Raw genomic sequence first — 57,518 nt, 5'->3', positions numbered from 1 at the left:
CGCCGGCCTGGAGCGCGCCGAACAGCAGCGCGGCCAGCAGCACGCCCCACGGCTTGACCCGGCCCAGCAGGGCCACCAGGATGCCGTCGAAGCCGATCTGGGCGACCACCAGCGGGGTGAGCGCGTTCGCCGTCGAGCCGAGCACCATCTGGCTGCCGCCGAGCCCGGCGAGCAGGCCGGCGATCGCCATCATCAGCACGTACGTCTTCGGGACGCTGATGCCGGCGGTGCGGGCGGCGTCCGGGTTCGCGCCGACCGCGCGCAGCTCGAAGCCGAAGGTGGAGCGGTTGAGCAGCCAGGCGACGAACCAGGTGGCCAGCACGGCCAGCAGGATGCCGGCGTGTACCCGCAGGTCGTCGCCGAGCAGCCGGGGGAACTGGGCGGAGGAGTCGACGGGCTTGCTGATCGCGTCGGCCCGGTCGGGGTTCTGCACGCCGTTCTGAATGATGATCCAGGACAGGAAGTACACCGCGACGTAGTTGAGCATGATCGTGTTGATCACCTCATGGGCGCCGGCGCGGGCCTTCAGGATGCCGGGGATGAAGCCCCAGAGCGCGCCACCGACCGCGCCGGCGAGCAGCGCGACGATCAGGTGCAGCACCGGGGGCAGCGGCAGCAGGACGCCGGCCAGCGCGGCGAGGATGACGCCGATGGTGGCCTGGCCCTGCGCGCCGATGTTGAACAGGCCGCCCCGGAAGGCGAGCGCCACCGACAGGCCGGTGAAGACCAGCGGCGCGGTGTAGGTCAGCGTCTCGGAGATCGGGCCGAGCACCGCGGTGAACCCGGACGCCTCCGGGTCGAAGATCGCCCCCTTGAACAGGTTCGCGTACGCCTCGCTGACCACCGTCCAGCTCGCGTTCAGGGCGTCGAGCGGGCGGGCGGTGATGTAGCCGTAGGTGGCCAGCACGTCCGGGTCCGACACGATGATCAGCACGGCGCCGACGAGCATCGCCAGCAGCACCGCGAGCACCGTGACGGTGACCGTGTTGGCCGCCCAGAGGTTGTCCAGGAACAGCCGGCCCAGCGAGGGGCGGGCCTCCGGCTCCGGCCGCTTCGGGGCGGTGACCGAGGCGGCCCGGTTCGCGCCGCCGGCAGCGACCCGCGCCGCCTCGGTCGCCGGGTCCTTGTCGGGAGAGCCCGACACCGGGTCCTTGTCGGGAGAGCCCGACACCGGGTTGGGGTTGTTCATGCCTCGTCCTCGCTACCGGGGCCCTCGGGGGCCGGGGTCGCCGCGTCGGCGGCCGGGGCGCTGTGGTCGGCGGCCGGGGCGCTGTGGTCGGCGGCCGGGGCGCTGTGGTCGGCGGCCGGGGCGCTGTGGTCGGCGGCCGGGGCGCTGTGGTCGGCGGCCGGGGCGCTGTGGTCGGCGGCCGGGGCGGCAGCTTCGGTGGCCGCGTCGGGGGTGATGCCGGCCATCAGCAGGCCGATCTCCTCGCGGGGGGTGTCCGGGCCGACGATGCCGATGATCCGGCCGCGGTACATCACCGCGATCCGGTCGGCCAGGTTGATCACCTCGTCCAGCTCGCTGGAGACGACCATGACGGCGGTGCCCTCGTCCCGCTCCCGGATCACCCGGGAGTGGATGAACTCGATGGAGCCGACGTCGACGCCGCGGGTGGGCTGGGCGGCGATGAAGAGCTTCAGCGGCCGGGACAGTTCCCGGGCCACGATCACCTTCTGCTGGTTGCCGCCGGAGAGGGTGCCGACGGCCGCGTCGGCCGACGGGGTGCGGACGTCGAACTGCTCGATCCGCTCCCGCGCCGACTTCGCGATGGCGTCCGGCTTCAACGACAGCCCCTTGCCGAACGGCGGACGGTCGTAGATGTCCAGCACCAGGTTCTCGGCGACGGAGAACTCCTTCACCAGACCGTCGACGCTGCGGTCCTCGGGGACGTAGCCGACCCCGGCGCGCAGCACCTTCTTGGTCGACCAGCCGTGCACCGGCTGGCCGTCCAGGGTGACCGTGCCGGCGAGAAGCGGACGCAGGCCCATGATCGCCTCGATCAGCTCGGTCTGGCCGTTGCCCTGCACGCCCGCCACGCCGAGCACCTCGCCCGCGTGCACGGTCAGGTCGACCCCGTCGACGGCACGGATCTGCCGGTCGTCGTCGACGACCAGTCCGGCGACCTCCAGGATCGGCCGGCCCGGGGCGGCCGGCTGCTTTTCCACGGTCAGCCGGACGCTGCGGCCCACCATCTTGGCGGCCAGCTCGTCCCGGCTCGCGGTCGGCGAGGCGGTGCCAACGGTCTTCCCGCGCCGGATCACGGTGATCCGATCGGCGATGGACTTGACCTCGCCGAGCTTGTGGGTGATGAAGACGATCGACTTGCCGGCGGCCTTGAGCGACCGCATGACCGTGAGCAGCTCCTCGGTCTCCTGCGGGGTGAGCACGGCGGTCGGCTCGTCGAGGATCAGCAGGTCGACGTCGCGGGTGAGGGCCTTTACGATCTCCACCCGCTGTTGGATGCCGACCGGCAGGTCCTCGATCACCGCGTCCGGGTCGACCCGCAGGTTGTACCGCTCGGAGACCTCGGAGACCTCGCGCCGGGCCCGCCGCCGGTCCAGGAAGCCGGCGATGCCGCCCTTGACCTGCTCGGCGCCGAGCATGACGTTCTCGGCTACGGTGAAGACCGGCACCAGCATGAAGTGCTGGTGCACCATGCCGATCCCGGCCGTGATCGCGTCCGACGGGCCCTTCAGCTTCAGCGGCTTCCCGTCGACCAGAATCTCGCCCTCGTCGGGCTGGTAGAGCCCGTAGAGCACGTTCATCAGGGTCGACTTGCCGGCGCCGTTCTCGCCGAGCAGGGCGTGAATCTCTCCAGGCTCCACCGTCAGGTCGATGTGGTCGTTGGCGACCAGATCACCGAACCGTTTGGTGATGCCGCGCAGTTCGAGTTTCAGCGCAACCTCCTGGAGTGCGAGCGATGGTGCGGCGGGTCCGCCGCGGGCCGGGCGTCGGGTGGCGCGGACCGGCCGCCCCGGCTCCACGGGGTTGCTCCCCGCGTACGTCGAGGCGGCCGGTCATCAGGCGTGGGGCCCGCCGGCCCCCGCGGTCGATGATCGCACCGCGGTGGCCGACGGAGCGGTCACTTGGTCGGCTGGGCCTTCGAGGTGACCGTGATGGTGCCGGCGGCGATGTCCGCCTTGAGCTTCTCGACCTCGGCCTTGAGGTCCGCCGGGACCTTGCTGTCGAAGTCGTGGTACGGGGCGAGCGAGACGCCGTTGTTGGCCAGGTTGCCCACGAAGCCCGGGGTGGCCTGGAGCTTCTCGCCACCGGCGGCCTTGACCACGGCATCCTTGACGGAGTCCGCGATGTTCTTGACCACGGTGGTCAGCAGCACCGAGCAGCTCGGGGTGCTCTCGCAGCCGTCGGCGTCGACCCAGATGACCGAGTACTTGCCGCCGGAGGCCTGGGCCGCCGAGGTGGTGCCGAGGCCCGCGCCGCCGGCGACCGGCATGATGATGTCCGCGCCCTGGGCGACCAGCGTGTCGGAGACCTTCTTGCCCTCGTCCTGCTTGCCGAAGTCGTTGGTGAAGGAACCCTTCTGGGTCGCCTTGTCCCAGCCGAGCACCTGGACGTTCTTGCTCTTGGCCTTGTTGTAGTACGCCACGCCGTCGGCGAAGCCGTCCATGAAGATGGTCACCGGCGGGATCGGCAGGCCGCCGTAGGTGCCGACCTTGCCGGTCTTGCTCATCCCGGCGGCGAGGTAGCCGGCCTGGAACGCGGCCTGCGCGGTGTCGAACTGCATCGGGTAGACGTTGGCCACACCCGGGTTCGAGTCGACGATGCCGAACTGCTGGTTCGGGTTCGCCTGGGCGATCTTCTTGGTGGCGTCGGTCATGAGACCGCCGACGGCCAGAACGAAGTCGCACTTCTGGTTGACGTACCCGGTCAGGTTGACCTCGTAGTCCGCCTCGGCCTTCGACGCGACGTACTTGATGTCGATGTTGTCGTTGGCCTTCTTGGCCTCCTGCAGGCCCTTCCAGGCCGAGGTGTTGAACGACTTGTCGTCGATGCCGCCGACGTCGGTCACCATGCAGGCGCTGTATTTCTTGGCGCCGGTGCTCCCGGCGTCCTTGTCGTCCTCGGGGGCCTCACCACACGCGGCGGCGCCCAGCACGAGCCCACCCGCCACGAAGGCGGAGGCAATCCGCATCCCACGCACAGAGCGCAAGACGTCTCCTTCCCATTGCACACCGCTCTGCGCGGTGGCAGCCCTTGAGCCGGCCTGCGCTGCGCCGCCGGCGTCCCACGTTACGGACGGGAGCGTACGCCCGCGCCCACCCACCGACCGACAATCGTGCACGACTGTTGAGCGCCTGTTACCCCTACGTGATCCTTTGGGTGCGGCAGATCACTTCTCGCGCCGGCAGTGGACCGGTTCGTGTCGCGAACGTCCGTTTCCCGCAGCTGTCCCTTGGTCAGGACGCTACCGCCAGAAGACCGCAACCGCCGCGTTGACCAGGGTCAAACCGGCGATGGCGAGGAAGTGGCCACGGTTGACCGACTCCCGCTTACGGGAGAAGAAGACCATGACAAAGATCAGCAGCGCGAGCACCAACTTGGTAACAAGTTTGGCGGGGGCCGGTTCGTCGCCGTCGCGCAACGGGGCGGACAGGCCAATTCCGGTCAGCAGGCCGATGACCGACCCCCAGAGCATGGCCGCGTTGATCCGCAGTCGACCGCTGACGTACTGGGCGATCGTGCCGCCGAGCAGCAGGGCAAACCCGATCAGATGGACGTAGAGAAGTATCAGTCTCAGAGCTTCCATGCGCACCATCCTCCCCCATCAACGACAGATCGTAGTAGCGGGGCGGATCAACGCGTGTCGGTGGCCGGCCCCGCCACGTCGCCGCCGTAGGGCGCCGCGCCGACGGCCGGGCGGCGGGCGACCAGCACCAGCACGAGCCCGACCAGTGCGTACCCGGCCAGGACGGCGAGGGGCCGGCCGGCGCCGGCGCCGTCGAAGAAGGCCACCGAGCGGAGCAGGGTGCCGCCGGCACCCACGGGCAGAAACTGACCCACGGCACCCCACGGCTGCGGCAGCAGCTCAGGGGCCGCGCCGACCGCCGAGAGCGGGTTGCCGACCAGGAAGACCAGCAGCGCGCCCAGCCCGATTCCTGCCCGGCCGAGCAGCGCCCCGAGGCCGGCCACCGTGGCCGCGGCGGCCAGCGCGAAGAGCCCGACGGCCGCCCCCTCGACGAACGGGTTCCCGGCGATCACGCCGAGCCAGCCGTGCAGCACGGCGACACCGACTCCCCCGGCGAGGACGCCGAAGGCCACCAGGCCGAGCAGCCGGGCGACCCGGCTCGCGACCAGCAGGGTGAGCAGCGCGCCGGCCGCCATGCCCGCCATCGCGAACGGCAGGAAGCCGGCGGCGAATCCGGCACCCCGGGGATCGTCCGGGTCCGCCGGGACCACCTCGACCACCGGCACCGGGCGGCCGGTGCCGGCGGAGAGCTGGGCCGCCGCCTCGGTGAGGAGCGCGGCGACCGTCGGGCTGGCCGCCGCCGCGGTGTGCAGGGCGACCCCCTCCGGACCGACGACGAAGGCCCCGTACACCTGCCGGTCGCGCAGCGCCCGGTCGGCGGTCGCGGCGTCCGGCAGCGTGGTCACCTCGAATGCGCCCGGCCGCGCGGCGGCGAGCCGGCCGGCCAGCTCGTCGACGGCGGGCGCCGGGCCCGCGACGGCGACAGGCAGGTCGCGCGGCGCCAGGTTGGCCGCCGGACCCGCGAACAGGGGTACGAGCAGCGCCATCAGGACGGCCGCCAGGGCGGCGATCCCGAGGGCGGTCGGCAGGGGCGGCCGGGTGCGGTCCGACATGGGGTCAACTCCTAAAACGAACGCTCATTCTCTTTAAGTTCAGGCTCCTCCTCCGCTCGCGTCACGTCAAGAAACGAACGTTCGCTTTATGATGTATCCCGTGCCACGCGTCTCGCCGGAACACCTCGCCGCCCGCCGCCGCCAGATCGTCGACGCGGCCCGCAGGTGCTTCCTGCGCGAGGGCTTCCACCGCACGACGATGCAGGACGTGATCGCCGAGGCCGGCCTCTCGGTGGGCGCCGTCTACCGCTACTTCCCGAGCAAGGCGGATCTGATCAGCGCGATCGCCGAGGAGGCGGTCGGCGGAGCCGAGATCGTCTTCGACGAACTGCTCCACCGGGAGCCGCCGCTGCCCCTGATCGAGGCACTCGACCGCGCGCTGGCGTACGTGGAGACCCAGGTCGGCGACGACGGCGCCCTGCGGATCGCGGTCCAGGTCTGGGGCGAGGCGCAGCGGGACCCGGTGCTGGCCGAGCTCGTCGCCGCCAAGTACGACGGCTTCCGCCGTCACTTCGAGGCGCTCGTCCGGCGCGCCCAGGGCGCCGGCGAGGTGCCCGCCGACGCCGACCCGGAGGCCGTCGCCTCCGCGCTGTTCGGCCTGGTCCCCGGCTGGTTCCTCCAGCGCCTGCTCACCGGCCACCCGGACCGTGCCACCTACCTCGCAGGCGTCCGCGCCCTCCTACCCCCTAACCCACCCCTACCCCCCTGACCCACCCCACCACCCCACCCCGCCACCCCCGCCACCCCGCTCCGCGATCTTGCACTTTGTGCCCTCGATCTGGGTTGAATGCGCATCTTGTCGGGGCCGCGAGTGCAAGATCGCCGCAGCTGGGGCGGGACGGGGTAAGGCTGAGCGGGGTGGGTAGGGGTGGGGCAGGGTGGGTGGGGGTGGGGGTGGGGGTGGGTCAGGTTAGGCGCCAGGCCTGGAAGGTGGGGCCGTCGGCCGGGAGGGTGATCGTGCCGTCCGCGTCGGGGCGTAGGGCGGGGGCGCCGCCGTGGAGGTTCTCCGCCGGCCGCAGGCCGGTCAGGCGGACCGGGTAACCGGCGGCGCGGCGGGCCAGCACCAGCACCGCCCCGGTCGGGGCCTCGCGCAGGAAGACCAGCGTGTCCGCGTCGGCGTGCAGCCAGCGCAGGCCGCCGTGGCGCAGCGCGGGCTCCGCGCGGCGCAGCGCGATCAACGCGCGGTACGCGGCGAACGTCGAGGCGTCCCAGCTCTCGGGCCGGTGCCACGGCATCGGGGTACGCGAGCTCTCGCCGTTGGCGCCGGTCAGCCCCAGCTCGTCCCCGGCGAAGATCACCGGGGTGCCGGGCATGGTGGCGAGCAGGCCGGCGGCCACCTCCTGCCGGGCCGCGTCCCCGACCACGGTGCGGATCCGGGCCGAGTCGTGCGAGCCGAGCAGCTGCCACGAGTGGGTGTACGACCGCCAGGAGATCAGCGAGCGGTAGGTGTCCATCGTCGCGAGCACCGCGTCCGCGTCCCGCCGCCGGACCCCGCCCGGGGTGCCGAGGAAGTTCGGCACCGGGTCGTCGCCGTGCCGCAGCCAGGACCAGACCGGGTCGGTGAAGCCGACGTAGTTCATCGTGCCGTGCCAGCCGCCCCGGTCCAGGTCGCCGGTGTGGTCGTGGCCGTGCTCGGCCATCAGCAGCCCGTCGGCCCGGGTGTCGGCCACCACCTCGCGCAGCAGCGCCGCCACCTCATGGGTGTACGCGTCGGCGCCCCGCCGGCCGGTCATGTTCGCCACGTCCACCCGCCAGCCGTCCAGCCCGTACGGGGGCCGCAGCCAGCGGCGCAGCAGCGAGTCGTCGGCGGTGGCGAAGCGCCGGCGCAGCTCGGCGCTGCCCCAGTTCAGCTTCGGCAGCGACCTGACCCCGTTCCAGGACTCGTACGACGGCTCCAGGTCGCAGCCGGTCGCCTCGTCGAAGTAGTACAGCCCCCGCTCGGGCGCGGACACGTCGGAGGCTGCCCGGGTGAACCACTCGTGCGCGTCGCCGGTGTGGTTGCTGGTGATGTCGCCGAGCAGCCGCCAGCCCCGGGCGCGTACGGCGTCGGCGAGGCGGGCCAGCGCGGCGTCACCGCCGAGCAGTGGGTCGACGGTGTCGAAGCTGGCCGCGTCGTAGCGGTGGTTGGAGCGGGCCGGGAAGATCGGGGTCAGGTAGACGGTGTTCACCCCGAGGCGGTCCAGGTGGTCCAGCCGCTCGGTGACGCCGTCCAGGTCGCCGCCGTAGAACTGGCGGGGGGTCTCCGGCCCGCGGCCGATCACCGGGGTGTCCCAGTCGCACGGGATGGCCCAGTCCGGCAGGTGCCGGCCGTCGGCGGCGGCGGAGCGGGCGAACCGGTCCGGGAAGATCTGGTAGATCACCGCGTCCCGGGCCCAGGCGGGCGGCGGGGCGTGGGTGACCAGCTTGAAGTCGCCGTTGTCGGGCACGTCGTGGGGCACCACGCCGGCGGCGTTCAGCCAGCGGTAGCCGCGGCTGCCGGTGAGCATGAACCGGTAGTTGCTGACCGGGTTGCGGGCCTCGACGGGGACCCGCCACCAGACCTCGCCGCCGTCGGTGCGGTCGACGGCCGCCTCGGTGAACCGGGGCTCGCCGTCGCCGGTGGTGCGCACGTGCACCTGCCGGACGTCGGCGCCCGCCGGCACCCGGACGAAGACGTCGACGGTGTCGCCGAGCGCGGGTTCCTGCTCGGGGACGTACAGGGCGGATCCGTCGTGGTGCGGCAACAGGGACATCGCGGTGCCTTTCGCGTCGATCGGACGGGGAGAGAAATGGGTCTCCCGCCGCGGCCGGTTTCCCGGCCGCGGCGGTCGATCCGTGCCTGCTCCGGTGTACGTCGGACGCCGACGCCCTTGCCGCAGCGAACGGGAGATCGGGTGGGGATCAGGCGACCGGCGGAGCCGGCACGCTGACCTCGTCCTCCGCCGGAGGACGGCCACCCATCCGATTCATCCCTTGACAGCTCCGGCGGTGAGGCCGGAGACGATGTAGCGCTGGACCATCTGGAAGACCAGCACCGTGGGGATCGCGGTGAGCAGGGTGCCCGCCGCGAAGATCCCGAAGTTGTTGTTGCGTTCGCCGGCCACCAGGCCGAACATGCCGACCGCGAGGGTCTTCGACTCGCTGTTGGTCAGGAAGACGTTCGCCATCAGGAACTCGTTGATGGTGCCGATGAAGGCGAGCAGGCCGGTCACCGCCAGGATCGGCGCCACCAGCGGCAGCATGATCCGGAAGAAGACCTGGGCGTGCGTGGCGCCGTCCACCGTGGCCGACTCGTCCAGCTCCCGGGGGAGCGTGTCGAAGAAGCCCTTCATCAGCCAGGTGTTCACGCCCAGCGCGCCGCCCAGGTAGAGCAGCAGCAGGCCCCACGGGGTGTTGAAGCCGATCGCCGGCCACAGGTCGGTGATCGTCGTGAAGAGCAGGAAGATCGCCACGATCGCCAGGAACTGCGGGAACATCTGGATCAGCAGGAGCGACAACAGCCCGACCCGCCGACCGGAGAACCGCATCCGGGAGAAGGCGTACGCCGCCAGCGCCGACAGGAAGACCGACGCGAACGAGGCCACCCCGGCGATGAGCAGCGAGTTGAAGAACCACCACCCGAACGCCGTACGGTCGAACAGGTTCGTGAAGTTCTCCAGGGACGCCCCGGTCGGCAGCAACTCCGTCGAGGAGAGCGTGCCGAGCGGGTTGAGCGCGGCCGACAGCACGAACAGGATCGGAAAGAGGCTGAACGCGACCGCCAGCACGGCGACCAGGTGGCGCCAGCCGACCTGGACGAACCACCGGTTGCGACGCCGGCCCGTGTTGCGGTTGACGGGTGGGGCGGTGCCGGTCGCGCCGCCCGTGACCGGAGTGCCGCTGGGCGAGGTCACGAGTACACCTCCTCCTGCTTACGGGTGCGCCGGAAGCTCACCGCCGACACCACCGCGACGATGGTGAAGATGAAGATCGACACTGCGGCCGCCAGGCCGAACTGGGCGCCCTGCGCGCCGAAGGCCAGCCGGTACGTGTACGTGATCAGCAGGTCCGTCGCCCCCGCGGTCGGATTGTCCGCCGGGAACGGGCCGCCCTCTGTGGTCAGGTAGATCGCGTTGAAGTTGTTGAAGTTGTACGCGAACGACGAGATCAGCAGCGGGGAGAGCGCGACCAGCAGCAGCGGCAGGGTGACCGCCCGGAACGACTGCCACGGCGACGCGCCGTCGACCGAGGACGCCTCGGTCAGTTCCTTCGGGATGGCCTGGAGCGCGCCCGTGGCGACCAGGAACATGTACGGGTAACCGAGCCAGAGCTGCACCAGGATCACCGCGATCCGGGCCGACCACTCCTGGCCGAACCAGTCCACCCCGAGCCCGAACAGGTTGTTGATCAGACCGAAGTCGGTGTTGAACATGTCCCGCCAGACCAGCAGCATCGCGAAGGACGGCATGGCGTACGGCAGGATCAGCAGGATCCGGTAGATGTTGGTGCCCCGCATCCGGGGCGAGTGCAGCGCCAGGGCGATGAACATGCCCAGGATGAACGTGCCGCCGGTGGAGCCGACGGCGAAGGCGAGGTTCCACAGCAGCGTGCCGAAGAACGGCCCGGAGATGGCCGAGTCGGTGAGCACCCGGGAGAAGTTCTTCAGCCCGACGGTGACCTTCCAGCCCTGGGCCAGCCGCTCGCCGTCGGGGGCGACGAAGGCGCCGGCCTCCTCGTCCGCCGTCCAGGTCTTGCCGGTCTCGATGTCCTTGACGCAGTCGCAGCCGGCGTCGTACGCCCGGATCGCCTTGCCCTCGTAGGCGCGGGACAGGCCGGCGGAGCGCAGCGCGCCGCCGGAGGTCGGCACGACCAGGTCGGTGATCTCCTGGCTGCGGGCACTGGCCTGGCCGAAGTTGAGCATGGTGTAGCCGTCGGCGGCGGTGACCTTGCCGCCCGTGGCCACGGTGACGTCGGCCGGGTCGAGCCGGCGCAGCCCGCCGGCGTCGCCGGCCGAGACGGCGCCGGTGCCCGGGTCGCTGACCAGGAAGACGAGCGGGCCGGTCGCCGGGTCGCCCTGGGTGGCGACGGAGAGGGCGTACTCGGTGGAGCCGGGCACCTGCTTGACCGAGGCGGTCTGGATGGCGACGACAGCGTCTTCCTTGGTGCCGCGGTGGCCGTCGCCGAAGTTCGTGAAGGCGGTGCTCGCCGTGTAGAGCACCGGGACCACCTGGAACGCGATGAGGAACAGCGTGCCGGGGACCAGGTACTTCGCCGGGATGTGCCGGCTGGTCAGGTAGAGGTAGAAGAGTCCGGCGGTGGTGGCTGCCAGCAGGGCCAGCCCGAGCCACTTCTCCGCCTCGATGAGCGGGAAGGCCGCCCAGATCGCGATCCCGGCGGTCAGGCCGAGCAGGACCACCTTGACGAGCAGACCGGTCGTGGTGATCGGCGCGCGGTGTCGCGCGGTGCGGGACTTGCCCGGCAGCCCGGGGCCGGCGGGCTCCCGGCCCGAGGGCTGCGTGGCAGCCCCCGGGCCGGACAGCGACGTGCTCATTACTTGATCTGGCCGGAGATGGTCTTGCCGGCCGCGGTGATCGTCTTGGTCGGGTCGGCGCCGCCGATGATGGCGGCCTCGGCCTTGCCGAACGGGTCCCAGATGGTGGCCATGGCCGGGATCGCCGGGAGCACCTGGCCGTTCTTGCCGGCCTCCTGGAACTTGGCCAGGTCCGGGTCGGCGCCCTTGGCCTGGTCGAGGGCGGCGGTCAGCGCCGGCGGACGGGGCTCGGCGTTGTAGAGCGCCATGGCCAGCTCGGGGGTGGTGACGTGGTTGGCCACGAACTCCTGGGCGAGGGCCTTGTTCTTGCCCTTGGCGGCCACGTAGAACGCCTGGACGCCCACGAACGGCTGGGCCTCCTTGCCACCGGCGAAGCCGGGGACCGGGGAGATGTCGTAGGAGATGTTGGCCTTCTTGGCGTCCGCGACGGCCCACGGGCCGGAGACCAGGTAGGCGCACTTCTTGCCGGTGAACGTGGCGATCGAGTTCTCGGCGGTGATCGAGCGCTTCAGCGCACCGTCGCCCTTCTCACCGAGCTTGGCGATCTTCTTGAACGCCTCGATCGACTCCGGCTTGCCCACGCCCAGGTCCTTCGGGTCGTAGTCGCCGTTGGCGGCCGTGCCGAAGAGGTACCCGCCGCCGGAGGTGTAGAGCGGGTAGAGGTGGTAGGCGTCGCCGTTCTGGCCGGACTGGAGGCAGAGGATCTCGCTGGCCTTCTTCTCGGCCTTGAGCTTCTTGCCGGCGGCGACCAGGTCCTCGATGGTCTTCGGCGCCTCGGGGGCCAGCTCGGTGTTGCGGATCAGCGCCAGGTTCTCCATGGCGTAGGGCACGCCGTAGAGCTGGCCGTTGAACGTGACGGCCTTGACGGCGGTCTCGTTGAAGCCGCTCTTCTGCTCGGCGGCGAGCTGCACGGGGTCGATGGCGCCGTTCTGGACGAGGTTGCCGATCCAGTCGTGCGCGCCGACCACGACGTCCGGGCCGCTGCCCTGCTGCGAGGCGGTCACGAAGTTGGTCTGCAGGTCCTTGGAGACGGCCTGCACCTCGACCGTGACGCCGTTCTCCTGGCCGAACTTCTCGGCGAACGGCTTGAGGGCGGCGGTGCGCTTGTCGTCGGCCCAGATCACCAGCTTGCCGCCGGCGGGGGCCTTGGCGGACTCCTTCGCGGCCGGCGTGCTGCTGTCGTCGCCACCGCCACAGCCGGAGGCGGCCAGCGCCAGGCCGAGGACGGCGACCACACCCGCGGTACGGATGCGCATCGGTACTCCTGTCGTCATGGCGGATGCGCCGGGGGAAGGGCGGCCCGCCCGTGGAAAACCTTTGTAAGTTCTTGCTGCGCGGCGCCCGATTGCTGCGCCGCCGCTCTCGCATGTTGCCGGGACGTTAGCAAGAGGTTGCAAGCAATGGAAGAGTTTGCAGGCGTGTACGCAAGAACTTGCCCGTGGGCTAAAGTTCGCCCATGCGCGCTCGACTGTCCGACATCGCCCAACAGGCCGAAGTCAGCGAGGCCACGGTGTCGCGGGTGCTCAACGACCGCCCCGGCGTGGCCCCCGAGACCCGGCAGGCCGTCCTGACCGCCCTCGACGTCCTCGGCTACGAGCGCCCGGCCCGGCTGCGCAAGCGCAGCGCCGGCCTGGTCGGCCTGGTCGTGCCGGAGCTGGACAACCCGATCTTCCCCGCCTTCGCCCAGGTGATCGAGTCGACCCTGGCGCAGAGCGGGTTCACCCCGGTGCTGTGCACCCAGACCCCGGGCGGGGTCACCGAGGACGAGTACGTCGAGATGCTGCTCGACCGCCAGGTGTCCGGCATCGCCTTCGTCTCCGGGCTGCACGCCGACACCGCGGCCAACCACGACCGGTACCGGGCCCTGATCGCCCGGCCGCTGCCGGTGGTAATGGTCAACGGGTACGTGCCGGGCATCGCCGCGCCCTTCGTCTCCTGCGACGACCGGGAGGCCACCGAGCTGGCCGTGGCCCACCTGGTCGCCCTCGGGCACCGCCGGATCGGCCTGATCACCGGCCCGGACCGGTTCGTCCCGGTGCAGCGCCGGGTGGCGGGCTGGCGGGCCGCCATGGAGCGCCTGGCGGGCCTGTCCGACGCCGAGCTGGACGAGCTGGCCGAGCTGACCCTGTTCGGGGTGGAGGGCGGCGAGGCCGCGGCCGGGCGGCTGCTGGAGCGCGGGGTGACCGGCCTGGTCTGCGGCTCCGACCTGATGGCGCTCGGCGCGGTCCGGGCGGCCCGGCAGCGCGGCCTGTCCGTGCCGGGCGACCTGTCGGTGGTCGGGTACGACGACTCGCCCCTGATGGCCTTCACCGACCCGCCGCTGACCACGATGCGGCAGCCGGTGGCCGCGATGGCGGTGGCCGCCGTCCGGGCCCTGGTCGACGAGATCAACGGGCACGCCGCGCCGCACTCGGAGTACCTGTTCCGGCCCGAGCTGGTGGTGCGCGGCTCCACCGCCGTCGTCCGCCAGGTCGCCGCTGGTCCGGCGGCGGGCGGCCAGACCCGGCAGCGGCCGACGCCCCCGGCTCTCCCCGTCCCCGCCTGAGCCCTCCCCGATCATTCCCGCCACCACCGGCGTCAATTCTTGCGCAAGCCCTGCTTGACTCTTGCAGTGGCCGGGCGGCATTCTGCTCTGACACCCGGGTGACACACCGCCGTGTCACGCCACACCACGCCGTCCCGCGCGACAGAACGGGGATCGCCACCGATGACCGCCAGTAACCCCACGCCGCTGACCTCCGACGACGACTGGTGGCGCTCCGCGGTCGTCTACCAGGTCTACGTCCGCAGCTTCGCCGACTCGAACGGTGACGGCGTCGGCGACCTGCGGGGTGTCCGCGAGCGCCTGCCGTACCTGCGTGACCTCGGGGTCGACGCGCTCTGGCTCACCCCCTTCTACACCTCGCCGATGGTCGACGGCGGCTACGACGTGGCCGACTACCGCGACGTCGACCCGATGTTCGGCACCCTCACCGACTTCGACGCGATGATCACCGACGCGCACGCCCTGGGCCTGCGGATCATCGTCGATCTGGTGCCCAACCACACCTCCAGCGCGCACCCGTGGTTCACCGCCGCGCTCGCCGCCACCCCCGGCTCCCCCGAGCGGGCCCGCTACCTCTTCGCCGAGGGCAGGGGCGCCGACGGCGAACTGCCGCCGAACGACTGGGAGAGCATCTTCGGCGGCCCCGCCTGGACCCGGGTGCCCGACGGCCAGTGGTACCTGCACCTGTTCGACCCGGCCCAGCCGGACCTCGACTGGCGGCACCCCGAGGTCCGCGCCGAGTTCGAGGACGTCCTGCGGTTCTGGCTCGACCGGGGCGTGGACGGGTTCCGCATCGACGTGGCCCACGGCATGATCAAGGCCGAGGGGCTGCCGGACGTCGGCTTCAGCAGCATGACCACCGGCCGGCGCCAGTCGGAGCTGCTCGGCAAGGGCCGGCTGCCGTACTTCGACCAGGACGAGGTGCACGAGATCTACCGGGCCTGGCGGCCGATCCTGGACAGCTACCCCGGCGGCCGGATGGCGGTCGCCGAGGCGTGGGCCGAGACGCCGCAGCGGCTGGCCCGCTACATCGGCCCGGACGAGCTGCACCAGGCCTTCAGCTTCGACTTTCTCGACGCCACCTGGTCGGCCGACTCGTTCCGCAAGGTGATCGACACCGCCCTGGTCGAGGCGACGATCGTCGGCGCGCCGACGACGTGGGTGCTGTCCAACCACGACAAGCAGCGGCACGTCACCCGGTACGGCGACGGCGAGGTCGGGCTGCGCCGGGCCCGGGCGGCCAGCCTGCTGATGCTCGCCCTGCCCGGCTGCGCGTACGTCTACCAGGGCGAGGAGCTGGGCCTGCCGGAGGTGCTCGACCTGCCGGACGAGCTGCGCCAGGACCCGTCGTTCCTGCGCACCGGCGAGAGCCGGGACGGCTGCCGGGTGCCGATTCCGTGGAGCGGCGAGCTGGCCCCGTACGGCTTCGGCCCCGAGGGCAGCGAGCCGAGCTGGCTGCCGGCCCCGGCCACCTGGGCCGCCCTCTCCGTCGCCGCCCAGTCCGGGGTGCCAGGCTCGACGCTGGAGCTCTACCGCACCGCGCTGGGGATCCGGCACTCCCACCCCGCGCTCGGCCCGGACGCCGGCGAGGTGAACTGGCTGGAGACCACCGGCCCGGGGGTGCTGGCCTTCCGCCGGGCCGCCGGCGAGGCCGAGCTGACCTGCGTGGTCAACCTCAGCGACGCCGAGGTCCTGATCGACGGCTACGGCCGGCCGGTCGCCGCCAGCGCGGAGCTCACCGAGCAGGGCGTCGGGCACGTCCTGCCGGTGGACGCCGCCGCGTGGTTCGACCGGCGCTGACCTGGGTAGACTCTCAATTGAGCCCCTGGTCGTCCGTTGTGCCCCGCGCCGACGGGCGGCTGGGCAGTCGACCCCTTGTGGTGGGGGGTGAGGTGCCGCCGGCGCCCCGCGGAGTCCGCTCCGCGGGGCGCCGGCGTCCATCTGGACGGCGGGACCGACACACGGCACGCCGGATCGCGGGACGGGGGAAGTGTTCCCCGTCACCGGAGAATCGGGGCATGGCATACCGGCCCCGGTGACGGGAGCGCCGGCCGCCCGGTCAGCCGCCCTTCTCGGTGAGCAGTTTGGCGATCCGGGCGAAGCCGGCCCGCAGCTCGGCCTCGTCCGGTGCCGGGAGCGGCCCGGTCCGGTCGTCCGCCTCGGCCGCCGCCTCCAACTCGTCGTCGATGACGTCCTCGAAGTCGCCGTAGAGGTCGGCCGCCTCGACCCGGTTGTCCTCGTCCTGAGCGGCGATCTGGGCGGCGGCGATCTCGCTGCGGATCTCGTCCGGCGACAGCGCCGGCAGCAGGGGCTCGACCACCGCCATGAGCTGTTCCTCGGCCACCACCGACTCGGCGAGGGCCAGCGCGTGCGGTCGCTCGTACGGGCCGCAGACCACCGGTTCCCACTCGTCGGCGTCGCCGAGCGGCCCGAAGGTGATGATCCACGGCAGGCCGAGCATCGGCGAGCCTTCCGGCAGGTCCAACGTCACGAGAGCGCCCACGCGCTCATCATGGTGGATTCTCACGTTCACCCGGGTGGCTTTTGCCCGAATTGCCGGTTATCGGTTGTCGGTTGTCGGTCCGGTGCGGGTCCGCCGCCCCGCCCGGGGACCGCTCAGCTCCGCCGGGCCGCGTCCAGGGCGGCCCGGACCAGGTCCAGCGCGGCGTCCGGCGCGACCCCGAGCCGCGCGGCCTCGGCCGCGTAGCCGACCGCCGCCCGCTGCAACCGGTCCACCGCGTCGTCCCGGCCCGGCGCCACGAAGGTGCCGTGCCGCCCCCGCGTCTCCAGCAGCCCGGCGGCCTCCAGCTCCCGGTACGCCCGGGCCACCGTGTTCACCGCGAGCCCCAGCTCACCGGCGAGCCCGCGGACCGTCGGCAGCCGGGCACCGACCGGCAGCCGCCCGTCCCCGATCTGCTCGGCGAGTTGGCCGCGCACCTGCTCGTACGGCGGCACCGGCGACGCCGGGTCCACGACGATCCGCATGTCAGCTCGCTCCCCCGGGCGCACCCGGGTCGGTGTCGGCGTCGATGTCCGCCGGCACCGGCCCCTCGGCCAGGTCCACCACCCGGCCGTACGGGCTGGTCGCGGCGAGCGCCGCGCCGAACAGGACGAGCTGGTTGAGCAGGTAGAGGTAGAGCAGCACGCCGACCGCCCCGGCCACCACCGTGTACGCCGGGTTCCGCTCGGTGCGCACCACGTAGTACCGCCCCAACGTGTTCAGCAGCGTGATCCCGACCGCGACCACGAACACCACCGGGCGCAGCCGGCGCCGGCTCATCCGAAGCCGGGGCACCACCACCAGCAGCGCCGTCGCCAGCACCGCGTTGACCAGCACGCTGAGGGCCGCGCTCACCACCGTCAGCCCCACCGATCCGGTGCTGCGCAGCAGGAACCGCAGCAGCGACTCCAGCGTGTCCACGGCGGCCACCGAGACACCGAGCATCACGAACACCAGCACCAGCACGCCCAGGTCGACCAGCCGGCGCACCACCAGGTTGCCGGGCTGCTGGTTGAGCCCGTATATCAGCCGCTGCGACGAGCGGATCGCCTCCACCCAGCCAATCCCGGTGAAGGCCAGGATGACCAGGCCGATCACGCCGACGGTGCCGCTGCTCTGGGCGATCTGCGCCGGGTCCAGGAAGGGCAGGTTCTCCCGGAGGAACCCGGCGGCGGAGGCGCTGATCTCGTCGTTGTCCTCCAGGATCGCCCCGAAGATCGAGTACGCGACCAGGGCGAGCGCGAAGACCGCGAAGAAGCCGTAGTACGCGATGGCCGCCGCCAGCCGCGCGGCGAGCACCTCGCCGTAGAGCGCCCCGGCCCGCCACAGGTGGTCGAACGTCCGTGACCGGCGCCGCGCGCCGTCGACCCGCCGGCCGATGCCGGCCTCGATCCGCCCGATCACGTTCACGCCGTCATCCTCGCCGATCGGCCGCCGACACGTCGACGGCCCGCGGGTTCAGACGCCGAGCAGGAAGTCCCGGCGCGGCTGCCACCGAGCCTGCCCGCTGTGGGAGAAGAGGGTGAACGAGTCCACCTCGAACATCGCCGAGAAGTCGGCCAGGTCCTCGTACGCCTTGTCCAGCGCCTCCGGCGCGACGTCCTGCGCCACCGTGACGTGCGGGTGGTACGGGAAGCGGGCCTCCCGGTGCAGCTCGGGCGCGGCGCTGATCGCGGCGGCCAGCAGCTCGCACTCGCTGATCCCGGCGGCCACCGCCACGAAGACCACCTGGGTGACCGGGCGGAACGTGCCGGTGCCGCGCAGGTGCAGCGTGAACGGCAGGTGGGCGACGGCCACCGCGGCGAGGTGCCGCTCGACCGCAGGCAGCGCCGCCACCGGGATCTCGGTGGGCCCGAGCAGCGTCACGTGCGCCGGGACCACCAGGGGGTCGCCGGCCTCGACCCGGCGCCGGGTGAGCGCCCCACCCCACGGCTCCGGGATGTCCACCGCGATCCCGAGCTGGATGGTGTCGCCGACCACCGGCGCCCCGCCACTGCGATCCACGCTCCGCGCCACCCCTCCGGCCACCGACCCGTCCATCCGCACCGTCGCGTCCATCCGCACCGTCGCGTTGCGCCGGCTACTCGAAGCGCACCGGCGGGAACATGCCGGCAATTCTGTCAGCACCCCCCGGCGTACGTCATGACGGGCCGGCGGGTCGGCTCTCGGCCGCCGGCACCGTGGCGGCGACCTCGCGCCGCGGCTCGGGCAGGCGCACCGCGGAGACCGCGAGCCGGGCCACCCGGCGCCCCTCCAGCGTGAGCACCCGCAGCAGCCACCCCCCGGGCGGGACGTCTGGGGCGCCGCCGTCGCCCGGGGCCGGGGGCACCGGCACCTCGTCGCCGTCGATCGGCAGCCGGCCGAGCGCCGCCATCACGTACCCGCCGACCGTCTCGTACGGGCCGGCGGGCAGCCGCACCCCGGTGCGCTCGGCGAAGTGGGCGAGGTTGAGCCGGCCGTCCACCACGGCGGGCAGCCCGGCCAGCGCCGGCTCGGGGGTGCCGTCGTGCTCGTCGTGGATCTCCCCGACCAGTTCCTCGATCAGGTCCTCGCACGTGACGATGCCGGCGGTGCCGCCGTACTCGTCGACCACCACCGCCAGGTGGTGGCCCTCGCGGCGCATCTCGGTCAACGCGGCCAGCACCCGCTTGCTGCCGGGCAGCCGCTTCACCTCCCGGGTCAGCTCGCCGACGGTGGTGTTCGGGTCGAAATCGGGGCGCAGCAGCACGTCGCGCAGGTGGACGAAGCCGACCACGTCGTCGTGGGTGCCGTCGACCACCGGGTAGCGGGTGTGCGGCTCGGCCCGGACCAGCCGCTCCGCCTCGGCCAGGCTCAGCCCGGCGGAGAGGAAGACCACCTCGGTGCGGGGCATCATCACCTCACGGACCAGGCTCGCGCCGGCCACCAGCACCTCGTCGATGATCCGCCGCTCGTCCGGGTCGAGGACGGTGTTGGCGGCGACCAGGTCGCGCAGCTCCGCCTCGCTGATCCGTTCCCGGCCGGCCGCGGGGCTGGCCCCGAGCAGGTCGGTGACCATCCGGGTGGCACCGTCGGCGGCCCGGACCACCAGCCGGGCGACCGCCCGGGCCAGCGGCCCCGGAACGCGTCGGGCCCGCCCCGGCGATCGTCGTCGGAGCCCGGGACCGCCCGCTTCCCGCATGCCTGTAGATGGTAGAGCCCCGAAGGCCCGGCGACGGGGCGTGCGGCCACAGCGAGCCGCCGTAGGGTGATCACGAACGGCCCCGCGAGGCGCGGCCAGGCAGGAGGACTCGACGTGAAACTGCTCGTCACCGGCGGCGCCGGCTACATCGGTAGCGTGGTGACCCGGCTGCTGCTCGACGCCGGCCACGAGGTGGTCGTCCTCGACGACCTGCGCACCGGGCACCGGGAGGCGCTCGCCCCGGAGGCCACCTGGGTCGACGCGCCGATCCACGACGCGGCCCGGGTGCTCACCCCGGGGGCGGGCTTCGACGGGGTGCTGCACTTCGCCGCCCTGATCGCCGCCGGCGAGTCGATGGTCAGGCCGGAGCTGTACTGGGACACCAACACCGTCGGCTCGCTCGCCCTGATCGACGCGGTCCGGGCCGCCGGCGTGCCGAGGATGGTCTTCTCCTCCACCGCCGCCGTCTACGGCAACCCGGTCGAGCTGCCCATCCCGGAGACGGCCGTCAAGGCCCCCACCAACACGTACGGCGCCACCAAGCTCGCCGTCGACATGGCGCTCACCTCCGAGGCGATCGGGCACGACCTGGCCGCCGTGTCGCTGCGCTACTTCAACGTCGCCGGGGCGTACCTGCGCGGCGACCTCGCCATCGGCGAGCGGCACGACCCGGAGACCCACCTCATCCCGATCGCCCTGGACGTGGCCTCCGGCCGGCGGGAGAAGCTCCAGCTCTTCGGCGACGACTACCCCACCGTCGACGGCACCTGCGTGCGCGACTACATCCACGTCGAGGACCTGGCCCGCGCCCACCTGCTGGCGCTCACCACCGCCGTGCCCGGCCGGCACCGCATCTACAACCTGGGCAACGGCGCCGGGTTCACCAACCGACAGGTCGTCGACGTGGTCCGCGAGATCACCGGCCGTCCGCTGCCGGTCGAGGTGGCACCGCGCCGCGAGGGCGACCCGGCCGAACTGGTCGCCTCCTCCGCGCTGGCCCGCGAGGAGCTGGGCTGGGTGCCCGAGAAGCCCACCCTGCACGACATGGTCGGCGACGCCTGGGCCTTCTACCGCACGCACGTCCTGGAACGTCCTTGACCGACCCCGCGCGTCCCGGCCCCGCCGGCGAAGTCGCCGACCGCGCCGCCGCCGGCTTCCTGCACCGGTACGGCGAACCGCCCGCCGGCCGCTGGGCGGCTCCCGGCCGGGCCAACCTGATCGGCGAGCACACCGACTACAACGACGGCTTCGTGCTGCCGTTCACGCTGCCGCTGCGTACCGTCGTCGCCGCCGCGCCGCAGGACGGCGGGCGGTGGACGGTCTGGTCGGAGCTGTCCGACTCCCCGGTCGAGTTCGGCATCGCCGAGGTCACCGCGCCGGGCCGGGTCACCGGCTGGGGAGCATACGTGGCCGGGGTGGTCTGGGCGCTGCGCGACGCCGGCCACCACGTGCCCGGCGCGCGGCTCGCCATCGCCTCAGACGTGCCGATCGGCTCCGGGCTGTCCTCCTCGGCGGCGCTGGAGGCCGCCGTGCTGGCCGCCCTGGCCGACCTCGGCGGGGTGGACCTGCCGGCCGAGCGGCGACCGCGGCTCGCCCAACGGGCCGAGAACGCCTACGTCGGCGTGCCCACCGGGATCATGGACCAGTCCGCCGTGATCCGCTGCCGCCCCGGCCACGCGCTGTTCCTCGACTGCCGCACCGAGTCCGTCGAACACATCCCGTTCGACCTGGCCGCCGCCGGCCTGGCCGTACTGGTGATCGACAGCCGGGCCCCGCACCGGCACGCCGGCGGCGAGTACGCCTCCCGCCGCGCCTCCTGCGAGCAGGCGGCGGAGCTGCTCGGGCTGGCCGCGCTGCGCGACGTCCCCGCCGCCGGGCTGGACGAGGCCCTCGCCCGGCTCGACGACGACGAGACCCGCCGCCGGGTCCGGCACGTGGTCACCGAGGACCAGCGGGTGCTCGACACCGTCGAACTGTTGCGCGCCGGCCAGATCCGCGACATCGGCCCGCTGCTGACCGCCTCGCACGCCTCGATGCGGGACGACTTCGAGATCACCGTGCCGGAGATCGACACGGCGGTCGAGGCGGCCCTCGCAGCCGGGGCGTACGGCGCACGGATGACCGGCGGCGGCTTCGGCGGCTGCGTCCTCGCCCTGATCGACGCCGACCGCGCCGACGCGGTGACCGCCGCCATCACCACCGCCTACGCCGCCCGCAACTTCCCCACCCCCAACTTCCACCTATCCACTCCCAACACCCACCCCCGCCCCTGACACCCCGCCGCCTCACCCCCGCCCACCCACACACCCCACGCACCCCGCCCGCTATTTCACGGAAAGAGTGGCCACCCGGGCTTGGATGGCCACTCTTTCCGTGAAGATGCGGGGCGTTCGAGGGGTGGGGGTGGGGAGGGGTACGACGGGGTTAGGCGGTTTCGACGATCATGCCGGCGCCGACGGTGCGGTTGGTGGTCTCGTCGATGATGACGAAGCCGCCGGTGGTGCGGTTGCGGCGGTACTCGTCGGCCAGCAGCGGCACCGTCGTCCGCAGCCGGACCCGGCCGATCTCGTTGAGCCTCAGCTCGGCGGCGGTCTCGTCGCGGTGCAGGGAGTTGATGTCGAAGCGGTAGTGCAGGCCCCGTACGATCGCCCGCGCCGAGCGGGTGGTGTGCTTGATCACGTACTTGCCGCCGACCTGCAACGGGCGGGTCTCGTCCATCCAGCAGATCATCGCCTCGATGTCCTGCGCCACCGCCGGGGCGTTGTTCGGCCGACAGATCATGTCACCGCGGGAGATGTCGATCTCGTCTTCGAGGCGGACCGTGACCGACATCGGCGGGAACGCCTCCTCCACCGGCCCGTCCGCCGTCTCCACCGCCGCGATGCGGCTGGTGAACCCCGACGGCAGCACCATCACCTCGTCCCCCGGCTTCAACACCCCCGAGGCCACCTGACCGGCGTACCCCCGGTAGTCCGTCACCGTCGTGGACTGCGGCCGGATCACGTACTGCACCGGGAACCGCACGTCCTGCAGGTTCCGGTCCGAGGCGATGTGCACCCGCTCCAGATGATGCAGCAACGACGGACCGTCGTACCACGGCATGTTCTCCGACCGGGACACGATGTTGTCCCCCCGCAGGGCCGACACCGGCACCACCGTCAGGTCGGGCACGTCCAACTTCGCCGCGAACGCCGTGAACTCGTCCGCGATCCGCTCGAACACCTCCTGCGAGAAACCGACCAGGTCCATCTTGTTCACACACAACACCAGGTGCGGCACCCGCAACAACGAACACAGGAACGCGTGTCGCCGCGACTGCTCGACGAGGCCCTTCCGCGCGTCCACCAGGATCAGCGCCAGATCGGCGGTGGACGCCCCGGTGACCATGTTGCGGGTGTACTGGATGTGCCCCGGAGTGTCGGCGATGATGAACTTCCGCCGCGGCGTGGCGAAGTACCGGTACGCCACATCGATCGTGATGCCCTGCTCCCGCTCCGCCCGCAGGCCGTCGGTGAGCAACGCGAGGTTGGTGTACTCGTCCCCCCGCGCCGCGCTGACGGCTTCGACGGCGGCAAGCTGGTCGGTGAACAGCGACTTCGTGTCGTACAACAGCCGGCCGATCAACGTCGACTTACCGTCGTCGACGCTCCCCGCCGTCGCGAACCGCAACAGGTCCATCGGCCGCGCCCCGAGATCGACCTCGCCGGCCACAGTATCGGTGCTCATCAGAAGTAGCCCTCCCGCTTACGGTCCTCCATCGCGGCCTCACTGACCCGATCGTCACCCCGGGTCGCGCCCCGCTCGGTGATCCGCGTCGCGGCCACCTCCTCGATCACCAGCTCCACCGAATCCGCATCGGAGCGCACCGCCGCCGTGCAGGAGGCGTCGCCCACCGTCCGGTAGCGCACCTGGGCCTTGAACCGCTCCTCACCCGCCCGGGGGTGGAGGAACTCGTTCACCGCGTAGAGCATCCCGTCCCGCTCCACCACCTCACGCTCGTGCGCGTAGTAGATCGACGGCAACGGGATCTGCTCCCGCGCGATGTAGTGCCACACATCCAACTCGGTCCAGTTCGACAACGGGAACACCCGGATCGACTCCCCCGGGTGATGCCGACCGTTGTACAACGACCACAGCTCCGGACGCTGGTTCTTCGGATCCCACTGCCCGAACTCGTCCCGGAACGAGAACACCCGCTCCTTCGCCCGCGCCTTCTCCTCGTCCCGCCGCGCCCCACCGAACAACGCGTCGAACCGGTGCTTCTCCACCGCGTCCAACAGCACCGGCGTCTGGATCCGGTTCCGCGTCCCGTCCGCCGCCTCCCGCACGAACCCCCGCGCCAACGCCTCCGGCACGCTCGCCACGATCAACTGCAGGCCCAGCTCCGCCACCCGGCGATCCCGGTACTCCAGGACCTCCGGGAAGTTGTGCCCCGTGTCGACGTGCATCACCGGGAACGGGATGTTCGCCGGAGCGAACGCCTTCTGCGCCAACCGCAACATCACGATCGAGTCCTTGCCACCGGAGAACAGCAGCACCGGCCGCTCCATCTCCGCGACCACCTCGCGCATCACGAAGACGCTCTCCGCCTCCAACGCGTCGAGGTGCGAGACCTGGTACGCGGCGGGGGTGGTCATGACACGGCCTCGATTCGCTCGGATCCGCTCATGGGATTCCAGACCTTTCCGGTCGGACACGTAAAGAAGAACGCTCAGGCTACCCGGAATGCCTCTGCAACGCTGCAAGCAACCGGCTGGCGAGATCCTTGCGGCAGACCAGCAGATCGGGCAGACGCGGATCAGCCTCGTTGTATCTCAGCGCAGAACCGTCGATCCGGGAAGCATGCAGTCCGGTGGCCGTCGCCACAGCTACCGGGGCGGCCGAGTCCCACTCGTACTGGCCGCCGGCGTGGATGTACGCGTCGACCTCGCCGGTCACCACGGCGGCGATCTTCGCACCCGCCGAGCCCATCGGAACGAGATGAGCGCCGACATCCTCCGCCAGATCGGTCAGAAAAACCGGCGGACGACTACGACTGGCCGCCAACCGGATGACCCGCCCACCGCCCGCGGTCGCCGCCTCCAGCGTCATCGGCGGGTACGCCGGCGGGTGGTCCGTGCCCAGCACCCGGTGCTGCGCCGGCAGCCCGACCGCGCCAACCACCGGGCGAAAGCGCCGTCGATCATCGGAGGACTACCCACAAATCGCTCCCGTCGCCTCGCCGGCGACCCGGGCCGCCGGCTGCGGTTCGCCCGAAAGGCGCAGACTACCGGCCACGCCACGGTGGCCCGCGTATGCCCTGCCCGGGTCAGGCCCCGTGATACAGGTTCTGGGTCGGCTCCACGCCCCGGGTGACCACCGACTCGACCACGTCCGCCGCCCGGTCGACCAGGAACTCCAGTTCCTTGCGCTCGGCGGCGGGGAAGTCCGACAGCACGTAGTCCGCCGGGTCCTGCCGACCTGGCGGACGGCCGATGCCGAACCGCACCCGGACGTAGTCCTTCGTGCCCAGCGACTTCGACATCGAGCGCAGGCCGTTGTGCCCGCCCTCGCCGCCGCCGCACTTCACCCGCACCTGCCCGTAGTCGATGTCCAGTTCGTCATGGATCGCGATCACCCGGCCCGGCGACACCTTGTGGAACTGCGCCAGCCCGGCCACCGGCCCGCCGGAGAGGTTCATGTAGGTCAGCGGCTTCGCCAGCACCAGCTTCGGGCCGCCGAACCCGAGCCGCCCCTCGGCGACCTCCGCCACCGCCCGCTTGTGCCGGCCGAACCTGCCACCCACCCGGGCGGCCAGCAGGTCGGCCACCATGAAGCCGACATTGTGCCGGTTGCCCGCGTACTCCCGACCGGGGTTGCCCAGGCCGACCACCAGCCACGGCCCCGCCTCGTCCGTCACGCCACGCCCCTCCCGCTCTCAGCGCCGCCCATCACGGCCGTGCGACCCGACGACTGCCCCGATACGCCGACAGGCGCCCCCGACCACGGGAGCGCCTGTCGCACGGAACGGGGACCGATCAGGCCTCGGTCTTCGCCTCGACCGGGGCCTGCTCGCCCTCGGCAGCCGGGGTCTCGGCGCCCTCGGCGGTCTCCTCGCCGACCCCGGCCTCAGCCTCGGCGGTGGCCGTCTCGACCTCGGGGAGGGTGGCCTCGAGCTGCTCGGCGGTCGGCGCGGCGGTCACCGAGGCGACCGTGGCCTCCGGGTCGGCGGCCAGCTCGACGCCGGCCGGCAGCTCCACGTCGGCGGCGGTGACCTGGGTGCCGGCCTCCAGCCCCTCGATCGACGCCTCCAGGTGGTCCGGCACCTTCGTGGCGTCGGCGGTCACCGAGAGGGTGTCGTGGTCGTGCACGATCAGCGTGTTCTTGGCGGCCTCGCCGGTCAGCTGGACCGAGACCTCGACGGTGACCTTCTCGCCGCGGCGGACCAGCAGCAGGTCGACGTGCTCGAAGCTGTCCCGGATCGGGTCCCGCTGGATCGCCTTCGGCAGCGCCAGCACCTGGGTGCCGTCGCTGACCTCGATCGCGAAGAGCTGGTTGGCGCCGCCCTTGCGGATCGCGGCGGCGAACTCACGCACGGGCAGCGCGATGTGCTTGGGCTTCTCGCCGTGGCCGTAAAGCACGGCGGGCACCAGGCCGGCCCGGCGGGTACGACGGGCACCACCCTTGCCGAACTCGGTACGGGGCTCGGCGCTGATCTTTACCTCGGACACGGGGAAACTCCTGATGCTTTCGCTGCGGCGGCTTGTCGACTGGCGGTGCTGGGCGAGGGGCTCGCTGGGGCTCATGCGTCATGAACGACTGCCCGGAGCACCGCGTCGATGACGGTGCATCCGTGCGGCGCTTTTCAGCGGCCCGCCGGGCACCCTCGCCGTGGCAACCGCAGTAGTCTACCCGAGTTGATTACGCCCCTGGCGGCAGTCCCCGCCTCCGCCGTCTGCAGGAGCAAAAAAGCCCACCGGGCAGCCGGCGAACACCGGTTGTCCGGACACCCGGGCACCTGTCCGACGCCCGGTCGGGACCGGGCCGGCACCCTGGCCGTTACCCGCACGCCGGCCTCGGGACGACGGCCGGCGCGCGGGTAGCCGTCAGCTCAGGCCACCGAACAGGGTCGTCACCGACCCGTCGTCGAAGACCTCCCGGATCGCCCGGGCCAGCAGCGGCGCGATCGACAGCACGGTGATCTTGTCGAGCTGCTTCTCGGGCGGCAGCGGCAGCGTGTTGGTCACCACGACCTCGGCGATCGGGCTGTTCTTCAGTCGCTCGGTCGCCGGGTCGGACAGCAGCGCGTGGGTGGACGCCACGACGATCTCCGCCGCCCCGGCCGTCCGGAGGATCTCGGCGGCCTTGGTGATCGTGCCGCCGGTGTCGATCATGTCGTCGACGATCAGGCAGACCCGGCCCTCCACCTCGCCGACCACCCGGTTCGCCACCACCTGGTTCGGCTTGAGCGGATCCCGGGTCTTGTGGATGAACGCCAGCGGGCAGCCGCCCAGCCGATCCGTCCACCGCTCCGCCACCCGAACCCGGCCCGAGTCCGGCGCCACCACCGTCATCGGCCGACCCGCGTACTTGCGCTCCACGTACTCGGCCAGGATGTCCATCGCGAACAGGTGATCCACCGGGCCGTCGAAGAAGCCCTGGATCTGCGCGGTGTGCAGGTCCACCGTGAGGATCCGGTTCGCGCCCGCCGTCTTGAGCAGGTCCGCCACCAGTCGCGCCGAGATCGGCTCCCGGCCCCGGTGCTTCTTGTCCTGCCGCGAGTACGGGTAGAACGGCAGGACCACGGTGATCCGCTTGGCCGAACCGCGCTTCAGCGCGTCGATCATGATCAGGGTCTCCATGACCCAGGTGTTGACCCCATGCGTCACGGACTGCACCACGAAGGCGTCCGAACCGCGCACCGAGTCCTTGAACCGTACGAAGATCTCCCCGTTCGCGAAGTCGTACGCGTCGGCGGGCGTCGGCGCGACGCCTAGCACCTCGCCGATCTCCTTGGCCAGCTCCGGAAAGCCACGTCCGGAGAAGAGCATCAGGCTCTTGCGGTTTTCGGCGACGATGCTGCCCATGGGCTCGTCTGCTCCCGTTGGTCGGTGGTCCCGGCTGCGGTCTGACCGGGACTATTCGGTTGCAGTATCTCCCCCGCCTGACGGCCGTCGAACCGCCTCGGCGCCCCCGTGGATTGCCTCACCTTCCCTTGCGGCCCTCAGGCCTCCGGCGCATCCTCCGCCGCTTCCGCCGCAGCCTGGCGGGCCCGCTCGGCGGCCTCGGCCGAGGCGGTGCCGGGCCGCCTGCGGGCCACCCAGCCCTCGATGTTGCGCTGCGGCGCCCGGGTCACCCCGAGTGCGCCCGGCGGCACGTCCTGGGTGACCGCGCTGCCCGCCGCGACGTACGCGCCCGGGCCGACCTCCACCGGGGCGATCAGGCTCGTGTCGCAGCCGATGAACGCCGCCTCGCCGACCGTGGTGCGGTGCTTGTTGACCCCGTCGTAGTTCACGAAGATCGTCGCCGCGCCGATGTTGGCCTTCGCCCCGATCGTCGCGTCACCGACGTACGACAGGTGCGGCACCTTCGCGCCCGCGCCGACCTCGGAGTTCTTCACCTCGACGAACGTGCCGACCTTGGCCCGCTCGGCCAGCTTCGCCGCCGGCCGCAGGTACGCGTACGGCCCGACGCTGGCCCCCGGGCCGACCTCGGCCTCGACGGCGTGGCTGCGCAGCACGGTCGCCCCCGGGCCGATCACCGTGTCGATCAGCGTCACGTCCGGGCCGACCACGGCCTCCGCGCCGACCACGGTCCCGCCGCGCAGCTGGGTGTTCTGGTCGATCACCGCGTCCCGGTCCACCGCGACCGTCACGTCGATCCAGGTCGTCGCCGGGTCCAGGATGCTGACCCCGGTACGCATCCACCCCTCGTTCACCCGGTCGCTCAGCAGCCGGCGCAGCGCCGCCAGCTCGACCCGGTCGTTGCAGCCCAGCGTCTCGACGTGGTCGGCGGCCACGTGCACCGCCACCGGCTCGCCGGCGGAGACGAGCAGGCCGAAGACGTCGGTGAGGTACTCCTCGCCCTGGTCGTTGTCGGCGGAGAGCTTGCCCAGCGCGGCGCGCAGCCGCGCCGCGTCGAACGCGTAGATGCCGGCGTTGATCTCGCGCAGCGCGCGCTGGGCGGGGGTGGCGTCGCGCTCCTCGACGATCTGTTCCAGCCGACCCGCCGCGTCCCGGACGATGCGCCCCAGACCGGTCGGGTCGGGCACCTCGGCGGCCAGCACCGTGGCCGCGGCCCCCGCGCTTTCGTGCGCGTCGACCAGCGCGGCGACGGTCTCGGGGCGGAGCAGCGGCACGTCGCCGTTGATCACCACCACGGTCCCGGCGGCGTCCGGCGCCGCGTCCAGCCCGATCCGGACCGCGTGACCGGTGCCGAGCTGCTCGGCCTGGAGCACCGGGGTGGCCTCCGGGGCGACCTCGGCGAGGTGCGCCCGGACCTGGTCCGCGCCGTGCCCGACCACCACGACGGTCCGATCGGCCGCAAGCGGCGCGGCGGCGGTCAGCACGTGGCCGAGCAGGGTCCGGCCGAGCAGGGGATGCAGCACCTTGGGCAGCGCCGACTTCATCCGCTTGCCCTCCCCGGCGGCGAGCACGACGACGGTACGGAGGTGGAGCTGGGGCACGACGTAGCTCCCGTCGGGACGGTGACAGTCTCGCGGCCATGCTAACCACGCAATGGCGGCGGTACAGCGGAAGCTCCCGGGAGAGGATTCGAACCCCTATAATCAGGACCAAAACCTGACGTCCTGCCATTAGACGACCCGGGACGGCCTAAACGGACAAACGAAACGGTTGGCAGACCCCTACACCTTAGCGTCCCGAACCTTCGACGCCATCGCCCGTTCCCCTCATGATCCCGCCGGCCCTCCGGAGCGGCCGGCGCGGCACTCCGGCGACGCGTCGTTCTGGCCCCTGGCGATCCTGTCGTTCGGCGAGAGCTGGCACAACCTGCACCACGCCGACCCGGCGAGCGCCCGGCACGGTGTGCTGCGCGGCCAGGTCGACATCTCGGCCCGGGTGATCTGGCTGTTCGAGAAGGCGGGGGCGGCCTGGGCGGTGCGCTGGTCGAAGCCGGAGCGGATCGCGGCCAGGCTGGTCAGGCCCGAACGGGGTCCCGTGCCGGCCGACGCCGGGTCGGCCGGCACGGGTACGGTCGGACGACGCGGCGGCACCGTCCCGGAATCGGACGGGTCGGCGGCGTGCACAGCGGAGGCAGCGGCATCCCACGACAGGGCGTCCCCAAGCGCCGGCGAGGTGACAACATGGTGGACGGTCCGGTCGGCGAGGGAGCAAGTGGTCGGCGGCGCGCGGTTCCGGCGGCGGCGGGCAAGCCGCCCGCGCGGGTGCGAATGTCGGCGGCGCAGCGGCGTGAACAGTTGATCTCGACCGGCCGGCAGCTGTTCGCCGAGCGCGGCTTCGACGCGACCTCGATCGAGGAGGTGGCGGCCCGGGCGAAGGTCTCCAAGCCGGTGATCTACGAGCACTTCGGCGGCAAGGAGGGGCTCTACGCGGTGGTGGTGGACCGGGAGGTCCGGGCCCTGCTGGACCGGATCACCACGGCCCTGACCGCCGGTCATCCGCGGGAGCTGCTGGAGCAGGCGGCGATGGCCCTGCTCGGATACATCGAGGAGGAGACCAGCGGGTTCCGGGTGCTGGTCCGGGAGTCGCCGGTGATGTCCGCGACGGGCAACTTCAGCAGCGTGATGAACGACGTCGCGCACCAGGTCGAGCACATCCTCGGCGCCGAGTTCAAGACCCGGGGGTACGACCCGAAGCTGGCCGAGCTCTACTCGCAGGCCCTCGTCGGCATGGTGGCACTGACGGGGCGCTGGTGGCTGGAGGTGCGCAAGCCACGTAAGGAGACGGTGGCCGCGCACCTGGTCAACCTGGCCTGGAACGGCTTGTCGCACCTGGACGCGAAGCCGACCCTGATCACGGCGAAGGGCCGGTGACCTGGGTCCGGAACGGCCGGGTTCAGCGACCGCCGGGGACGGCGGCGCGGCGGTGCCGGCGTTCGGCCTCGGCGTGCTCGGGCGGCCCGATCTTGTCGTAGAGGCCGGTGGCGAGGAGCACCAGCCCGAACAGCAGCGACACGATGACGGTGGACATCGAGAAGTTGAGGAAGTTCGCCGAGGTCTGCAGGACGGACATCATCAACACGCCGGTGACCAGGAAGACCACCCCGGCGGTCAGGTTCATGTAGTGGCCGAGGTTGCTCCGCCGGGACGCCCCGACCATCAGCACGGCCCCGAAGATCACCGAAACCAGCGAGAACGCGAGGTTGGTGCGGAGGCCGAGGGCCCAGGTGCTGCCCCGGTCGAACAGCCCCTCGCCCCAGGTCGTGGCCACTCCCCAGACGCCGAAGACCAGGATGTAGAGCCCGATGACCCCGGCGAGGACGCGGTAGAGCGCCCGCGCCGGGTGGTTGACCGGAAAGTGCGCCATGACCCCTCCGTCCAGATGTGTCCGTCCGGAAGGATTGTCGCCCGCGCGAGGGCCGGATACCGGCCGAACCGCCGCAGCGGGACCGGAACCAGCAGATCCCCGCAGCGGCGACCCGGGCCAGAGGGCGAGCCTCAGAGGACGAGCCGAGCCTTCTGCCAGGCCTCGGTCTCCTCCTCGGTGCCGATCTTGCCGTACATGCCGACCATCAGCAGCACCATCGAGAGGGTCAGCACCACGATGTCGGTGAAGATGGTGAAGTTGAAGACGTTGGCGTCGGTGTGCAGGAAGGCCAGCTCGGCCAGGCCGAGGACCATGAGCGCGTACGCCAGCCACTGGTTGATCGCGACGTCGAGGTTACGGCCGATCACGGTGCCGGCCAGAATCGCGACGCCGAGCAGGATGCTGAGCAGCGAGAATCCGAGATTGGTCCCCTGGCCGAGCACCTTCGTGTCATCCTGGGCGAGGAAGTCGTTGCCGGCGCTGGCGATGATGCCGAGCACTCCGAAGACCACGAAATACAGACCAACGAGCCCGCCGATCGCCCGGTAGATCGGCCGCGCGGGGTGGTTGACGGGGGTGTGGGCCATGTCTGAGTCTCCAAGACCGTGCGGGTGAGGGGTCACCTGGGATTGTCCCGCACGGCGGGCTGTGACGCCGCACACCCCCCACCCGAGGCCGGCTCGCCTTCCGGGCGCCGGCCGGCTCAGTTCCCGGGGACCTGCTCGGCGAGGGCCAGCCAGGTCTCCTCGACCTGCTCCCGCTCGGCCCGCATGTCCTTGAGTTGGGCGTCCAGCTCCGCGACCTTGGCGTAGTCGGTGGCGTTCGCGGCGAGCTGGTCGAGCAGCGCCGCCTCCCTCTGGTCCAGCTTGCCGATCTGGCGTTCCAGCCGGGTGAGATCCTTCTTCGCCTGCCGGGCCTCGGCGGCGGACATGCCGCCGGCCGCCGGGGTGGCGTCCGCCGTGGCGGCGGGGGCGCCGGCGACCGCGGCCAGCGGCTGGTTCGCGGTCCGGGCCAGGTACTCGTCGACGCCGCCGGGCAGGTGCACGAGCCGACCGTCGCCGAACATCCCGTACGCCGATTCGGTGACCCGCTCGATGAGGTACCGGTCGTGGCTCGCCACGATGACGGTGCCGGGCCAGGAGTCGAGCAGGTCCTCCAGCGCGGCGAGGGTGTCGGTGTCCAGGTCGTTGGTGGGCTCGTCGAAGAGCAGCACGTTGGGCTCGCCGGCGAGCAGCCGGAGCATCTGGAGCCGGCGGCGCTCCCCGCCGGAGAGGTCACCGACCGGGGTCCAGAGCCGGCGGTCGTCGAAGCCGAAGACCTCGGCGAGCTGGGCGGCGGAGACCTCCCGGTCGCCGAGCTGCACCCGGCGGGCGACCTCCTCGACGGCTTCGAGGACGCGCAGGTGGCCGGGCAGCTCGGCCAGCTCCTGGGAGAGGAACGCGGGCCGGACGGTGGAGCCGGTGGCGAACCGTCCGCCGTCGGGGTGGGTGATGCCGGCCAGCATCCGCAGCAGGGTGGTCTTGCCGGCGCCGTTACGGCCGAGGATGGCGATCCGGTCACCGGGGCCGACATGCCAGGTCGCGTCGTGCAGGATCTCCTTCGGCCCGGCGTGCAGCCGGACGCCCTCCAGGTCGTACACCTGCTTGCCGAGCCGGGCGGTGGCGAGCCGTTGCAGCGACATGGTGTCGCGCGCCGGCGGCACGTCGGCGATCAGCGCGTTGGCGGCGTCGATCCGGAACTGCGGCTTGCTGGTCCGGGCGGGCGGGCCGCGGCGCAGCCAGGCGATCTCCTTGCGGAGCAGGTTCTGCCGGCGGGCCTCGGTGGCGGCGGCGACCCGGTCCCGCTCGACGCGGGCCAGGGTCCAGGCGGCGAAGCCGCCCTCGTACGCCCGGACGGTCTGGTCGACGACCTCCCAGGTGTCGGTGCAGACCGCGTCGAGGAACCACCGGTCGTGGGTGACCACGACGAGGGCGCCCTTGCGGCCGACCAGGTGCTTCGCCAGCCAGTCGACGCCGCCGACGTCGAGGTGGTTGGTGGGTTCGTCGAGGATGAGCAGGTCGGAGTCGCGGACCAGCAGGGCGGCCAGGGCGACCCGGCGGCGCTCGCCGCCGGACATCGGGCCGACGGGCTGGTCGAGGCCGAGGTGGGGCATGCCGAGGCCGTCGAGGATGCCGCGGACCCCGGCGTCGCCGGCCCACTCGTGCTCGGCGCCCATGCTCTCGCCGAGCCAGGCGGTGCCGAGCACCACGTCCCGGACGGTGGCCTCGGGGGCGAGCGTCAGGGCCTGCGGCAGCCAGAGGACGCGCAGGTCGCGACGGTGGGTAACCCGGCCCTCGTCCGGTTCCTCCTGCTTGGTGAGCAGCCGCAGCAGGGTGGACTTGCCGGCGCCGTTGAGGCCGACCACGCCGATCCGGTCGGCGTCGTCGAGGCCGAGCGAGACGTCGGTGAGCAGCGGCCCGGCGGCGCCGTACCCCTTGGACACCCGGTCCAGGTTGACGATGTTGGCCACGAACCCACCTTTCATGATGAAGGCGTCCCGGTGCCGGCGGGCACCTGGGGACGCCTGGCCTCCAAGGGTACGCGGACACTCCGGGTCGCCCCGGCGGGCGTACGCCTCAGCCCCCGCCCGGCGGCCGTGTTCCCGACTCAGCCCGCCCGGCGGGCGTATTCCCGACTCAGCCGATCCGCGCGCCGGGCACGGGGCCGTGCGCGGTGCGCGCCTGGCGGCACACCCCGGCGGTCGCCAGCTCGGCGGCGATCCGGTCGGCATCGTCGGCGTTCGCGGCGAGGAACACGCAGGTCGGCCCGGAGCCGGAGACGATGCTGGCGAGCGCCCCGGCGGCCTCGCCGGCCTTCAGGGTGCCGGCCAGGGACGGGCGCATGGCGAGCGCGGCGTCCTGGAGGTCGTTGCCGAGGCTGGCGGCGAGCACCCGGGGGTCGCGCTGGCGCAGCGCGGCGAGCAGCCCGTCGGTGCTGCCCAGCGGCGGGCCGGCGGCCCCGGCCTCGCGGAGCCGGTCGAGTTCGGCGTACGCGGCGGGGGTGGACAGCCCGCCATCGGCGATGGCGACCACCCAGTGCCAGGAGGTGGGGCGGGCCAGCACGGGGCTGACCGCCTCGCCCCGGCCGGTGCCGAGCGCGGTGCCGCCGTGGATCAGGAACGGCACGTCGGAGCCGAGGTCGGCGGCGATCCCGGCCAGCTCGTCGCGGGACAGCCCGGTGCCCCAGAGGGCGTCGCAGGCGACCAGCGCGGCGGCGGCGTCGGCGCTGCCGCCGGCCAGCCCGCCGGCCAGCGGGATCTGCTTGCGCAGGTGCAGCCGGACGTGCGGCGGGACGCCCGCGTACCCGGCGAGGGCGCGGGCGGCCCGGATGGCCAGGTTGGTGTCGTCCAGGGCCAGCTCGCCGGTGCCCTCCCCCTCCATGGTCAGGATGAGGGTGTCGCCGCGGCGGGCGGTGAGCTCGTCGTAGATGGAGATGGCGTGGTAGACGGTGTTCAGCTCGTGGTAGCCGTCCCGGCGCAGCGGGCCCACCCCGAGGTGCAGGTTGACCTTGGCGGGCACCCGCACCCGGACCGGGCCGCTGGCCCCGCGCCGCTGCTGGTCGTCATCGTCGTCCGGTCCCCAGGCCTCGGTCACGGGGCGATGTCCCGCGGGCACAGGCGGATGTCGAACGGCTTGGTCACGATCAGCTCCTCGGCGGAGTCGGCGGCCGGCGGCGTACCGTCCGTCGGCCAGGTCGTACGCGTGCCCGGTTGCGGGCACCGCGTCAGCCTACTGCGCGGCCGGTGGGGCGGTCGGGGCCGACGCGGCGATGGCGGCGAACTGCTCGACGGTGAGCGACTCGCCGCGCGCGCCGGGGTCGACGCCGGCGGCGGTGAGCGCCGCGGCGGCCCGGTCCGCGCCGCCGGCCCAACCGGCCAGGGCGGCCCGCAGGGTCTTGCGGCGCTGGGCGAACGCGGCGTCGACGACGGCGAAGACCTGCTTCCGGGGCACGTCGGGGCGGGGCGGCTCGCGGCGGGTGAAGGCGACCAGTCCGGAGTCGACATTGGGCACCGGCCAGAACACGTTGGGCGGCACCCGGCCGGCGGCGCGGGAGCTGGCGTACCAGGCGAGCTTGACCGACGGGATGCCGTAGACCTTGGAGCCGGGGCCGGCGACGAGGCGGTCGGCGACCTCCTTCTGCACCATCACCAGGCCCTGCCGGAGGCTGGGCAGCTCGGCCAGCAGGTGCAGCACCACCGGCACGGCCACGTTGTACGGCAGGTTCGCCACCAGCGCGGTCGGCGCGGGGTCGGCCAGCTCGGCGGCGCCGATCCGCAGGGCGTCGGCGTGGTGCACGGTCAGCCGGGCGGCGGCCGGCCCGGCGAACCGGGCGGCGGTCTCCGGCAGCGCGGCGGCCAGCGTCGCGTCGAGTTCCACGGCGTGGGTGTGCGCGGCCACCGGCAGCAGGGCCAGGGTGAGCGAGCCGAGGCCGGGGCCGACCTCCAGGGCGACGTCGTCCGGGGCCAGGCCGGCGACGGTGACGATCCGGCGGACGGTGTTCGGGTCGTGCACGAAGTTCTGGCCGAGCTTCTTGGTCGGGTGCACGCCGAGGCGGGCGGCGAGTTCCCGGATCTCCGCCGGGCCGAGCAGGCCGGTCACCACGGGCCGAACGCGCGCTCGCCGTTGGCGGACAGCGCCGCGCACAGCTCGTCGAGGTCCGCGCCGGTGGTCGCGGCCAGCGCCCGCACGGTGAGCGGGATCAGGTACGACGCGTTGGGGCGCCCCCGGTGCGGGGTGGGGGTGAGGTACGGCGCGTCGGTCTCCACCAGGAGCTGGTCCAGCGGGGTGAGCGCGGCGGCCTCGCGCAGCGCGACGGCGCTGCCGAAGGTGACGGTGCCCGCGAAGCTGAGCAGGTAGCCACGGCGCACGCAGTCGGCGGCGAATCCGGCGTCGCCGGAGAAGCAGTGCAGCACGACAGTGTCCGGGGCGCCCTCGTCGTCGAGGATCCGCAGCACGTCGGCGTGCGCGTCCCGGTCGTGGACGACCAGGGCCTTGCCGTACCGCTTGGCGATGGCGACGTGCGCCCGGAAGCTCTCCTCCTGCGCGGCCCGGCCCTCGTCGCCGGTGCGGTAGAAGTCCATCCCGGTCTCGCCGATCCCGCGCACCCGGTCCCGGGCGGCGAGCGCCTCGATCGCCCGCAGCGCCTCGTCGAGGTCTGCCAGCCGGGGCGCCTCGTTGGGGTGCAGGGCGACGGTGGCCAGCACCGCCGGGTAGCGGTCGGCCGCGTCGGCGCTCCACGCGGAGGACGCCACGTCCACGCCGACCTGGACGAGCCGGTCCACGCCGGCCTCGGCGGCCACCGCGACGGCCGCCGCGACCGGGTCGTCGGCGGCGGCGTTCCCGCCCGCCCCGCCGGCCGGGGCACCGGCCTCGGTGACGGTGATGTCCAGGTGGGTGTGGCTGTCCGGCACGGGGCGGGGCAGCGGCTCGGGCGCGGGCGGGAACTCCCCGGCCCGGCGGGTGGCCCGCTGGCGGCGGGACTCAGTCGGCTCTGTCATCGCCGTCAGCATCACACACCGCCGGTCGGCCCGGAGCGGTGGTGGGCGGGCATAACGGCGGGAGGGCCGGGAATGCGCCGGGCGTCCGACGGCCCCGACCCCGCTCCGGGAGACGACATGCCCTTCATCACCGTCGGCGCGGAGAACTCCGCGCCCATCGACCTGTACTACGAGGACCACGGCGCCGGGCAACCGGTGGTGCTGATCCACGGGTTCCCGTTCAACGGGGCGACCTGGGAGAAGCAGACCAGCGCCCTGCTCGCCGCCGGCTACCGCACGATCACGTACGACCGGCGGGGCTTCGGCAACTCCAGCCAGCCCGCCGCCGGGTACGACTACGACACGTTCGCGGCCGACCTGGACGTGTTGATGACCGAGCTGGACCTGCGCAACGCGATCCTGATCGGGCACTCGATGGGCACCGGGGAGGTGACCCGCTACCTCGGCACGTACGGGTCGAACCGGGTGGACCGGGCGGTGCTGCTCGCCCCGCTCGCGCCGTTCCTGCTGAAGACCGCCGACAACCCGGAGGGGGTGGACCGGAGCCTGTTCGACGGGTTCCAGCAGGCGATCCTCGCCGACCGGTTCGCGTTCCTCACCAGCTTCTGCGACAACTTCTTCAACTATGCGGACAACAAGGGCAAATTGGTCAGCGAGGAGGCGTACCGGGCGCACTGGGACATCGGCACCCGGGCCTCGGCGATCGGCACGTACCAGTGCGTGGACGCCTGGCTGACCGACTTCCGGCCCGACCTGTCCCGGATCGACGTACCGGTGCTGATCGTGCAGGGCGACCAGGACCGGGTGCTGCCGTACGCGGCGACCGGGCAGCGATTGCAGTCGATGCTGCCCGACGCCCGGCTGATCACGCTCAAGGGGGCGCCGCACGGCATCCCGTGGACCAACAGCGACGAGGTGAACCGGGCGATCCTGGAGTTCGTGGTGGCCCCGGCGATGGCCCGGCGCTGAGGCCGCCCGACGGCCGTACCGCCGGCGCGGTCCCCGGGGGCGGGGCCGCGCCGGCGCGGCAGGTCGAACCGGCGGTGGGTCGGACCGGCGCGGTGGTCAGCCGGCGAGCCGGGCCAGTTCCTCGTCGACGATCGACGGGTCGAGCTTGCGGAAGATCGGCTTCGGCGCCGAGAGCGGCCGGCCCGCCTCCAGCGGTACGGACTCCCAGCGCGTCCCGACCGTGTAGTCCCCGGTCAGAACCGGGTACGCGGGCCCGCCGTCGAGGTCGTCGACCTCCTCCAGCACGGGCATCGGCGCGTGCACGCCGGTGCCGCCGAGCAGCTCGTGGATCTTCTGCGCGGAGTGTGGCAGGAACGGGGTGAGCAGCGTGTTCGCGTCGCTGATCACCTGGAGGGCGACGTGCAGGATGGTGCCCATCCGGGGCTTGTCGGCCTCGTCCTTGAGCTTCCACGGGGCCTGCTCGGAGAGGTACTTGTTGGCCTCGGCGACGACCCGCATCGCCTCGCCGATGGCCTGCTTCTGCCGGTGCCGGCCGATCAGGCCGCCGACGGTCTCGAAGCCGGCCCGGGCGGCGGCGAGCAGCGCCTCGTCGGCCTCGGTGAGCCCCGCCGGGTCGATCGGCGGGATCACGCCGAAGTTCTTCGCCGCCATCGAGACGGACCGGTTGACCAGGTTGCCCCAGCCGGCGACCAGCTCGTCGTTGTTGCGGCGGAGGAACTCGGCCCAGGTGAAGTCGGTGTCGTTGCTCTCCGGGCCGGCGACGGCGATGAAGTAGCGCAGCGCGTCGGCGTCGTACCGCTCCAGGAAGTCCCGGACGTAGATGACCACCTTGCGGGAGGAGGAGAACTTGCGCCCCTCCATGGTCAGGTACTCGCTGGAGACCACCTCGGTGGGCAGGTTGAGCCGGCCCAGCCGGCCCGGCTCGCCGTCGCGCGAGCCCTCGCCCGAGTAGCCGCCGAGCAGCGCCGGCCAGATCACCGAGTGGAAGACGATGTTGTCCTTGCCCATGAAGTAGTGGCTCTGCGCGTCACCGTCGGCTCCGCCGGCGGACGGGGTGCCGCCCTCGGCGCCCTGCGGGTTCCAGAACTTCCGCCACGCCTCCGGGTCGCCGGTGCGGCGGGCCCACTCGATGGACGCGGACAGGTAGCCGATGACCGCGTCGAACCACACGTAGATCCGCTTGTCGGGCCGGTCCCGCCAGCCGTCGAGGGGGATCGGCACGCCCCAGTCCAGGTCCCGGGTGATCGCCCGGGGCTGGAGGTCGTCGAGCAGGTTCTTCGAGAACCGCAGCACGTTGGGCCGCCAGCCCTCCCTGCTGTCCAGCCACTGCCGCAGGGCGTCGGCCAGGGCCGGCAGGTCGAGGAAGAAGTGTTCGGTCTCGATGAACTCCGGCGTCTCACCGTTGATCTTGGACTTCGGGTTGATCAGGTCGACCGGGTCGAGCTGGTTGCCGCAGTTGTCGCACTGGTCGCCGCGGGCGCTGTCGTACCCGCAGATCGGGCAGGTGCCCTCGATGTACCGGTCGGGCAGCGTCCGACCGGTGGACGGGGAGATCGCGCCGACGGTGATCTTCGGAACGATGTAGCCGTTGCGGTGCATCCCGGAGAACAACTCCTGCACCACGGCGTAGTGGTTGCGGGTGGTGGTGCGGGTGAACAGGTCGTACGACAGCCCGAGCGCCCGCAGGTCCTCGGCGATCACCCGGTTGTACCGGTCGGCCAGCGCGCGCGGGGTGACCCCCTCGGCGTCGGCCTGCACCTGGATCGGGGTGCCGTGCTCGTCGGTGCCGGACACCATGAGCACGTCGTGGCCGGCCATCCGCATGTACCGGGCGAAGACGTCGGAGGGAACGCCGAAACCGGAGACGTGGCCGATGTGGCGCGGGCCGTTGGCGTAAGGCCAGGCTACCGCTGCGAGAACGTGACTCATGACCAGCAAGCCTAGTGACCTCGTCGGGTGCCCCGCGAACCAACAGGCCACCCGGGCGGTCGACGCCGCAGCGGGGCGGCCCGGCCCGGCGCGGACGGGGCGGGTCGAGGAGGCCTCGGCGACCGGGCGGCGTCGGCGGGCGACCCGTTGCCCTATTTGTCGCCGACACGCGGGCTGAGCTGCCCGGACACCCACGCCGACCGGTGTCCAATGAAGCCCGTGACCGCCAGACGAGCCGCCCGGGAGCACGAGGAGCCGCCCGCCGGGTCGGCCCGGGGCGACGACCCGCTGCCCGGACCGTCGCCCCGGGCCGGGACCGTGGCGCCACAGCCCCGGCCGGTCCCGGCCGCCGAACCAACCGAACCAACCGGGGCGCCCGCCGCCGGCACGCCCCGGCCGACCGGACCGATCGCCCTGCCCGGGCCGACCCGGCCGATCGCCCTACCCGGACCGGCCGGACCGATCGCTCCGCCCGGGCCGACCCGGCCGATCGCCCTGCCCGGGCCAGCCGCCGAACCCCGGCCGAGCATCCCGTCCCGGCCGGCCGCCCTGCCCGGGCCGGACGCTGCGCGCGAGCCGAGTACCGGGCCCGGGCCGAACCCTGTGCCCGGGCCGGGCACGCTGCTGTCCGGTTCGAGCGTCGTGCCCGGGCCGGGCGCGCTGCTGTCCGGGTCGGGCGTCGTGCCCGGGCCGGGCGCGCTGCTGTCCGGGTCGGGCGTCGTGCCCGGGACGGCCGGGTCGGGCGTCGTGCCCGGGACGGCCGGGTCGGGCGTCGTGCCCGGGACGGCCGGGTCGGGCGTCGTGCCCGGGACGGCCGGGTCGGGCGTCGTGCCCGGGACGGCCGGGTCGGGCGTCGTGCCCGGGCAGGCCGGGTCGGGCGTCGTGCCCGGGCAGGCCACCGGCGCCGCCGGCCGGCCGGTGGAGATGGAGCCGACCACCGGGGCGCCGGTCGGCGCCGTGCCGCGCCGGGTCCCGGTCCGGCAGCCGGGCGGTCGGCCCCGACCGGGAACCGCCGCCGGTGACCCGCCGGGGTCCGACGACGGGCTGTTCTGGGCGCCGATCGAGGAGGTGCACTGGGACGGCACGCCGCTGCGGGAGGGGCACGGCCGGTGGCGGCGCGGCGACGGCGACCGGGCGGCCGCTGCCCTGGCCCGACGGCGGCGGGCCGACCGCCCCGCCCGGCCGCCGGAGCCCTGGCAGGGGCTCTCCGCGCTTCTGGCGCTGAGCCTGCTCGCCGCCTTCTTCGCCTGGGTGAGCGCGGGCCCGTTCTGGCTGGCCGTCGGGCACCGCGTCACCGGCACCGTGGTGATCGGCGAGTGCACCGGCGGCGGGCTGACCCAGCGCTGCCGGGGGATCTTCACCGCCGACGACGGCCGGTTCGTCGCGTTCGGGGTACGGATCAGCGGGGTGCCCGCCGAGCGCAGCGCCACCGGCTCCGTTCTGCCGGCCGGGATGACCGGGCCGGCGTCCGACGCGGCGTACGCCGACACGGGGGTCGGCCGGCACCTGAGCTGGCTGCTCGGGCTGCTGCTGGTGCTGGCGTGCGGCGGGGCGATCGCCCGGTGCACCGGTGCCACCCTGTTCGCCGACCGGCGGGCCCGCCGGTGGGCGGTGGCCGCCGCCGTGGCCGGCCCGCTCGTGATCACGGCCGGCTTCCTCGCCGACGCGTGGTGACCCCCGTCGGCCGGTCGGGCGGGGGACCTCCCGCGCCCCGCTCCGCCCACCTCGCCGCGCCCCACCCCGCCGCGCCGCCGGCCGGGGCGTCGACGGGGCGACCGCCAAGACACCTCAGGCGTGCACGACCGCGTAGACGTCGCGGCGGCGCAGGCCGTACCCGGTGGCGACCTCGCTGATCGCGTCTCGCCGGGACAGGCCGGCGGCCTCCCGTTCGGCCACGGCGGCGCGCAACGTCGCGTCGTCCGGTCGCTCGGCGGCGGCCGGCGCGGCACCGGCCACCACCAGGGTGATCTCGCCGCGCGGCCCGCTGTCGGCGGCCCAGGTGGCCAGCTCGCCGAGCGGCCGGCGGACCACCTCCTCGTACGTCTTGGTCAGCTCGCGGCAGAGCGCCGCCGGCCGGTCGGCGCCGAACACGGCGGCCAGGTCGGCGAGCGCGCCGGTGATCCGGTGCGGGGCCTCGAAGAGCACCAGGGTCCGCTCCTCGGCCGCCAGGGCGCGCAGCCGGGAGCGCCGAGCGCCGGGCGTGCGGGGCAGGAAGCCCTCGAAGCAGAACCGGTCGCTGGGCAGCCCGGACAGGGCCAGCGCGGTGGTGACGGCGCTCGGGCCGGGGGCGGCGGTCACCGGCACACCGGCGTCGAGCGCGGCCCGGACCAGTCGGTACCCCGGGTCGGAGACGCTGGGCATCCCGCCGTCGGTGACCAGGGCGACGACGTATCCCTCGCGGAGCACCTCGACCAGCTCGGGGGTGCGGCGCTCCTCGTTTCCCTCGAAGTAGGAGACGATCCGGCCGGGCACGACGACGTCGAGGTCCCGGGCCAGCCGGGTGAGCCGCCGGGTGTCCTCGGCGGCGACCACGTCGGCGGCGGCGAGCACCTCGCGGAAGCGGGCGGACGCGTCGGCCGGGTTGCCGAGCGGCGCGCCGAGGAGGACCAGGCGGCCAACTTCGGACATTTCACCCACGAGACCTACTCCTTCATCGACAGCTGTACCGGTATCGGGGACGACGGGCGCCACCGGGCACCTCCGCAGCCTACGATCGGCTCGTGACGAGTGCGTCGACAGCGCAGAGCGCGAGCGTGGGCCGAATGGAATCGGAGCACGCCGGAACCGGCGCCGCGACCGAGGAATCCGCGCCTCCCCCCACCAGCGGCGGTGGGGGCGTCGCCGCGATCGTGCGGCGGCGGCTGGCGACCGTCGACGCCCGGCTGGACATCAACTCGTGGCTGGCCACCGCCGTCGTGGTGGCGATCGCGGCGATCCTGCGCCTGGTCGGCCTCAGCAGCCCGAAGGGCAAGATCTTCGACGAGATCTACTACGCCCGCGACGGCTGGGGGCTGGTCGACAAGGGCGTCGAGTGGAACTACAAGGACAACGGCCCGTCGTACGTGGTGCACCCGCCGCTGGGCAAGTGGCTGATCGGGCTCGGCGAGTGGGCGTTCGGATACTCCGACGCGGAGCACAACATCTCCGTGCCGGGGCACCTGATGACCACCGCCCCGGAGTTCGGCTGGCGCTTCGGCGCCGCGATCGCCGGCATCGTGTCGGTGCTGCTGCTGGTCCGCATCGGCCGCCGACTGTTCCGCTCCACCACCCTCGGCTGCGCCGCCGGCCTGCTGCTCGCCCTGGACGGCTTCCACCTGGTGCTCTCCCGCACCGCCCTGCTCGACATCTTCCTGCTGCTGTTCGTGCTGGCCTCGTTCGGCGCCCTGGTCCTCGACCGGGACGCCCGGCGGCGGCGGTGGAGCCGGGCGCTGGAGGCCGGGCTGGACCCCACCGCCGAGGGGCGGGCAGGCCGGCCGGCCGGCGGTTGGCGGACCTGGCCCTGGTGGCGACTGGCGGCCGGGGTGCTGCTCGGCTGCGCCTGCGCGGTGAAGTGGAGCGGGGTCTACTTCCTGCCGGCCTTCGCGCTGCTGGCCCTGTTCTGGGAGGTCGGCGTCCGCCGGTCAGCCGGGGTGCGCCGGCCGTGGCGCGACGCCCTGCTGCACGAGGTGCCCTGGCTGGCGCTGGCCGGGGTGCTGATGGTCGTCACCTACGTGGCCACCTGGTCGGGCTGGCTGCTGACCGACGACGGCTACTACCGGCTCGCCGCCCGGTACCCGAACGTGCCCGGGCTCAGCGACACCCCGTACCTCGGGGCGCTGAACAACCTGTGGGAGTACCACAAGGCCGCGTACGGCTTCCACACACAGCTCGCCGAGCCGCACAAGTACCAGTCCTGGCCGTGGCAGTGGCTGCTGCTCGGCCGGCCCGTGGCGTTCTACTGGTCCGGCGACGGCGCCTGCGGAGCGCCGACCTGCGCCTCCGAGGTCCTACTGCTCGGCACGCCGCTGCTGTGGTGGTCGTTCCTGCCCGCCCTGTTCGGGGCGGCCTGGATCGGCGCGGCCCGGCGGGACTGGCGGGCCGGGGCGATCCTGCTCTGCGCGGCGGTCGGCCTGCTGCCCTGGTTCTGGTTCGCCCTGGACGGGCGGACGATGTTCTCCTTCTACGCCGCGCCGGCCCTGCCGTTCCTGGTGCTCGCGGTGGTCTACGTGCTGGGCGCCATCGCCTCCCCGGCCCCTGCCGGGGCCCGGTCGCCGGTCGGGGACCAGCCCCCCGTGCCGAACGACGACGCGGCCGACCGACGGCTGATCGGCGGGATCGTGGTCGGCGCGTACGTGCTGCTGGTCGCGCTCTGCTTCGCGTACTTCTATCCGATCTTCGTGGGAAAGCTGCTGCCGTACGCGGAGTGGTCGGCCCGGATATGGCTGGACGGCCGCTGGATCTGACGAAGGCCTCGCGGCGGCACCCCGCGCCCGGTGGTCGGCCGCCCGCGTGAGGGCCACTGCGGCTGTCGCGGACGGTAATGGCGGGGCGGGGCCGGCAGCCCGGTAAGCGGAACCGGAGACGACGTCGGATATCGGATAGCCGACGGCTCTGGCGCGAGGCCTCGATGGGCCCGGGCACGAAGACGCGCGCCCCGATCGCCTGCCACGGGGGAAGCGGGCGATTGGGGCGCGCACGTAGAGCTTAACCACCGGGCACCACCGACACAACGGGTGGACTCGGGTCAGATTTCTGACGAGACTCACCCCAGCCTGGTGGTTTACACCAGGCAGCTAACCGTCAGTCATCCGGCGAAGACCTGGCGAGATCCCCGCGCCCCGGAGAGGGCGCCGTGCGGCCCGTGCGGGCCGCCGGGGCCGCCGAGGGGCGCCGGACAGCTGCCGGGGGGCGACCTACCGTCCGAAGTGGATCTCACTACACTCGCCCTAGTGATCAACAGAAGACGATCGACATCCGTCCTCGGTGGACTGCTGGCGGCGACCGTCCTGATCGGTCCCGGGATCGTGCTGAGCGGGCCAACGCCCGCGTGGGCCGACGAGGATACCCCCGCCGAGCCACCCCGGGTCGAGCTGGTGCTCGACGTCAGCGGCTCGATGCGGGCCAGGGACATCGACGGGCAGAGCCGGATCTCCGTGGCGCAGCAGGCGTTCAACGAGGTCGTGGACGCGCTGCCGGAGGAGACCCAGCTCGGCATCCGGGTCCTCGGCGCCACCTACAAGGGCAAGGACAAGAAGGTCGGCTGCCAGGACACCCAGCAGATCGTGCCGGTCGGCCAGGTGGACCGGACCCAGGCCAAGGCCGCGGTGGCGACCCTCCGGCCAACCGGCTTCACCCCGGTCGGGCTGGCGCTCCGCTCGGCCGCCCAGGACCTGGGCACCGGCGCCACCGCCCGCCGGATCGTGCTGATCACCGACGGCGAGGACACCTGCGCCCCGCCGGACCCGTGCGAGGTCGCCCGGGAGCTGGCCGCGCAGGGCACCAAGCTGGTGGTGGACACCCTCGGCCTGGCCCCCGACGAGAAGGTGCGCCGGCAGCTGCTCTGCATCGCCAACGCGACCGGCGGGACGTACACGGCCGCGCAGAGCGCGGACGAGCTGACCGGCCGGATCAAGCAGCTGGTCGACCGCGCCCGGGACACGTACACCGCGGCCCCGACCGTGGTGGGCGGCTCCGCCCGCTGCCCGGACGCGCCGCTGCTCGCCCCCGGTGTCTACACCGACCGGGAGCAGTTCTCCGAGCACCGCTGGTACCGGGTCCCGGTGCGCCCCGGGCAGGAGCTGCGCGCCTCGGTGAGCATCGCGCTGGACCGCCCGGTCAACCCGGACTACGGGGTGCTGCTGCGGGCCACCGCGCCGGACGGCCGCGAACTGGTCCGCGGCGTGGACGCCGGCAGCGGCCGTACCGACGTGGTCTCCGCCGGCCTGCGCTGGTCGGCCGCCGCCGACTCGGACGACGCCGACGAGGGGGAGACGCCGACCCCGGCGCCGGGCGACGCGGACGCCACCCCGACCACCGTCTGCCTGGTGGTCAGCAACGCCTTCGCACCCCGTCCGGGCACCCGGGCCACCCCCGGCATGCCGATCGAGTTGACCGTGGACGTGGTCGCCTCGTCGCCCGCCCCGGGCGGGCCGGACCTGGGCCGGGGCTGGGTGCTGCTGATGCTGCTGACCCTGGCCGGCCTGCTCACCGGCCTCGTCGCCGGCCTGCTCACCCGCTGGTGGGTCGCGACCTGGAGGGAGAACTGACGATGCGTACCCCGCTGATCCGGTCCGGGGCGGCGCTGGCCGCCGCAGCCGTCCTGACACTGCCGGCCGCCGCCGCGCTGGCCCTGCCGAGCGCGCCCGCGCTGGCCGGCCCGCCGCCCCCCGCGACCCGGAACGAGCTCGCCGTGCCCACCCCCTCCCCCGGGGCCGCCACAGTCACCAAGGCCGGCACCTCTTTCCTGACCGCCACCGGAATCGCCGCCGGGCAGCCGGTCCGGGTCGGCGCCTCGACCGGCGACCACCTTTACTGGTCCTTCCCGGCCCGCGCCGGGCAGATCCACGAGATCACCGCGACGGTCAGCTTCCCCAAGGGCCGCACCGGCGCGTCCACCTGGACCGTCGAGGTCTTCGACGGCCTGCGCCGCCGGCAGGCGTGCACGGCGGGGGCGCAGGCCCCGACCGCCGCGGCGTCGGCGACCAGCGTTCCGCTCGACTGCACGCTGCGTCAGGTCCGGTCCTGGGCGGAGCCGTGGTCGGCCGACCCGCTGCCCGGCACGTACTACGTCCGGCTCTCGGTGGTGGACCTGCCGGAGCCGGACCTCGGCCTGCCGATCGACGTGGACCTGCTGGTCTCGGACGTGGGCGACGGCGACGCCCCGGCCGACGACGGGGAGCTGAAGGCGCCGCTGGTGCCGAACACGAAGGCCGGCACGGTGCTGACCGGCGAGCCGGCGGCGACGCCGGCCGAGGAGGAGGACGACGAGTCCTTCCTCACCGGCTGGCTGCCCGAGGTGTCCTCCCGCTGGATCTGGACCACGGCCGGCGGCGTGCTGGCCGCCGTGGCCGGCGTGGTCGGCTTCGCCCTGACCCGCCGCCCGCGCCGCCCCTGACCGCCGAGCCCCTGACCGCCGAGCCCCTCACCGGCGCCCCTCCCGGCCGTGCCGCACGCCGACCCGCCGGTGGCCGCTCCCTCTTCCAAGGGGGCGGCCATCGGCGGGGATCGGTCGGGCCGCGTCCGGGGCCCTCCGATGGCACCCGCTTGCGGTACGTTCGGCACCGATGAGCATCCGGGAGCTGACCACCGAGCAGGTGCTGGCCCGGCGGGCCGGGCGCCAACTGCTGGGCCGCCCGACAGGGCTCGACGCCGAGCGGGAGCGGGTGCGCGCCTGGCTGGCCGGCGACGTGGCCGGGGGCGCGGGGCCGAGCGACGCGGCCGGGGGCCGGGCCTCCGGCGGTGCGGCGGTCGGGGCCGGGAATGCGTGACCTGCTGCCGCCCGAGGTGGCGGTGGCCGTCGCCGGGTCCGACGACTGGGTCGGGGACCTGCTGCCCGCCGAGCGGGCCTGCCTCGGCGAGCGGGCGGTGGAGAGCCGACTGCGGGACTTCACCGCCGGGCGGGTCTGCGCCAGGCGGGCGCTCACCCGGCTCGGGATGCCGGCCGTCGCCCTGCCGTCGGCACCGGACCGGTCCCCGGTCTGGCCGGCCGGGGTGGTCGGCACCATCACCCACACCCACGGCTACTGTGCCGCGGCGGCGGCCCGCGCCGACCAGGTCCGCTCCGTCGGCATGGACGCCGAGCAGCACAAGGAGCTCAACGCCGGGGTACGCCGGCTGATCGGCCTGCCCGAGGAGTGGGACGACTGCGCCCGGCTGCCGGCCGGCGTCTCCTGGCCGGCGGTGCTGTTCAGCGCCAAGGAGACCGTCTACAAGGTCTGGCACCCGATCGTCGGCACCTGGCTCGACTTCCACGACGCCCGGGTCGAGCTGGACCCGGACTCCGGCCTGTTCACGGCCCGGATCGCCGCCGCCCGGCTGGACGCGGCCCCGGTGCCCGACCCACCCGCGACGATCACCGGCCGGTTCGCTGTCGACGCCGATCTGGTCCGTACCGCCGCCATCCTGTTACCCCGCTGAGACGGTACGTGCACCCGGTACCTTGCCGGGGGCGATACCGTCAGGTCGTCGCGATCGTGATCAGGTGCCGAGGAGTACGGTGAGCCACCCCCAGCCCCCTTACGGGCCGCAGGATCCATACCAGCCGAACCAGGAACCGCCGACGGCGCCCGTGCCACAGTGGCCGGCCGATCCGACCGCACCGCTGCCCCCACCGCCCGTGTCCGGTGCGCCGTACGCGCCGCCGCCGGTCTCCGGTGCGCCCTACCCGCCGCCGGTGTCGGGGGCGCCGTACCCGCCGGCCTCCGGGTCCCCGTACCAGCAGCCGCAGGGCGGGTTCACGCCGTCGCCCGCCCCGGATCCGGCATACCAACCGGGTGGATACCCGCCGCCGCCCGCCCCGGACGCGGCGTACCCGCCGGTGTCCGGCACGCCATACCCGCCCACCTCGGGATCGCCGTACCCGCCGTACCAGCCGGGCGCCGCGCCGGGCGGCCCGGGCTACCCGCTCGGCCCGGTCCAGCCGAAGAAGAGCAGCAAGAAGCCGATCATCATCATCGCGGTCATCGCGGCGGTGCTCGCCCTGCTCTGCTGCATCGGCGGCGTGGTGGCGCTCGTCAAGGGCGTCGACGAGGCAGCGAAGGAGGCGGAGCGGCAGCTTCCTGGGCCCGTGGAGACCACCGCCCCGGGCGGCCTGCCGACCGACCGCCCGTCCTCGTCGTCGACCCCGGCGGACGGTGAGACCTTCAACCTGAAGGCCGGCCAGAGCCTGGTCATCACCGACGACGAGGGCACCCTGGAGATCACGGTGCTACGGTTCCGCACCTCGACCAAGGGCTGCAAGGCGTACTCGCCCGCCCCCGACAAGGGTCTCTACCTGATCGCGGACGTCACCGCGACGGTGAAGAAGGGCAACATGTCGATCAACCCGTTCTACTTCCAGTGGGTCGCCGACGACGGCACCACCGAGAACGGGATCGCCGGCGCGTTCGCCGGCTGCGGCGACCTGCTCGACTCCGGCGTCAACCTGCGGGAGGGCAGCAAGCGCACCGGCAGCGTCACCTTCGACGTGGCCAACCAGAACGGCGCGATGGAGTACCGGCACAAGCTGGAGGCCGCCGGCTCCTGGAAGCCGTAGGGCCGATCCGCGTAGACCCGATCGCTGAAGGGCCGAGCGGCCCCAGACCTCAGGGGTGCCGCTCGGCAGGCGCCGCGCGGCCCGGGGCGGTCTGACCGACCACGAGTGGGGCGGGCCGGAACGACTGCGGTCTGGGCGGCCCGGCGGTGGCGGCCAGCTTGGCCCGGGGCCGGTCGGCGTCGGGGTGGCGCAGTTCGTCGAAGATTGCCGACGCCGCCCGCCAGGCCCGCCGGGCGGCGGCGAGGTCGCCGGCCGCGCGCTCGGTGTCGCCGAGGTTGTCCAGCACCTCCGCCTCGTCGTACCGGTCGCCCAGCTCGCGGTGCAGCGCGAGCGCCCGCCGGTAGCAGTCCGCGGCCTGCCCGTGGTCACCGCGCCCGTGGTGGACGTAGCCGAGGCTGTCCCAGGTCAGGGCGGCGCCGTGCCGGTCGCCGTTCTCCTCGTGCAGGCGCAGGGCCGCCCGGCAGCAGTGCAGCGCCGGCCCGGGTTCGCCGAGGCGGGCGTGCAGCCAGCCCAGGTTGTTGAGCGCCTTGGCCTGCCCGACCCGGTAGCCGGCGACCCGGTAGAGGTCGAGCGCCCGCTGTGTCTCGTCGAGCGCCGCCCGGTGCCGGCCCTGCCGGGCCAGCACCCAGCTCACCCCGAGGTGCGTGTGCGCCCGACCGGTGTCGTCGCCCAGTTCCCGGTAGAGCTCCAGGTCACGGCCGTAGTGCAGGTGCGCCCCCCGGTGGTCGCCCAGCCAGGTGCAGGCGATGGCCAGGCCCCGGTGCGCCAGGGCCTGCCCGGCCAGGTCGCCCCGGCGCCGGGCCGCCACCAGGGCGGTGCGGTGCGCGGCTGCCAGCTCGGGCCAGTGCCCACGCCGGTCGAGGTACGTGGTGAGGGCGGCGGCCAGCATCCACGCGTGCCGGTCCAGGCCGGTGCCCGCCGCCTGTTCCACGGCGGCGAGCAGGACGTGGTGCTCGGCCGTGAACCAGCCGGTCGCCCAGGCGTGGTCTGGCCGGTCGCCCACCGTTACCCCCTGCTCCGGCGCCGGCAGCGTCGCCGGCCGGGCCAACCGGTACGGGTCGAGCAGGTGGTCGGCCGCGTGCGTGGCGTGCAGGTAGTGGTCGAGGAGACGGCTCCGGGCGGCTGCCCGCTCGGCCTCCGGCTCGGCCTCGTGACACAGCTCGGAGGCGTAGGCGCGGAGCAGGTCGTGCATGGCGTACCGGCCGGGGACGCGCTCGGTGAGCAGGTTCGCCCGGGCCAGCCCGGCCAGCACCGGGCCGACCCGGGACAGGGGCAGACCGGCCAGGCTGGCCACCGCCGGCCGCGCGACGTCGGGGCCGGGGTGCAGACCGAGCAACCGGAACAGCCGGGCGGACTCGGCGTCCAGCGCCCGGTACGACCAGGAGAAGACCGCCCGGGCGTCGGTCGCGGGGTCACCGGTCTCCAGCGCGGCGAGCCGGTCCGCGTTGGTGTCGCGCAGTTCCGCGGCGAGGGCGGCCAGCGGCACGTCAGGCTGGCCGACGGCCCGGGCGGCCACGATGGCCAGCGCCAGCGGCAGGCCGGCGCAGCGCCGCACGATCTCGTTGAGCGCCGCCGGCTCAGTGCCGGCGCGACCGCGGCCGAGCCGGCGACCCAGGAGTTCCCGCGACTCCGCGGGCGCGAGCAGGTCCAGGGTCACCGGACGGGCCCCGTCGCTGACGACCAGCCCGGTGAGCCGGTTGCGGCTGGTCACCACGACCAGGCTGCCCGGTGATCCCGGCAGCAGGGGCCGTACCTGCTCGTCGTCGCGGGCGTTGTCGAGCAGCACCAGCACCCGCCGGCCGGCGAGCAGGCTCCGGAACAGCGCGGACTGCCCGGGCAGGTCGGTGGGCACCCGTTGGGGCGGCACGTGCAGCGCCGCCAGGAAGCCGCGCAGCGCCTCAGCCGGCGGGACCGCCCGGCCGTCGAGGTCGAACCCGCGCAGGTTGACGTAGAGCTGCCCGTCCGGGTAGCGATGCGCGATCCGGTGCGCCCAGTGCACCGCGAGGGTGGTCTTGCCCACCCCGGCGGTGCCGGCGATCGCGGAGATCACGACCGCCCGGCCGGCGCCGTCCCCGCCGCCGGCGTCGCCGGTGCGGGTGGTGCCGTCCCCGGCGGCGGGATCGCCGGGCAACAGGGCGTTCAGCTCGCGCAACGCCGCCGTCCGCCCGGTGAACCAGACCGGCTCGCCGGGAAGCTGCGCCGGGGGCGGCCCGACAGGCTGGGGCGCGACGGCCCCGGCGGAATCCGGCCCGGGCTCGGCAGAATCCGGCGTGGTGGGCGTCGGCCCGGGGGTGGCGGAGGTTGTCGAGCCGGCGGGTCGGTCGGGCGCGGGCGACGGGCCGGGGCCCGGCGGTACGGTCCGGGCCGGCACCTGGCCCCGCAGCACCCGCAGGTGCGCCTCGGCCAACTCGGCACCCGGCTCCACGCCCAGCTCGTCGACGAGTTGACGCCGGGTCTCGGCGTACAACCGCAGCGCGGCGGCCTGCTGGCCGCAGCCGGCCAGGGCAAGCAGGTACCGGGCCACCAGCGGCTCGCGCAGCGGGTGGGCGGCGACCAGGGGGCGCAGGGAATGCGCGACCCCGGTGCACCGGCCGAGGCCGAGTTCCACGGCGGCGAGCCGCTCGTGGGCGGCCAGCCGCTGCTCGTCCAGGCCGGCGGCGGCGGTGGCGACGAAGGCACCCGCCGCGCCGGCCAGCGCCGGCCCGCGCCACAGCGCCAGGCCGGCGCGCAGCAGCCGCGCCGCCTCCACCGGCCGGCCGGCCGCCTCCTCGGCGCGGGCCTGCTCGACCGCCGCGGTGAACTCGGCCAGGTCCAGCTCCGTCCCGCGCACGGTGAGCCGGTAGCCGCCGCCCTGGGTGACCAGCAGGCCGGCCGCGCCCTCGGCGCGCAGGGCCGCCCGGATCCGGGAGACGCAGACCTGCACCTGGGTCCGGGCGGTGGCCGGCGGGTCGTCCGCCCAGAGCGCCGCCACGAGCTGCCCGGCGGAGACCAGCCGGTCGGCGTCGAGCAGCAGCAGCGCGAGCACCGCGCGTTGCTGGGGACGGTCGATGGCGAGGATCCGGCCCCCGGCGGTGACCTGGACAGGACCGAGGACGGACCACCGCATGACGTTCCCCACCAGTCGTGATCGGACGGCCCAAGTCTATGGACGGGACCGTGTGGAGTGGCCGGAGGCAAGCCGTCGGATAGCAGACGCCAAGCGTGGCCGCCCAGGCTTCCCCCAGCCGCCGGCGACGGACCGGCGGAGACGGGCCGGTGCCAGCGCGCCGGCCGTCCGGGGTGGACAGGGAGATCGGCAATGCGAGCAATCACGGGACGTGGCGTGCTGACGGCGGTCGTCGGGGCGGCGGCGATGCTGGGGGCAATCGGCGGGGCGGCACCGGCCTCGGCGGACCCCGCCGGGCTGGAGACGGTCTCCCAGTCGGCGGCCGAGAGCAGCCTGGACAAGTCGGCGCTCGCATCGTGCCCGGCCGGCAAGGTGGTCACCGGGGGCGGCGGCTTCCTCACGGCCGGGTCGGCGGCCGACGGCCGGGTCGGGCTGGACCGGCTGGAGCCGCTGGCGAACGGCACCGGCTTCTTCGCAACGATGCGGGAGGTGGGCCCGACGAACTTCACCGGCGACTGGGGGCTCCAGGCCCTCGCCCAGTGCGCCACCGCACCGGCCGGCTACCAGGTCGTGGCGACGACCGGGGCGGTCGGTACGGAGTTCGTCACGGCCAGCTGCGGGACGAAGAAGGTCATCGGGATGGGCGGGCGAATCAACAGCGGCCTGGGCGACGTCGTGCTCGACCAGGTGGTGCCGTCGTTCGACCTGACGTCGGTGACCGTCCGGGCGGTCGCGGTGCAGGGCACCTCGCCGACCGGCTGGAGCGCCACGTCGTTCGCGGTCTGCGCCACCGCGCCCGCCGGGCTGGAGCGGATCGTGGTGACGGGGACCAGTTCGAGCGACCCGCAGAGCACCCACCTCAAGACCTGCCCGGCCGGCAAGGCGCTCTACAGCGCGGGGGCCGACATCAACGCCGGCAACGGTCAGGTGCTGCTCAACGCAATCAACATCACCTCGGGCACCACCGTGCGGGTGCGGGCGACCGAGGACGCCGACGGCTTCGCCGGCACGTGGAGCCTCAACGGGTACGGCATCTGCGGTAGCTGACCGGTGGGTCCGGGTGCCGCCGGCGGTGGCGGCACCCGGACCGGCTCGGTGGCGGCCGGGATCGGCCACGTCGACCGGCGCCGTCGGGGACGTGGGGGGCCCGCCTGCCTGGCGATCCGATCCGGTATCCGGTATCCGGTGGGACCCGGGCCGTGGTCGCCAGGCAGGCGGTGTCGGACCGTACGGTCCGGGCGTGCCGAGGTGGCCGTCAGACGGTGTAGAGGATCTTCACCCCACTGTTGCTCGTCGCCGAGACGGCCGTGCCACGGACTCCGGAGCTGAGGTTCCGCCAGCCGCTGTTGCTGGCCGCCTCGTGCACCGTCCCCCCGGCCACGGTGTAAACGATCTTCACACCGTTGAAGTTGATCGCCGCCAGGGCGTCGGCGCTGACCCCGGAGATCCCGGAGTTGAGGTTCCGCCACCCGTTGCCGCTGGACGCCTCGTGCACCATCCCACCGACCACGGTGTAGACGTACTTCACGCCGTCGAGACTGATCACGGCCAGGGCATTGGCGCTGACCCCGGAGACGCCCGTGTTCAGGTTCCGCCAACCGCTGTTGCTCGCAGCCTCGTGCACCGCCCCGCCGACCACGGTGTAAACGATCTTCACGCCGTTGAGGTTGATCGCGGCCAGGGCGTTGGCGCTGGCCCCGGAGATGCCGGTGTTCAGGTTCCGCCACCCGTTGCCGCTGGACGCCTCGTGCACCATCCCACCGACCACGGTGTAGACGTACTTCACGCCGTCGACGTTGATCGCGGCCAGGGCGTTGTTGCTGACGCCGGAGATGCCGGTCCAGAGGTTGCGCCACCCGGTGTCGCTGGACGCCTCGTACACCCTGCCGCCGTTGACCGTGTAGAGCAGCTTGTTGCCGTTGAGGACCATGGACGCGGTGGCCGAGCCGGTGATGCTGTTGACCGGCAGCATCTGCCAACCGCTGTGGCTGCCGGACTCGTACACCTGGCGGTTGGCGGCGGCCTGCCCACAGTTCTGGCTGGTCATGTTCCGGGCCGGCGAGGTGGGGCCGGAGATGTACAGCGGACCGGTGGACGGGCTGCCGTCGGAGGTGATGCCGGAGGCCACCCCGTTGAAGTACGACTCCGTCTTGACGCCGTCGCGCACCTGCTCGTAGTGCAGGTGCGGGCCGGTGGAGTTGCCGGTGCTGCCGACCCGGCCGATCTGCTGGCCGGTGGACACCCACTGCCCGGCAGCGACCATCGGCGCCTCGATCATGTGCAGGGAGAGTGTCCGCCAACCGCCACCGTGATCGATGATCACGTACCATCCGCCGCTGTTCCCCCAGCCGGCGAACGTGACGGTGCCGCTGTACGAGGCGAGGACCGGCCGGCCGTTGCTGGCCCCGCCGGTGAAGGTCATGTCGATGTCGTAGTCGTCGTGGCCGTAGTAGGTGGCCAGTCTCCAGGTCTCGCCGCAGGGAAGCGGCATCTGGAAGTTGGGCCGGGGGCCAGCGGCCTGGGCCGGCGTGGCCACGGCAGCGGTGGTGCCCACGACCGCGAGCACCGAGGCGCCGGCGGTCGCGAGTGCCAGGCAGGCCGACGTGAGGACCCGGGCGAGTAGACCCGTCATAGAGGAGTTCCTCCGAATAGGACGCTGAGGTAGAAGGATGTCGATCCTACTGTCCCCCGTCGGAGCCTCCCGTCGGACGCTCCCACCCGGCAATCCGGGTGGGAGCGTCCGGGTGAGCGCTAGCTGTTACCGGAGCTGGTAGGCACGGGTCACGGTCTGCTCGACGGTGTTGCCGTCAGCGTCGGTGGCCTGCACCCGCAGCGACACGAACCCGTTGGTCGCGGCCAACTTCGGGTGCCGGACGGTGGACTCGAACTGTCCCGTCCGCTTCCGGTCGACGTCGACGGACTTCCAGGTCGCGCCGTCGTCGTAGGAGACCCACAGCTTCGCGTTCCGTACCGCCGGCCCGGACAGCCCGTTCGGGTGCCGGACGGTCAGGCCGATGTCGAACCGGGAGTCGGCCTTGGCCCGGTTGTTGAGGTCGACATCCACGTCGTAGTCGACCGACAGCATCGGCATGATCTGCCGGGTACCCGCGCTCTGCGAGTGGAACGTCCAGGCAGTGTTGACCTTGGTGGAGGTCGTCCACCAGGGGTCTTCCCGCGCCACGTCGAGCGTCACCCGGTACTCGGCCCGCTCCGGCAGGGCCGGGAAGGCGAACCCGGGCCCGTTCGCGAATCCGAGGTACTCCGGGAATGAAGCTCCGGCTGTCGGCGATCCTTCCGGTGAGGTCCGGGTGACTCGGGTCGACTCCGGTGTCCAGCACCGCGACCTTCACCCCGGCGCCGTCGTAACCCGCCGCCCAGGCGCCAGGCGCGCCGATCTGGGGCACGCTCACGTCGAGCAGCGCCTTGGCCTTGGCATCCAGCCAGACCCGGTCGATTCCACCGGCGAGCTGGGTCCGCGCCGTACCCGCCAGCGGGCCATCGTCGTCGATGGCCTCCCAGAACACCTCCGCCTGCTTCTTGTCCGCAACCATCGCCGCACCGTTGATGCTGGTCAGCGGCTGGAGCATCTGGCCGCCCGAGGGGGCCGCCGCACGTGCCGCGACGCCGTTGCCCCGGTAGCGCACGATCAGCGGGATCGACCCCGTACGGGCGTCGTCGTACCCCTGCTCGATCAGACCAGTCACGTTGAACAACCGCCGGTCCAACCGCCCGGCGGTGATCAGCGACTGAGCCTCCTTGGGCAGGACGTAGATGTCCTTGCCGACGGTGGTGATGGTGGTTCTTCCGTTCGAACCCTCGTGCCCGTTCACTGCCACCGCAGTCGGCTGGTTCGCGCCGCTCGTCACCGTGACGACATCACCGGTTAGCAGGGTGACCTGCTTGGTCGTCTGCGCCGACCCGGGGACCGTGGTCACCCCGCCTTGAGTGGCCTTCGGCTGCCCGTGGGCTGCCGCACCGCCGCCCGTCGCGACGAGCGCGGCAGCGACGGTGGCGCCGGGCAGCGTCCGTCTACGCCATACCCGCGTTTCATGGACTCCCATCTATAGACGCGAGAGCGCCTAGTGATCAAACAGCCTGGTCAATGTCCGGCCGGCGGCGCTACGGTGCAGCCTGGCGAGCACCAGACATGTCGGGTCTTCGCCACACACCGGCCGGGGGGCCGCCCGGCTGCCCGATCCCACATGCCGAGTACCGGGTCAGCGGGCCGATGGCGGTAGCCGAGACTGGTACGGCGCAAAACAGCAGGTGGGAGGGGGCGAGATGCTAGGTGGGTTCGGCATTGACGAGCGCGAGGAGGCGGTCTACGCCGAGATCCTCCGCCGCCGTCAGACAACCGTCACCGAGGTGTCGGACGCTCTCGGCATCGTTCCCGCGACCGTCAGCGACTGCCTGGCCAAGCTCGTCTCACTCGGTCTGGTCACTGGCCATGACAACGGCCTGCACACGCCATACATCCTTAGCCCCGATCTCGAAACCTTCAGCAGGTTCGCGCCGACGTACCGCTACGTCTACGAACGCAGCGCCTTTGACGACTCCCGAGTTTCCGAAGAGATCATCGGACTCCTGAAGAGCGGCTACGAGATCAGGATCGCGGATGCCCTACCGAACAAGATGATAGTCATCGATCGGCACGCCGTCCTCCTGCCGATGCGGGCCGACCAGACGAGCATGCACCCCGGTTTCCTGCTGATCCGTGGCGAGTCTCTGGTCCGGATGCTGGTTGACCTGTTCGAGCGGGTCTGGGCGGCGGCAACACCGCTCCGGGTCACCGCCGCCGGCCTCGCCGACGGCGCACAGGCCATGGACGAGGTCGATGTCCTCCTGCTCACGCTGCTGCTGTCCGGGCTGCCGGACAAGACCGTCGCCGGGCGGCTCGGCACCAGCGAACGCACGGTGCAACGCCGGCTACGTCGCCTGATGAAGCTGACCGGAGCCAACAGCCGGATGCAACTCGGCTGGTACGCCGCCCGATCCGGTCTCATTCCGCTCTGACGACCAACCGCCCGGCTTGGATGTCGGGAAAGGCCGGGACTCCTCCCGGTTGGCTCCTGACCAGATGGCGCGCGATTTCGAGATCTCCACGGCGTGCCCGCACCGCTGGCTCAGGCGACAGTCAGTGGACCTGATGGACCTGATAACGGCGGTCCAGGTCGAAGGTGATGCCGGTGATCTCGTCGATGACGGCCCAGACGAAGTCCTCGTCCGGCCCCCACGCCGGGAAGGTCAGCCCCTGCTCGACCGGCAGTGGGGCACCCTCGTTGACCACGGGTTCCCCGTCGGCGTAGACGAGACGCCGGGCCAGGGTCTGCCCGTCGTGATAGGTGAACCCGTAACTACTGCTGACGCTGGAGAAGACGACCGACAGCGCCCGGTGGCCGGTCAGGTCGATCTCTGTCGTCACGTACACCAGGGATGGGTCCCACAGCTCGTGCCACCGCCCGGTCCGGGCCGTGTAGACGACGTCGTGTCGCAGGCCCGAGGTCGCCTCGTCGCCGTGGACCTCTTCTCCGGTGGCCGTCGCGGCGGTGGTCAGCATGGCGAGCGGATCGTGGTCGGCGACGAAGACCGCGGAGGTGTTCCAGCCCATGGCGCACAGGCTACGCAAGCTGTTGTTGAGGGACGATCGCGGGCTTGCTGATCTCGCCCGATCGGGGTCCGGACGCTCTTCGGCGTCGACCCGGGTCAATGGGCGGTCAGCTCTTGC

The 57,518-nt window shown here is 72.9% G+C and carries 47 protein-coding genes, 1 tRNA gene and 4 pseudogenes (1 of these 52 only partly in view); 17 read left to right on the top strand and 35 right to left on the bottom strand.

Annotated elements, in window-relative coordinates; genetic code table 11:
- The 5 genes from OG617_RS18175 to OG617_RS18155 all read right to left on the bottom strand — a co-directional run.
- Positions 1-1,189, bottom strand: partial view of an ABC transporter permease gene (locus tag OG617_RS18175; RefSeq protein WP_405103311.1) — the 5' portion only. 164 nt of this gene lie to the left of the window's left edge; only the first 1,189 of its 1,353 coding nucleotides appear in the window; the start codon lies at positions 1,187-1,189; its stop codon lies off the left edge, out of view.
- Positions 1,186-2,985, bottom strand: coding sequence for an ABC transporter ATP-binding protein (locus OG617_RS18170; protein WP_405103309.1), 1,800 nt, complete (start codon positions 2,983-2,985; stop codon positions 1,186-1,188). The genes OG617_RS18175 and OG617_RS18170 overlap by 4 nt, the downstream gene beginning before the upstream one ends.
- 98 nt (positions 2,986-3,083) lie before the next feature.
- Positions 3,084-4,154, bottom strand: coding sequence for a BMP family protein (locus OG617_RS18165; protein ID WP_405103783.1), 1,071 nt, complete (start codon positions 4,152-4,154; stop codon positions 3,084-3,086).
- Between the two features lie 273 nt (positions 4,155-4,427).
- Positions 4,428-4,769: a hypothetical protein gene (locus OG617_RS18160; RefSeq protein ID WP_350883704.1), complete on the bottom strand. Its 342-nt coding sequence runs from the start codon at positions 4,767-4,769 to the stop codon at positions 4,428-4,430.
- Positions 4,770-4,816: 47 nt separating this feature from the next.
- Positions 4,817-5,821 carry a hypothetical protein gene (locus OG617_RS18155; protein ID WP_405103307.1) on the bottom strand — a complete coding sequence of 335 codons (1,005 nt, stop codon included), beginning with the start codon at positions 5,819-5,821 and terminating at the stop codon, positions 4,817-4,819.
- A gap of 100 nt (positions 5,822-5,921) precedes the next feature.
- Here OG617_RS18155 and OG617_RS18150 point away from each other — a divergent pair, with 100 nt between their 5' ends.
- Positions 5,922-6,530 carry a TetR/AcrR family transcriptional regulator gene (locus OG617_RS18150; RefSeq protein WP_405103305.1) on the top strand — a complete coding sequence of 203 codons (609 nt, stop codon included), beginning with the start codon at positions 5,922-5,924 and terminating at the stop codon, positions 6,528-6,530.
- 196 nt (positions 6,531-6,726) lie between these two features.
- Here OG617_RS18150 and OG617_RS18145 read toward each other — a convergent pair whose 3' ends face one another.
- The 4 genes from OG617_RS18145 to OG617_RS18130 all read right to left on the bottom strand — a co-directional run bounded on the left by OG617_RS18145 (position 6,727) and on the right by OG617_RS18130 (position 12,586).
- Positions 6,727-8,553, bottom strand: coding sequence for a glycoside hydrolase family 13 protein (locus OG617_RS18145; RefSeq protein ID WP_405103303.1), 1,827 nt, complete (start codon positions 8,551-8,553; stop codon positions 6,727-6,729).
- Positions 8,554-8,766: 213 nt separating this feature from the next.
- Positions 8,767-9,576, bottom strand: coding sequence for a sugar ABC transporter permease (locus tag OG617_RS18140; protein ID WP_405103781.1), 810 nt, complete (start codon positions 9,574-9,576; stop codon positions 8,767-8,769).
- A 113-nt stretch (positions 9,577-9,689) separates the two neighbouring features.
- A complete protein-coding gene (locus OG617_RS18135; protein ID WP_405103301.1) occupies positions 9,690-11,330 on the bottom strand; it encodes an ABC transporter permease subunit in 1,641 nt (546 codons plus the stop codon).
- The gene (locus OG617_RS18130) at positions 11,330-12,586 is read right to left on the bottom strand and encodes an extracellular solute-binding protein (protein WP_405103299.1); all 1,257 of its coding nucleotides are present in this window, start codon (positions 12,584-12,586) and stop codon (positions 11,330-11,332) included. Before OG617_RS18130 ends, OG617_RS18135 begins: the two co-directional genes overlap by 1 nt.
- A gap of 200 nt (positions 12,587-12,786) precedes the next feature.
- Here OG617_RS18130 and OG617_RS18125 point away from each other — a divergent pair, with 200 nt between their 5' ends.
- Together OG617_RS18125 and OG617_RS18120 are read left to right on the top strand one after the other, a co-directional pair.
- A complete protein-coding gene (locus tag OG617_RS18125) occupies positions 12,787-13,875 on the top strand; it encodes a LacI family DNA-binding transcriptional regulator (protein WP_396677677.1) in 1,089 nt (362 codons plus the stop codon).
- Between the two features lie 162 nt (positions 13,876-14,037).
- Complete coding sequence (locus OG617_RS18120; RefSeq protein ID WP_405103296.1) at positions 14,038-15,675, top strand: glycoside hydrolase family 13 protein; 1,638 nt, start codon at positions 14,038-14,040, stop codon at positions 15,673-15,675.
- 259 nt (positions 15,676-15,934) lie between these two features.
- On the opposite strand, the gene OG617_RS18115 is transcribed toward OG617_RS18120, so the two are convergent.
- The 5 genes from OG617_RS18115 to OG617_RS18095 form a co-directional block, all read right to left on the bottom strand.
- The gene (locus OG617_RS18115; protein WP_405103294.1) at positions 15,935-16,378 is read right to left on the bottom strand and encodes a hypothetical protein; all 444 of its coding nucleotides are present in this window, start codon (positions 16,376-16,378) and stop codon (positions 15,935-15,937) included.
- 113 nt (positions 16,379-16,491) lie between these two features.
- Entirely contained in the window at positions 16,492-16,860 is a 369-nt protein-coding gene (locus OG617_RS18110) for a GntR family transcriptional regulator (RefSeq protein ID WP_405103292.1), read from the bottom strand.
- Position 16,861: 1 nt separating this feature from the next.
- On the bottom strand, positions 16,862-17,785 hold the full coding sequence (locus OG617_RS18105; protein WP_405103290.1) for a YhjD/YihY/BrkB family envelope integrity protein: 924 nt from the start codon (positions 17,783-17,785) through the stop codon (positions 16,862-16,864).
- 48 nt (positions 17,786-17,833) lie between these two features.
- Positions 17,834-18,415: a 2'-5' RNA ligase family protein gene (locus OG617_RS18100; RefSeq protein ID WP_405103779.1), complete on the bottom strand. Its 582-nt coding sequence runs from the start codon at positions 18,413-18,415 to the stop codon at positions 17,834-17,836.
- Between the two features lie 100 nt (positions 18,416-18,515).
- On the bottom strand, positions 18,516-19,535 hold the full coding sequence (locus tag OG617_RS18095) for a hemolysin family protein (protein ID WP_405103288.1): 1,020 nt from the start codon (positions 19,533-19,535) through the stop codon (positions 18,516-18,518).
- A gap of 114 nt (positions 19,536-19,649) precedes the next feature.
- Here OG617_RS18095 and galE point away from each other — a divergent pair, with 114 nt between their 5' ends.
- Both galE and galK read left to right on the top strand, forming a co-directional pair.
- Complete coding sequence (gene galE / locus OG617_RS18090; protein WP_405103286.1) at positions 19,650-20,633, top strand: UDP-glucose 4-epimerase GalE; 984 nt, start codon at positions 19,650-19,652, stop codon at positions 20,631-20,633.
- Positions 20,630-21,808 carry a galactokinase gene (galK, locus tag OG617_RS18085; RefSeq protein ID WP_405103284.1) on the top strand — a complete coding sequence of 393 codons (1,179 nt, stop codon included), beginning with the start codon at positions 20,630-20,632 and terminating at the stop codon, positions 21,806-21,808. The genes galE and galK overlap by 4 nt, the downstream gene beginning before the upstream one ends.
- A gap of 151 nt (positions 21,809-21,959) precedes the next feature.
- Here the strand turns inward: galK and cysN are convergent, their stop codons facing one another.
- The 8 genes and pseudogenes from cysN to OG617_RS18045 all read right to left on the bottom strand — a co-directional run bounded on the left by cysN (position 21,960) and on the right by OG617_RS18045 (position 29,343).
- The gene (cysN, locus tag OG617_RS18080; protein WP_405103282.1) at positions 21,960-23,261 is read right to left on the bottom strand and encodes a sulfate adenylyltransferase subunit CysN; all 1,302 of its coding nucleotides are present in this window, start codon (positions 23,259-23,261) and stop codon (positions 21,960-21,962) included.
- On the bottom strand, positions 23,261-24,172 hold the full coding sequence (gene cysD / locus OG617_RS18075; RefSeq protein WP_405103280.1) for a sulfate adenylyltransferase subunit CysD: 912 nt from the start codon (positions 24,170-24,172) through the stop codon (positions 23,261-23,263). The genes cysN and cysD overlap by 1 nt, the downstream gene beginning before the upstream one ends.
- 79 nt (positions 24,173-24,251) lie before the next feature.
- A pseudogene (locus tag OG617_RS18070) lies at positions 24,252-24,698 on the bottom strand (inositol monophosphatase family protein); the annotation flags it as partial.
- A 145-nt stretch (positions 24,699-24,843) separates the two neighbouring features.
- Positions 24,844-25,434: an aminoacyl-tRNA hydrolase gene (pth, locus tag OG617_RS18065; protein WP_396683625.1), complete on the bottom strand. Its 591-nt coding sequence runs from the start codon at positions 25,432-25,434 to the stop codon at positions 24,844-24,846.
- Between the two features lie 118 nt (positions 25,435-25,552).
- Positions 25,553-26,245 (bottom strand): 50S ribosomal protein L25/general stress protein Ctc, encoded by a 693-nt coding sequence (locus OG617_RS18060; protein WP_405103278.1) that lies wholly within the window; start codon positions 26,243-26,245, stop codon positions 25,553-25,555.
- 375 nt (positions 26,246-26,620) lie between these two features.
- Positions 26,621-27,601 carry a ribose-phosphate diphosphokinase gene (locus OG617_RS18055; protein WP_405103276.1) on the bottom strand — a complete coding sequence of 327 codons (981 nt, stop codon included), beginning with the start codon at positions 27,599-27,601 and terminating at the stop codon, positions 26,621-26,623.
- Between the two features lie 51 nt (positions 27,602-27,652).
- Positions 27,653-29,142, bottom strand: a pseudogene (gene glmU, locus OG617_RS18050) (bifunctional UDP-N-acetylglucosamine diphosphorylase/glucosamine-1-phosphate N-acetyltransferase GlmU).
- A gap of 130 nt (positions 29,143-29,272) precedes the next feature.
- A tRNA-Gln gene (locus tag OG617_RS18045) sits at positions 29,273-29,343 on the bottom strand.
- 103 nt (positions 29,344-29,446) lie between these two features.
- Between OG617_RS18045 and OG617_RS18040 the strand changes: the two are divergent.
- Positions 29,447-29,674, top strand: a pseudogene (locus OG617_RS18040) (acyl-CoA desaturase); the annotation flags it as partial.
- A 164-nt stretch (positions 29,675-29,838) separates the two neighbouring features.
- Entirely contained in the window at positions 29,839-30,528 is a 690-nt protein-coding gene (locus OG617_RS18035; protein ID WP_405103274.1) for a TetR family transcriptional regulator, read from the top strand.
- A 22-nt stretch (positions 30,529-30,550) separates the two neighbouring features.
- Here OG617_RS18035 and OG617_RS18030 read toward each other — a convergent pair whose 3' ends face one another.
- From OG617_RS18030 to OG617_RS18005, 6 genes are all read right to left on the bottom strand, one after another.
- Positions 30,551-31,021, bottom strand: coding sequence for a DUF4383 domain-containing protein (locus OG617_RS18030; protein WP_405103272.1), 471 nt, complete (start codon positions 31,019-31,021; stop codon positions 30,551-30,553).
- Between the two features lie 131 nt (positions 31,022-31,152).
- Positions 31,153-31,608 carry a DUF4383 domain-containing protein gene (locus OG617_RS18025; RefSeq protein WP_405103270.1) on the bottom strand — a complete coding sequence of 152 codons (456 nt, stop codon included), beginning with the start codon at positions 31,606-31,608 and terminating at the stop codon, positions 31,153-31,155.
- Between the two features lie 116 nt (positions 31,609-31,724).
- Complete coding sequence (locus tag OG617_RS18020; RefSeq protein WP_405103268.1) at positions 31,725-33,530, bottom strand: ABC-F family ATP-binding cassette domain-containing protein; 1,806 nt, start codon at positions 33,528-33,530, stop codon at positions 31,725-31,727.
- A 166-nt stretch (positions 33,531-33,696) separates the two neighbouring features.
- Positions 33,697-34,653, bottom strand: coding sequence for a 4-(cytidine 5'-diphospho)-2-C-methyl-D-erythritol kinase (locus OG617_RS18015; protein WP_396683640.1), 957 nt, complete (start codon positions 34,651-34,653; stop codon positions 33,697-33,699).
- Between the two features lie 135 nt (positions 34,654-34,788).
- Entirely contained in the window at positions 34,789-35,658 is an 870-nt protein-coding gene (gene rsmA, locus OG617_RS18010; RefSeq protein WP_405103777.1) for a 16S rRNA (adenine(1518)-N(6)/adenine(1519)-N(6))-dimethyltransferase RsmA, read from the bottom strand.
- Positions 35,655-36,569: a TatD family hydrolase gene (locus tag OG617_RS18005; protein ID WP_405103265.1), complete on the bottom strand. Its 915-nt coding sequence runs from the start codon at positions 36,567-36,569 to the stop codon at positions 35,655-35,657. The genes rsmA and OG617_RS18005 overlap by 4 nt, the downstream gene beginning before the upstream one ends.
- Before the next feature lie 105 nt (positions 36,570-36,674).
- On the opposite strand from OG617_RS18005, the gene OG617_RS18000 reads away from it, so the two are divergent.
- A complete protein-coding gene (locus OG617_RS18000) occupies positions 36,675-37,526 on the top strand; it encodes an alpha/beta fold hydrolase (RefSeq protein WP_405103263.1) in 852 nt (283 codons plus the stop codon).
- 96 nt (positions 37,527-37,622) lie between these two features.
- Here OG617_RS18000 and metG read toward each other — a convergent pair whose 3' ends face one another.
- Positions 37,623-39,455, bottom strand: a complete 1,833-nt coding sequence (metG, locus tag OG617_RS17995) for a methionine--tRNA ligase (protein ID WP_405103261.1) — start codon at positions 39,453-39,455, stop codon at positions 37,623-37,625.
- Positions 39,456-39,674: 219 nt separating this feature from the next.
- Between metG and OG617_RS17990 the strand changes: the two genes are divergently transcribed.
- Positions 39,675-41,129 (top strand): hypothetical protein, encoded by a 1,455-nt coding sequence (locus tag OG617_RS17990; RefSeq protein WP_405103259.1) that lies wholly within the window; start codon positions 39,675-39,677, stop codon positions 41,127-41,129.
- A 114-nt stretch (positions 41,130-41,243) separates the two neighbouring features.
- Here the strand turns inward: OG617_RS17990 and rsmI are convergent, their stop codons facing one another.
- On the bottom strand, positions 41,244-42,083 hold the full coding sequence (gene rsmI, locus OG617_RS17985; protein WP_405103775.1) for a 16S rRNA (cytidine(1402)-2'-O)-methyltransferase: 840 nt from the start codon (positions 42,081-42,083) through the stop codon (positions 41,244-41,246).
- A 134-nt stretch (positions 42,084-42,217) separates the two neighbouring features.
- Between rsmI and OG617_RS17980 the strand changes: the two genes are divergently transcribed.
- From OG617_RS17980 to OG617_RS17955, 6 genes are all read left to right on the top strand, one after another.
- Positions 42,218-43,897, top strand: a complete 1,680-nt coding sequence (locus OG617_RS17980) for a dolichyl-phosphate-mannose--protein mannosyltransferase (RefSeq protein ID WP_405103257.1) — start codon at positions 42,218-42,220, stop codon at positions 43,895-43,897.
- A 486-nt stretch (positions 43,898-44,383) separates the two neighbouring features.
- Entirely contained in the window at positions 44,384-45,700 is a 1,317-nt protein-coding gene (locus OG617_RS17975; RefSeq protein WP_405103255.1) for a VWA domain-containing protein, read from the top strand.
- A gap of 2 nt (positions 45,701-45,702) precedes the next feature.
- Entirely contained in the window at positions 45,703-46,548 is an 846-nt protein-coding gene (locus OG617_RS17970; RefSeq protein WP_405103253.1) for a peptidase, read from the top strand.
- A gap of 169 nt (positions 46,549-46,717) precedes the next feature.
- Positions 46,718-46,921 (top strand): hypothetical protein, encoded by a 204-nt coding sequence (locus tag OG617_RS17965; RefSeq protein ID WP_405103251.1) that lies wholly within the window; start codon positions 46,718-46,720, stop codon positions 46,919-46,921.
- On the top strand, positions 46,914-47,570 hold the full coding sequence (locus tag OG617_RS17960) for a 4'-phosphopantetheinyl transferase (protein WP_396683660.1): 657 nt from the start codon (positions 46,914-46,916) through the stop codon (positions 47,568-47,570). The genes OG617_RS17965 and OG617_RS17960 overlap by 8 nt, the downstream gene beginning before the upstream one ends.
- Positions 47,571-47,649: 79 nt before the next feature.
- A complete protein-coding gene (locus OG617_RS17955; RefSeq protein WP_405103249.1) occupies positions 47,650-48,687 on the top strand; it encodes a hypothetical protein in 1,038 nt (345 codons plus the stop codon).
- A gap of 49 nt (positions 48,688-48,736) precedes the next feature.
- On the opposite strand, the gene OG617_RS17950 is transcribed toward OG617_RS17955, so the two are convergent.
- Entirely contained in the window at positions 48,737-51,793 is a 3,057-nt protein-coding gene (locus tag OG617_RS17950; RefSeq protein WP_405103247.1) for an AfsR/SARP family transcriptional regulator, read from the bottom strand.
- Between the two features lie 192 nt (positions 51,794-51,985).
- On the opposite strand from OG617_RS17950, the gene OG617_RS17945 reads away from it, so the two are divergent.
- Positions 51,986-52,840, top strand: a complete 855-nt coding sequence (locus tag OG617_RS17945) for a hypothetical protein (RefSeq protein ID WP_405103245.1) — start codon at positions 51,986-51,988, stop codon at positions 52,838-52,840.
- Between the two features lie 208 nt (positions 52,841-53,048).
- Here OG617_RS17945 and OG617_RS17940 read toward each other — a convergent pair whose 3' ends face one another.
- From OG617_RS17940 to OG617_RS17930, 3 genes and pseudogenes are all read right to left on the bottom strand, one after another.
- Entirely contained in the window at positions 53,049-54,425 is a 1,377-nt protein-coding gene (locus OG617_RS17940) for a M23 family metallopeptidase (protein WP_405103243.1), read from the bottom strand.
- Positions 54,426-54,551: 126 nt separating this feature from the next.
- On the bottom strand, positions 54,552-54,986 hold the full coding sequence (locus tag OG617_RS17935) for a hypothetical protein (RefSeq protein WP_405104140.1): 435 nt from the start codon (positions 54,984-54,986) through the stop codon (positions 54,552-54,554).
- A gap of 100 nt (positions 54,987-55,086) precedes the next feature.
- Positions 55,087-55,344: pseudogene (locus tag OG617_RS17930) on the bottom strand (S8 family serine peptidase); the annotation flags it as partial.
- Between the two features lie 730 nt (positions 55,345-56,074).
- Here OG617_RS17930 and OG617_RS17925 point away from each other — a divergent pair.
- Positions 56,075-56,806 carry a helix-turn-helix domain-containing protein gene (locus tag OG617_RS17925; RefSeq protein WP_405103241.1) on the top strand — a complete coding sequence of 244 codons (732 nt, stop codon included), beginning with the start codon at positions 56,075-56,077 and terminating at the stop codon, positions 56,804-56,806.
- Between the two features lie 121 nt (positions 56,807-56,927).
- On the opposite strand, the gene OG617_RS17920 is transcribed toward OG617_RS17925, so the two are convergent.
- Complete coding sequence (locus tag OG617_RS17920) at positions 56,928-57,401, bottom strand: hypothetical protein (protein WP_405103239.1); 474 nt, start codon at positions 57,399-57,401, stop codon at positions 56,928-56,930.
- Positions 57,402-57,518 lie beyond the last annotated feature (117 nt).

Source organism: Micromonospora sp. NBC_01412, assembly GCF_045040215.1.
Taxonomy (GTDB): domain Bacteria; phylum Actinomycetota; class Actinomycetes; order Mycobacteriales; family Micromonosporaceae; genus Micromonospora; species Micromonospora rubida.
This window is presented reverse-complemented; position numbering and strand designations above follow the sequence as displayed.

Coding starts and splice junctions, on each gene's coding strand:
- OG617_RS18165 (WP_405103783.1), bottom strand. CDS start 4,154: ATGCGGATTGCCTCCGCCTTCGTGGCGGGTGGGCTCGTGCTGGGCGCC.
- OG617_RS18160 (WP_350883704.1), bottom strand. CDS start 4,769: ATGGAAGCTCTGAGACTGATACTTCTCTACGTCCATCTGATCGGGTTT.
- OG617_RS18155 (WP_405103307.1), bottom strand. CDS start 5,821: ATGTCGGACCGCACCCGGCCGCCCCTGCCGACCGCCCTCGGGATCGCC.
- OG617_RS18145 (WP_405103303.1), bottom strand. CDS start 8,553: ATGTCCCTGTTGCCGCACCACGACGGATCCGCCCTGTACGTCCCCGAG.
- OG617_RS18135 (WP_405103301.1), bottom strand. CDS start 11,330: ATGAGCACGTCGCTGTCCGGCCCGGGGGCTGCCACGCAGCCCTCGGGC.
- OG617_RS18130 (WP_405103299.1), bottom strand. CDS start 12,586: ATGCGCATCCGTACCGCGGGTGTGGTCGCCGTCCTCGGCCTGGCGCTG.
- OG617_RS18125 (WP_396677677.1), top strand. CDS start 12,787: ATGCGCGCTCGACTGTCCGACATCGCCCAACAGGCCGAAGTCAGCGAG.
- OG617_RS18120 (WP_405103296.1), top strand. CDS start 14,038: ATGACCGCCAGTAACCCCACGCCGCTGACCTCCGACGACGACTGGTGG.
- OG617_RS18110 (WP_405103292.1), bottom strand. CDS start 16,860: ATGCGGATCGTCGTGGACCCGGCGTCGCCGGTGCCGCCGTACGAGCAG.
- OG617_RS18100 (WP_405103779.1), bottom strand. CDS start 18,415: ATGGACGGGTCGGTGGCCGGAGGGGTGGCGCGGAGCGTGGATCGCAGT.
- OG617_RS18095 (WP_405103288.1), bottom strand. CDS start 19,535: ATGCGGGAAGCGGGCGGTCCCGGGCTCCGACGACGATCGCCGGGGCGG.
- cysN (WP_405103282.1), bottom strand. CDS start 23,261: ATGAGCACCGATACTGTGGCCGGCGAGGTCGATCTCGGGGCGCGGCCG.
- cysD (WP_405103280.1), bottom strand. CDS start 24,172: ATGACCACCCCCGCCGCGTACCAGGTCTCGCACCTCGACGCGTTGGAG.
- OG617_RS18055 (WP_405103276.1), bottom strand. CDS start 27,601: ATGGGCAGCATCGTCGCCGAAAACCGCAAGAGCCTGATGCTCTTCTCC.
- OG617_RS18035 (WP_405103274.1), top strand. CDS start 29,839: ATGGTGGACGGTCCGGTCGGCGAGGGAGCAAGTGGTCGGCGGCGCGCG.
- OG617_RS18030 (WP_405103272.1), bottom strand. CDS start 31,021: ATGGCGCACTTTCCGGTCAACCACCCGGCGCGGGCGCTCTACCGCGTC.
- OG617_RS18025 (WP_405103270.1), bottom strand. CDS start 31,608: ATGGCCCACACCCCCGTCAACCACCCCGCGCGGCCGATCTACCGGGCG.
- OG617_RS18005 (WP_405103265.1), bottom strand. CDS start 36,569: ATGCTGACGGCGATGACAGAGCCGACTGAGTCCCGCCGCCAGCGGGCC.
- OG617_RS18000 (WP_405103263.1), top strand. CDS start 36,675: ATGCCCTTCATCACCGTCGGCGCGGAGAACTCCGCGCCCATCGACCTG.
- metG (WP_405103261.1), bottom strand. CDS start 39,455: ATGAGTCACGTTCTCGCAGCGGTAGCCTGGCCTTACGCCAACGGCCCG.
- rsmI (WP_405103775.1), bottom strand. CDS start 42,083: ATGTCCGAAGTTGGCCGCCTGGTCCTCCTCGGCGCGCCGCTCGGCAAC.
- OG617_RS17980 (WP_405103257.1), top strand. CDS start 42,218: ATGGAATCGGAGCACGCCGGAACCGGCGCCGCGACCGAGGAATCCGCG.
- OG617_RS17970 (WP_405103253.1), top strand. CDS start 45,703: ATGCGTACCCCGCTGATCCGGTCCGGGGCGGCGCTGGCCGCCGCAGCC.
- OG617_RS17965 (WP_405103251.1), top strand. CDS start 46,718: ATGAGCATCCGGGAGCTGACCACCGAGCAGGTGCTGGCCCGGCGGGCC.
- OG617_RS17960 (WP_396683660.1), top strand. CDS start 46,914: ATGCGTGACCTGCTGCCGCCCGAGGTGGCGGTGGCCGTCGCCGGGTCC.
- OG617_RS17950 (WP_405103247.1), bottom strand. CDS start 51,793: ATGCGGTGGTCCGTCCTCGGTCCTGTCCAGGTCACCGCCGGGGGCCGG.
- OG617_RS17945 (WP_405103245.1), top strand. CDS start 51,986: ATGCGAGCAATCACGGGACGTGGCGTGCTGACGGCGGTCGTCGGGGCG.
- OG617_RS17940 (WP_405103243.1), bottom strand. CDS start 54,425: ATGACGGGTCTACTCGCCCGGGTCCTCACGTCGGCCTGCCTGGCACTC.
- OG617_RS17925 (WP_405103241.1), top strand. CDS start 56,075: ATGCTAGGTGGGTTCGGCATTGACGAGCGCGAGGAGGCGGTCTACGCC.
- OG617_RS17920 (WP_405103239.1), bottom strand. CDS start 57,401: ATGGGCTGGAACACCTCCGCGGTCTTCGTCGCCGACCACGATCCGCTC.